42 protein-coding genes and 4 tRNA genes are annotated in these 47,918 nt (G+C 75.7%); 21 read left to right on the top strand and 25 right to left on the bottom strand.

The genetic code is table 11. From position 1 onward, the window contains the following. Positions 1–46 precede the first annotated feature (46 nt). Both H9657_RS05835 and malQ read right to left on the bottom strand, forming a co-directional pair. Positions 47–577 (bottom strand): P-loop NTPase family protein, encoded by a 531-nt coding sequence (locus tag H9657_RS05835; RefSeq protein WP_191781289.1) that lies wholly within the window; start codon positions 575–577, stop codon positions 47–49. Further along, on the bottom strand, positions 574–2,700 hold the full coding sequence (malQ, locus tag H9657_RS05830; protein WP_191781287.1) for a 4-alpha-glucanotransferase: 2,127 nt from the start codon (positions 2,698–2,700) through the stop codon (positions 574–576). The genes H9657_RS05835 and malQ overlap by 4 nt, the downstream gene beginning before the upstream one ends. A 124-nt stretch (positions 2,701–2,824) precedes the next feature. Between malQ and H9657_RS05825 the strand changes: the two genes are divergently transcribed. The 4 genes from H9657_RS05825 to H9657_RS05810 all read left to right on the top strand — a co-directional run bounded on the left by H9657_RS05825 (position 2,825) and on the right by H9657_RS05810 (position 8,186). After that, entirely contained in the window at positions 2,825–3,910 is a 1,086-nt protein-coding gene (locus tag H9657_RS05825; protein ID WP_191781285.1) for a hypothetical protein, read from the top strand. 47 nt (positions 3,911–3,957) lie between these two features. Further along, positions 3,958–4,722, top strand: coding sequence for a hypothetical protein (locus H9657_RS05820; RefSeq protein ID WP_191781283.1), 765 nt, complete (start codon positions 3,958–3,960; stop codon positions 4,720–4,722). A 69-nt stretch (positions 4,723–4,791) separates the two neighbouring features. After that, positions 4,792–6,987, top strand: a complete 2,196-nt coding sequence (locus tag H9657_RS19565) for a prolyl oligopeptidase family serine peptidase (protein WP_191781281.1) — start codon at positions 4,792–4,794, stop codon at positions 6,985–6,987. Further along, positions 6,984–8,186, top strand: coding sequence for a mechanosensitive ion channel family protein (locus tag H9657_RS05810; RefSeq protein WP_318241320.1), 1,203 nt, complete (start codon positions 6,984–6,986; stop codon positions 8,184–8,186). Before H9657_RS19565 ends, H9657_RS05810 begins: the two co-directional genes overlap by 4 nt. A gap of 7 nt (positions 8,187–8,193) precedes the next feature. Here the strand turns inward: H9657_RS05810 and H9657_RS05805 are convergent, their stop codons facing one another. Then, positions 8,194–8,664, bottom strand: coding sequence for a PTS sugar transporter subunit IIA (locus H9657_RS05805; protein ID WP_191781279.1), 471 nt, complete (start codon positions 8,662–8,664; stop codon positions 8,194–8,196). A gap of 13 nt (positions 8,665–8,677) precedes the next feature. Next, positions 8,678–8,908: a glucose PTS transporter subunit EIIB gene (locus tag H9657_RS05800; protein WP_191781277.1), complete on the bottom strand. Its 231-nt coding sequence runs from the start codon at positions 8,906–8,908 to the stop codon at positions 8,678–8,680. A gap of 200 nt (positions 8,909–9,108) precedes the next feature. Between H9657_RS05800 and ptsP the strand changes: the two genes are divergently transcribed. The 5 genes from ptsP to H9657_RS05775 all read left to right on the top strand — a co-directional run bounded on the left by ptsP (position 9,109) and on the right by H9657_RS05775 (position 14,957). Beyond that, positions 9,109–10,791 carry a phosphoenolpyruvate--protein phosphotransferase gene (ptsP, locus tag H9657_RS05795; protein WP_191781275.1) on the top strand — a complete coding sequence of 561 codons (1,683 nt, stop codon included), beginning with the start codon at positions 9,109–9,111 and terminating at the stop codon, positions 10,789–10,791. Positions 10,792–10,861: 70 nt separating this feature from the next. Continuing rightward, a complete protein-coding gene (locus H9657_RS05790) occupies positions 10,862–11,245 on the top strand; it encodes a globin (RefSeq protein ID WP_318241319.1) in 384 nt (127 codons plus the stop codon). Beyond that, on the top strand, positions 11,238–12,122 hold the full coding sequence (locus tag H9657_RS05785; protein ID WP_191781271.1) for an acyl-CoA thioesterase: 885 nt from the start codon (positions 11,238–11,240) through the stop codon (positions 12,120–12,122). Before H9657_RS05790 ends, H9657_RS05785 begins: the two co-directional genes overlap by 8 nt. 91 nt (positions 12,123–12,213) lie before the next feature. Continuing rightward, complete coding sequence (locus H9657_RS05780) at positions 12,214–13,206, top strand: DNA topoisomerase IB (RefSeq protein WP_191781269.1); 993 nt, start codon at positions 12,214–12,216, stop codon at positions 13,204–13,206. A 47-nt stretch (positions 13,207–13,253) separates the two neighbouring features. Beyond that, entirely contained in the window at positions 13,254–14,957 is a 1,704-nt protein-coding gene (locus tag H9657_RS05775; RefSeq protein WP_191781267.1) for an SDR family oxidoreductase, read from the top strand. On the opposite strand, the gene H9657_RS05770 is transcribed toward H9657_RS05775, so the two are convergent. The 7 genes from H9657_RS05770 to H9657_RS05740 form a co-directional block, all read right to left on the bottom strand. Then, the gene (locus H9657_RS05770; protein ID WP_191781265.1) at positions 14,938–15,432 is read right to left on the bottom strand and encodes an acyl-CoA thioesterase; all 495 of its coding nucleotides are present in this window, start codon (positions 15,430–15,432) and stop codon (positions 14,938–14,940) included. The two genes, H9657_RS05775 and H9657_RS05770, sit on opposite strands and share 20 nt — an antisense overlap. Before the next feature lie 131 nt (positions 15,433–15,563). Beyond that, the gene (locus H9657_RS05765) at positions 15,564–17,210 is read right to left on the bottom strand and encodes a GTPase family protein (protein WP_191781263.1); all 1,647 of its coding nucleotides are present in this window, start codon (positions 17,208–17,210) and stop codon (positions 15,564–15,566) included. Further along, a complete protein-coding gene (locus H9657_RS05760) occupies positions 17,207–19,183 on the bottom strand; it encodes a dynamin family protein (RefSeq protein WP_191781261.1) in 1,977 nt (658 codons plus the stop codon). Before H9657_RS05760 ends, H9657_RS05765 begins: the two co-directional genes overlap by 4 nt. Before the next feature lie 101 nt (positions 19,184–19,284). After that, positions 19,285–20,967 (bottom strand): energy-dependent translational throttle protein EttA, encoded by a 1,683-nt coding sequence (ettA, locus tag H9657_RS05755; RefSeq protein ID WP_191781259.1) that lies wholly within the window; start codon positions 20,965–20,967, stop codon positions 19,285–19,287. Between the two features lie 137 nt (positions 20,968–21,104). Continuing rightward, positions 21,105–21,758 carry a single-stranded DNA-binding protein gene (locus H9657_RS05750; RefSeq protein WP_191781257.1) on the bottom strand — a complete coding sequence of 218 codons (654 nt, stop codon included), beginning with the start codon at positions 21,756–21,758 and terminating at the stop codon, positions 21,105–21,107. A gap of 164 nt (positions 21,759–21,922) precedes the next feature. Beyond that, on the bottom strand, positions 21,923–23,533 hold the full coding sequence (locus H9657_RS05745) for a GTPase (RefSeq protein ID WP_191781255.1): 1,611 nt from the start codon (positions 23,531–23,533) through the stop codon (positions 21,923–21,925). Beyond that, positions 23,530–25,191: a GTPase domain-containing protein gene (locus H9657_RS05740; RefSeq protein WP_318241318.1), complete on the bottom strand. Its 1,662-nt coding sequence runs from the start codon at positions 25,189–25,191 to the stop codon at positions 23,530–23,532. The genes H9657_RS05745 and H9657_RS05740 overlap by 4 nt, the downstream gene beginning before the upstream one ends. Before the next feature lie 172 nt (positions 25,192–25,363). On the opposite strand from H9657_RS05740, the gene H9657_RS05735 reads away from it, so the two are divergent. The 3 genes from H9657_RS05735 (at position 25,364) to H9657_RS05725 (ending at position 27,015) form a co-directional block, all read left to right on the top strand. Continuing rightward, a tRNA-Arg gene (locus tag H9657_RS05735) sits at positions 25,364–25,436 on the top strand. A 164-nt stretch (positions 25,437–25,600) separates the two neighbouring features. Next, the gene (locus tag H9657_RS05730; protein ID WP_191781243.1) at positions 25,601–26,197 is read left to right on the top strand and encodes an isochorismatase family protein; all 597 of its coding nucleotides are present in this window, start codon (positions 25,601–25,603) and stop codon (positions 26,195–26,197) included. Beyond that, positions 26,194–27,015, top strand: a complete 822-nt coding sequence (locus H9657_RS05725) for an NUDIX hydrolase (protein WP_191781241.1) — start codon at positions 26,194–26,196, stop codon at positions 27,013–27,015. The genes H9657_RS05730 and H9657_RS05725 overlap by 4 nt, the downstream gene beginning before the upstream one ends. Positions 27,016–27,039: 24 nt before the next feature. On the opposite strand, the gene H9657_RS05720 is transcribed toward H9657_RS05725, so the two are convergent. Beyond that, the gene (locus H9657_RS05720) at positions 27,040–28,602 is read right to left on the bottom strand and encodes a DUF2079 domain-containing protein (RefSeq protein ID WP_191781239.1); all 1,563 of its coding nucleotides are present in this window, start codon (positions 28,600–28,602) and stop codon (positions 27,040–27,042) included. A gap of 438 nt (positions 28,603–29,040) precedes the next feature. On the opposite strand from H9657_RS05720, the gene H9657_RS05715 reads away from it, so the two are divergent. Together H9657_RS05715 and orn are read left to right on the top strand one after the other, a co-directional pair. Next, a complete protein-coding gene (locus H9657_RS05715) occupies positions 29,041–29,346 on the top strand; it encodes a hypothetical protein (RefSeq protein WP_225214678.1) in 306 nt (101 codons plus the stop codon). A gap of 25 nt (positions 29,347–29,371) precedes the next feature. Next, complete coding sequence (gene orn / locus H9657_RS05710; RefSeq protein WP_191781235.1) at positions 29,372–30,067, top strand: oligoribonuclease; 696 nt, start codon at positions 29,372–29,374, stop codon at positions 30,065–30,067. Between the two features lie 50 nt (positions 30,068–30,117). Here orn and H9657_RS05705 read toward each other — a convergent pair. The 3 genes from H9657_RS05705 to H9657_RS05695 form a co-directional block, all read right to left on the bottom strand. Next, positions 30,118–30,191 (bottom strand) — tRNA-His (locus H9657_RS05705). A gap of 150 nt (positions 30,192–30,341) precedes the next feature. Beyond that, positions 30,342–31,265 carry an ATP-grasp domain-containing protein gene (locus tag H9657_RS05700; RefSeq protein WP_191781233.1) on the bottom strand — a complete coding sequence of 308 codons (924 nt, stop codon included), beginning with the start codon at positions 31,263–31,265 and terminating at the stop codon, positions 30,342–30,344. Between the two features lie 94 nt (positions 31,266–31,359). After that, the gene (locus tag H9657_RS05695; protein ID WP_318241325.1) at positions 31,360–32,358 is read right to left on the bottom strand and encodes an ABC transporter ATP-binding protein; all 999 of its coding nucleotides are present in this window, start codon (positions 32,356–32,358) and stop codon (positions 31,360–31,362) included. 183 nt (positions 32,359–32,541) lie between these two features. Between H9657_RS05695 and H9657_RS05690 the strand changes: the two genes are divergently transcribed. From H9657_RS05690 to H9657_RS05680, 3 genes are all read left to right on the top strand, one after another. Then, positions 32,542–33,267 (top strand): ABC transporter permease, encoded by a 726-nt coding sequence (locus H9657_RS05690; protein ID WP_191781229.1) that lies wholly within the window; start codon positions 32,542–32,544, stop codon positions 33,265–33,267. Next, the gene (locus H9657_RS05685; protein WP_191781227.1) at positions 33,255–34,025 is read left to right on the top strand and encodes an ABC transporter permease; all 771 of its coding nucleotides are present in this window, start codon (positions 33,255–33,257) and stop codon (positions 34,023–34,025) included. The genes H9657_RS05690 and H9657_RS05685 overlap by 13 nt, the downstream gene beginning before the upstream one ends. A 97-nt stretch (positions 34,026–34,122) precedes the next feature. Continuing rightward, complete coding sequence (locus H9657_RS05680; protein WP_191781225.1) at positions 34,123–35,136, top strand: glycine betaine ABC transporter substrate-binding protein; 1,014 nt, start codon at positions 34,123–34,125, stop codon at positions 35,134–35,136. 24 nt (positions 35,137–35,160) lie between these two features. Here the strand turns inward: H9657_RS05680 and H9657_RS05675 are convergent, their stop codons facing one another. From H9657_RS05675 to H9657_RS05660, 4 genes are all read right to left on the bottom strand, one after another. Then, complete coding sequence (locus H9657_RS05675; protein ID WP_191781223.1) at positions 35,161–36,672, bottom strand: dihydrolipoyl dehydrogenase family protein; 1,512 nt, start codon at positions 36,670–36,672, stop codon at positions 35,161–35,163. 174 nt (positions 36,673–36,846) lie between these two features. Next, positions 36,847–36,922: transfer RNA gene (locus tag H9657_RS05670), tRNA-Lys, on the bottom strand. Between the two features lie 78 nt (positions 36,923–37,000). Continuing rightward, positions 37,001–37,261: a hypothetical protein gene (locus H9657_RS05665; RefSeq protein ID WP_191781221.1), complete on the bottom strand. Its 261-nt coding sequence runs from the start codon at positions 37,259–37,261 to the stop codon at positions 37,001–37,003. 117 nt (positions 37,262–37,378) lie between these two features. After that, on the bottom strand, positions 37,379–37,675 hold the full coding sequence (locus H9657_RS05660; RefSeq protein WP_191781353.1) for a GroES family chaperonin: 297 nt from the start codon (positions 37,673–37,675) through the stop codon (positions 37,379–37,381). 124 nt (positions 37,676–37,799) lie between these two features. Here H9657_RS05660 and bcp point away from each other — a divergent pair, with 124 nt between their 5' ends. Then, positions 37,800–38,267 (top strand): thioredoxin-dependent thiol peroxidase, encoded by a 468-nt coding sequence (bcp, locus tag H9657_RS05655; protein WP_191781219.1) that lies wholly within the window; start codon positions 37,800–37,802, stop codon positions 38,265–38,267. A 45-nt stretch (positions 38,268–38,312) separates the two neighbouring features. After that, positions 38,313–38,395, top strand: a tRNA-Leu gene (locus H9657_RS05650). Positions 38,396–38,449: 54 nt separating this feature from the next. On the opposite strand, the gene H9657_RS05645 is transcribed toward H9657_RS05650, so the two are convergent. After that, complete coding sequence (locus tag H9657_RS05645) at positions 38,450–41,425, bottom strand: glycosyl hydrolase (RefSeq protein WP_318241317.1); 2,976 nt, start codon at positions 41,423–41,425, stop codon at positions 38,450–38,452. A gap of 337 nt (positions 41,426–41,762) precedes the next feature. Continuing rightward, positions 41,763–42,131 (bottom strand): thioredoxin, encoded by a 369-nt coding sequence (gene trxA / locus H9657_RS05640; RefSeq protein WP_191781215.1) that lies wholly within the window; start codon positions 42,129–42,131, stop codon positions 41,763–41,765. A 118-nt stretch (positions 42,132–42,249) separates the two neighbouring features. Here trxA and H9657_RS05635 point away from each other — a divergent pair, with 118 nt between their 5' ends. Then, positions 42,250–42,804: an NUDIX hydrolase family protein gene (locus H9657_RS05635; protein WP_191781213.1), complete on the top strand. Its 555-nt coding sequence runs from the start codon at positions 42,250–42,252 to the stop codon at positions 42,802–42,804. Further along, positions 42,801–43,466, top strand: a complete 666-nt coding sequence (locus tag H9657_RS05630) for a Pr6Pr family membrane protein (protein ID WP_318241316.1) — start codon at positions 42,801–42,803, stop codon at positions 43,464–43,466. Before H9657_RS05635 ends, H9657_RS05630 begins: the two co-directional genes overlap by 4 nt. Before the next feature lie 22 nt (positions 43,467–43,488). Here H9657_RS05630 and H9657_RS05625 read toward each other — a convergent pair whose 3' ends face one another. The 4 genes from H9657_RS05625 to H9657_RS05610 form a co-directional block, all read right to left on the bottom strand. Then, a complete protein-coding gene (locus H9657_RS05625; protein ID WP_191781209.1) occupies positions 43,489–45,150 on the bottom strand; it encodes an ABC-F family ATP-binding cassette domain-containing protein in 1,662 nt (553 codons plus the stop codon). Beyond that, on the bottom strand, positions 45,147–45,800 hold the full coding sequence (rdgB, locus tag H9657_RS05620) for an RdgB/HAM1 family non-canonical purine NTP pyrophosphatase (protein ID WP_191781207.1): 654 nt from the start codon (positions 45,798–45,800) through the stop codon (positions 45,147–45,149). Before rdgB ends, H9657_RS05625 begins: the two co-directional genes overlap by 4 nt. Further along, positions 45,797–46,588, bottom strand: a complete 792-nt coding sequence (rph, locus tag H9657_RS05615; RefSeq protein WP_191781205.1) for a ribonuclease PH — start codon at positions 46,586–46,588, stop codon at positions 45,797–45,799. Before rph ends, rdgB begins: the two co-directional genes overlap by 4 nt. Before the next feature lie 207 nt (positions 46,589–46,795). Then, positions 46,796–47,671, bottom strand: a complete 876-nt coding sequence (locus H9657_RS05610; RefSeq protein ID WP_191781203.1) for a hypothetical protein — start codon at positions 47,669–47,671, stop codon at positions 46,796–46,798. Between the last annotated feature and the right edge of the window lie 247 nt (positions 47,672–47,918).

Genomic DNA, 47,918 nt, shown 5'->3' with positions numbered 1-47,918 from the left:
CCCCCCCCGCGGGCGGGGCCCCGCCCGGGGCCGGGCCGTCGTCGTGTCAGCCGCCGAGCGTGCGCAGCCACCGCTCGGCCTCGCGCGGGCTGCGCAGCCGCAAGACGTGCGACGCGTCCGCCTGCGCGGCGTACCGCTGCGTCAGGACCGGGTGGTTCGTCCACGCCCACAGCACGATGTTCTCGTGGGGGTCGCGGCGCACCAGGTTCCGCAGCGACTCGCGGTTGCCGTGCCAGAGCTCCTCGCGCGTCAGGCCGCGCCGGAGCGCGCGGCGCACGACCCGGGACATCACGGTGCGGCGCGGGTAGTCCAGCCAGACCACGGTGTCGGCGTCGTCCAGCACGCCGTCGAGCCGGGACTCCCAGTTGCCGTCGGTGACCCAGCGCCCGCCCGCCGTGCGGGCGCGCAGGTCGGAGCGGGCATCGTCGGGGTCGCGCTTGACCCAGCCGGGACCCCAGAACACCTCGTCGAGCTCGACGTACGGCGCGTCCAGGGTGCGCGCGAGCCGTCGTGCGAACGTGGTCTTGCCGGCACCGGACGTCCCGACCACCCGTACGCGCCGCGGGGGACGGCTCACTCGTTCATCGCGTCGGCGAGCGACTGCGCGCGCGCGTTGGTGAACAGGTCGTCGAGGAGCACGAGCCGTCCGGTGCCGTCGGCGAGGGGCACCTTCCAGTTGGGGTACTCCCGGTCGGTGCCCGGCTGGTTCTGCGCCCGTCGCTCCCCCACGGCGTCGGCCAGGGACACGCCCAGCAGCGCCGCGGGCGTCGCCCGGATCCACCGGTGCAGCGCCTCGACGATCTCGCGCTCGGACGGGTCGTGCCCGAGCAGCCCGCGCTCGCGCAGGGCGTCGAGCATGGCGTCCCGCTCGGCCGCGGCGTGCGCGCGCACCTGCGCGACGGGCTCGGACAGCAGGCCCAGGCGGTCGCGCAGCGTCACGTGCTCACCCGCGAGGTACCCGGCGGTGGGCGGCAGGTCGTGCGTCGTGACGGTGGCGAGCGCGAGCTCGCGGTAGCTCTCGGGCGGACGCGGGCGGCCGTCGTGCTCCTGCTCGAACCACAGCACCGACGTGCCGAGCACGCCGCGCTCCGACAGGTAGTCGCTCACCCACGGCTCGACCGTGCCCAGGTCCTCGCCGATGACGACCGCACCGGCACGGTGCGCCTCGAGCGCGAGGATCCCGACGAGCGCGTCGTGGTCGTACCGGACGTACGCGCCGTCCTTGGCGCTGTTGCCGACCGGGACCCACCACAGCCGGAACAGGCCGATGACGTGGTCGATCCGGATGGCGCCGGCGTGCCGCAGCACCGTGCGCAGCATGTCGCGGTACGGGCGGTACGCGGCGCGCGCGAGCGCCTCGGGGTGCCACGGCGGCTGCGACCAGTCCTGCCCCTGCTGGTTGTACATGTCGGGCGGCGCCCCCACCGACGCACCCGTCGCGAGCACGTCGCGCAGCGCCCACGCGTCGGCACCCTCGGGGTGCACCCCGACCGCCAGGTCGTGCATGATCCCCAGCGCCATGCCGCCCTCGCGCACGACGCGCTGGGCGCGCTCGAGCTGCTCGTCGGCGACCCACTGCAGCCACGACCAGAAGACGACCCGGTCCGCGAGCTCGACGGCCGCCGCGGCGACCGCGTCGGAGAGCGGGTCGCGCAGGTCCTCGGGCCAGTCGGCGACGGGGCCGTGACGCTCGACGAGCGCGCACCACAGCGCGAACTCGCGCAGCCCCTCGCCCTCCTCCTCGACGAAGGCGTCGAACGCCGCCTGCCGGGCCGCCGACCGCGGGTGGGCGTGCACGACCTCGAGGGCCGCCCGCTTGGCGGCCCAGGCCGCGTCGCGGTCGATCGGGCCGGGGTCGTCGTCGAGCGCGATCACGGGCTCGGCCGCCCACTCCAGCAGCGCACGGTCCGCCGCCGACAGGTACGCCGTCTCGCGCACGTCCTCGACGCGGATGTACAGCGGGTTGACGAAGCGTCGCGTGGTCGGCAGGTACGGGCTCGGGGTCAGCGGCTCGACGGGCTCCGCCGCGTGCAGCGGGTTGATGAGCAGGAAGTCCGCTCCCCACCGGTGGGCCGCGAGCCACCCGAGCTCGGCGAGGTCCCCGAGGTCGCCCACGCCCCACGACGTGCGCGAGCGCACCGAGTAGAGCTGGGCCATGAGGCCCCACACGCCGCCCTCGCGCAGCCGGTCGGGCAGCTCGAGCCGCTGCGGCGTGACGACGAGCGGGCTGTGCGCGTGCGCGCTGGGCCCGTCGGTGCGGATCTCGTGCCACCCGAGCGGCAGGTCGTCGGGCACCTCGAACGTCGCGCGCCCCACGAGACGCCCGTCGACCGTGCGCGGCTCGACGACGACGTCGACCTGGCTCAGCTCGCGACGCCCCCCGCCCGCCTCGGGGTCGAGCTCGACCCAGACGTCGACGGGGTCGCCGTGCGTCACGTGCACCGGGACCTGGGCGGACGTGCCCTGCCGGACGACGACCACGGGCGGCAGCACCCGCCGCCACGGCATGAGCTCGACGTGCGCGAGGGCCAGCGCGATGCGCTCCGGCGAGGACGCGTCGACGCCGAGCGCCGCGAGGACGCGGACCAGCGTCTCGTCGGAGGCCTCGTGGTCGTGCCCGTCGTGACCCCGGTAGCCCGGGACGACGTCGTAGGCGGCGGCGAGTCGCCGCAGGTCCGCGAGAGAGGTGGTGTCCGGCACGTCTCGATCCTGCCAGAGGGAGGGTCGCTCGGCTGGACGCGGGGCCCAGGGACCCAGTGCTGGTCACGTGCACAGGGGCTCGGGGCCCTGGTCGCGGGCCACCCCGCTCCCCGAGCCTGGTGGCATGACCGCAGGGAGCAGGGAGCGGGTACCAGGACGGCCGACGGGACGGCCGCGTGGTGGGGCGTGGAGGGAACGCCTCACCACCGGCCGTCCCGTCGGTGACCCGCTGCGCGACCGCGGTCAGAGCACGATCGAGTACGTCGGCATCGTGGTCGTCGTCGTCGCGATCGTCGGGTCGGTGATCCTGGCCGTCAGCCCCGTCGCCCAGGCGCTCGTCGCCCGGCTCGTGTGCGAGGTCTCGTCCCTCGGGCGGGCCGACTGCAGCGCCGCCGGGCCGAGCGACCCCGGCACCGAGACGCCGGACGACGACGACGAGCCGAGCTGGTGGTGCGACAACGTCGGCTGGTTCTGCTCCGACCCCGAGGACGAGGAGGAGGAGAAGGACGACGAGCCCAGCTGGTGGTGCGAGACCCTCGGGTGGTTCTGCCCCGAGGAGCCGACCGACGAGCCCACCGACGAGCCCACGTCGAGCCCCACGCCCACCGGCCACCCCACGGACCCGGCCACCGGGCTGCCCGTCGTGGACGGCGTCACGATCCCCGAGGGCCTGGACCCCGACAGCGAGGAGGTCCGGACGCTCCTGATGACGGAGCGCGGGCGCGCGATGCTCCAGTGGCTCGCCGACAACGGCATCTCCATCAGGGACAGCAGCCGCGGGTCGTACTGGGACGGCTCGGACGTCTACATCGACACGGGCAACACGCCGCTCGAGACCGTCCGGACCCTCGTCCACGAGGTCAACCACGCGCAGAGCGACGCCGCGGACCAGAGCCCGGACATCGACGGCGACACCCGCGACGACTACGTCAACGGGATGCTCGACGAGGAGACGCGTGGCGTCGTGGAGGAGATCATCGCGGCCCGCGAGCTCGAGGACGCGGGTGTGACGATGCCGACCGACGTCTCGGACGACACGTACTGGGACGCGTACGACGCCGCCGTCGGCGCCGGACGCACCCCGGCGCAGGCGCGGGACGCGGGCTTCGCCGCGGTCCGCAACCTCTTCCTCGACGGGACCTTCGTGACGTCGAACACCGGTGACGCCTACGACGAGTACTACGGGGACGCGTGGGACGACAGGCACTGACGCGAGCGGCTAGCGTGACGCGACGGACGACGGGACGAGGAGCAGGCGTGCGACGCACCATCCACCACGGGGCCGCGGTCGGCGCGGCTGCGCTCTGCGCCCTGCTCGCGCTCGGCGCGTGCGACGGCGGCAGCGCGACCCCGACCCCCACGGCGACCGCCGCGACGACCGCACCGCCAGGCGGCACCCCGACGACCGACGGCCCGCAGGAGGACGACGTGACCACCAGGCTGGCCGAGGCGCTGCGCGCGGAGGACCCCGCGCTGGCCGACCTCGTGACGTCCGACGGCACCACCGTGACACCGCTCGACACGCCCTGGCTGACCGGCTGGCAGGTCCTCGACGTGCTCGCGCGCGGCGGGTCGCACGGGTCGCGCGCGTACGTCGCCCTGTCGGACGACGACCGCGCCGTGGTCCTCGCGGGCTCACCCGACGCGTTCGTCGACCTGCTCGCGCAGGCGGACGTCCGCGTCGAGGACGCCGCCACCGCCGCAGCCGTCGTCGACACCTACCTGGACGCGACGCGCTCGTTCACGCAGTGGTCGCAGCGCATCGCCTCGTTCGACGACGTCCGGCTGCGCCCGCGGCTCGACGCCGACGCGCAGGCCGCCGCGGACGCCGCCCGTGCCGCCCTCGACGGGCAGGTCGCGCCGACGACGGCCACGCCGACCGCCGACGGCTTCGATGTCGTCGCGTGGGTCCAGGACGGCGCCACGGTCGCGCGTCACACCGTGCGGCTGACCGGCGACGGTGAGCTGGAGGACAGCGTGCAGGACGTCGTCACCGACCTGCCGGTGCCGATCTCCCGCTGAGGCACCCGTCGCCGCCCGGCGGGGGCACGGCCCGCGCGACCGCGCCCGGGGCACGTAACCTGGGGCGTCGTGACGACCGAGCCCGCACCCACCGCCACCGCCTACCCCCCGGCACCGCGCACCGACCTCGTCGAGGAGCTCGCCGGCCACCGGGTCGCCGACCCCTACCGGACGCTCGAGGACCCCGACGACGAGCGCACGCAGCGCTGGTCGCGCGCGCAGGACGACCTGTACGCGGCCTACCGCGAGGGTCTGTCGGCACGGGCCGCCGGCACGCCGCTGGCCGATGCCGCGCTCTCGGCGCGCCTGCGCGGCCTGCTCGGCGCGGGGTTCGTCGGGGCTCCGGCCTGGCGCGGCGACCGGCGGTTCTTCTCGCGCCGCACCGGGGACCAGGAGCACGCGGTCGTCGTGGTCGCCGAGCCGGACGACTCCGCGGGCACCCCGGACGGCGTCGTCGAGCGCGTCCTCATCGACCCGCTCGCGCTCGACCCGACGGGCACGACGACCCTGGACGCCTGGCAGCCCTCCAAGGAGGGCGACCTGCTCGCCTACCAGGTGTCGCACGGCGGCACCGAGGAGAGCGTCCTGCACGTGCTCGACGTGGCGACGGGCGAGAGCGTCGACGGGCCGATCGACCGCGCGCGCTACTCCCCCGTCGCGTGGCTGCCGGGCGGCGACGCGTTCTACTACGTGCGGCGGCTCGCCCCCGACCTCGTGCCGGCCGACGAGCAGCAGTACCACCGTCGCGTGTGGCTGCACCGCGTGGGGACGCCCGCGGAGCAGGACGTCGAGGTGTTCGGCGCGGGCCTGCCGATGACCAGCTACTACGGCGTGCAGGTCAGCCGCGACGGCCGCTGGCTGCTCGTGTCCGCCGCGGCGGGCACCGCGCCGCGCACCGACGTCTGGATCGCGGACCTCACGGCACCCGGCGCGCACGAGGCACCGACGTTCGTCGAGGTGGCCGTGGGGCTGGACGCCGAGGTCGGCGCGTGGGTCGGTCGCGACGGGCGGCTCTACGTCCACACCGACCTGGACGCCCCCCGCGGCCGGCTCGTCGTCACCGAACCGACGGCCCCCGGGGTCGCGCACTGGGTCACCCTGCTGCCGCAGGACGACGTCGCGGTGCTCGAGGACGTCGCGTTCGTCGACGACGGGGACCCGACCGCGCCCACCGGGCTGCTGGCGGCGTGGCGCCGGCACGCCGTGAGCGAGGTCACCGTCCACGACCCCCGCACGGGCGCCCGCACGGGGACGGTCCCGCTGCCGGGGCTGGGTTCGGTCTCCGGCCTCGTGACCCGCCCCGAGGGCGGCCCGGACGTCTGGTTCGCCTACACCGACCACGTGACGCTGCCGCACGTGCACCGGTACGACGCCACGACCGGGGCCGTCACGCTGTGGGCGGCGCCCCCCGGGGCGCTGCCCGACCTGCCGCAGGTGCGCACGCAGCAGATCGAGGTCACGAGCCCCGACGGCACGACCGTGCGCGCGTTCGTGCTCGCGCGCGCCGACCGCGTCGGCGACGACGGGCGGCCGCTGTCGCCCGCCCCGACCGTGCTGTACGGGTACGGCGGCTTCCAGGTCAGCCTGGACCCGGCGTTCTCCGCGTCCACGCTCGCGTGGGTCGAGGCCGGCGGCGTCTACGTGGTCGCGAACCTGCGCGGGGGCGGCGAGGAGGGCGAGGAGTGGCACCGCGCCGGCATGCGCGCCCACAAGCAGAACGTCTTCGACGACTTCCACGCCGTCGCCGAGCACCTGGTGGCGCAGGGGTGGACGACCACGTCCACGCTCGCGTGCTGGGGCGGCTCCAACGGCGGGCTGCTCGTCGGCGCGGCGGTCACGCAGCGCCCCGACCTGTGGGCCGCCGCCGTGTGCTCCGCACCGCTGCTCGACATGGTGCGCTACCAGCGGTTCGGCCTGGGTGTGACGTGGACCGAGGAGTACGGCGACGCCGACGACCCGCAGGAGCTGGGGTGGCTGCTCGGCTACTCCCCGTACCACCGCGTCGTCGACGGCACCGCCTACCCCGCGGTGCTGTTCACGGTCTTCGAGGGCGACTCGCGCGTCGACCCGCTGCACGCGCGCAAGCTCGCGGCGGCCCTGCAGGCCGCGACGACGTCCGACCCCGCGCAGCGGCCGGTGCTGGTGCGGCGCGAGATCGGTGTCGGGCACGGGGCGCGCGCGCTGTCGCGCACGATCGGGCTGTCGGTCGAGCAGCTGCAGTTCGTCGCGGACCGCACCGGCCTGCTCGCGGAGGTGGGCCGGTGACCGCGTTCTCGACCATGCTCGCCGCCGACCTGATCACGTCCACGAGCAACCCGTCCCCCGGGACCATCACGCCCGAGGACGGCGACTGGGGTGCCTGGGCGGGCGAGTGGGGCGAGTGGTTCGTCGGCGTCCCCCTGCGCATCGTCCTCATCGTCGTCATCAGCGCGATCGTGCTGCTCCTGCTGCGGCGCGCCATCGCGGGCATCACCAAGCACGTCGCCGAGGGCGAGACGCTCACGGAGCGCGGCCTGCTGCGCCCGCTCGGGCGCTCCGAGGTCGGGTCGGTGCTGCTCAAGGCGAACCCGCTCGCGACCGCGCGCCGCGCGCAGCGGGCGCGCACCATCGGGTCGGTGCTGCGCTCGACCGCCTCGATCGTCGTGGGGTCCATCGCCGCGGTCCTCGTGCTCGACGCCCTGGGCGTCAACCTGGCGCCGTTCATCGCGTCGGCCGGCATCGTCGGCGTCGCGGTCGGCTTCGGCGCGCAGAGCCTGGTCAAGGACTTCCTGTCCGGGCTGTTCATGCTGCTGGAGGACCAGTACGGGGTCGGTGACGTCGTCGACGTCGGCGCCGCCACCGGCACCGTCGAGGCCGTCGGGCTGCGTGTGACCAAGCTGCGCGACGTCGACGGGACGCTCTGGTACGTCCCCAACGGGTCCATGGTCCGCGTCGGCAACAAGACGCAGGGCTTCAGCACCGCCGTGGTCGAGGTGGACGTGGACTACTTCGTCGACCTCGACGAGGCGCGCGGCCTGCTCGAGGAGGCGGCGCGCAGGGTGGCCACGGACCCCGTCGTCGGGGCGTACCTGCAGGGCGAGCCGACCGTCACGGGGGCCGAGAAGCTGGCCGCCGACGCCGTGGGCCTGCGGCTCTCGGTGCGGACCGCGCCGGCGATGCACTGGGAGGTCGCCCGGCACCTGCGGGTCGCCGTGCGCGACGCGCTCGAGGCGGCCGGCGTGCCGCTCGCCGGGCAGCGCGACGCGCTGGTCGCGCACCAGGAGCGCCGCGACCGGCCCGTCCCGGAGGCCTCCGCACCGGACTCCGAGGGTGAGGCAGAGGCCGCCGGGGACGCCGACACAGGGGCCGACGAGAGCACCGACCCTGCGAGCGCCGACCCCGCGGACGGCACGCGCGACCCCCACGACACCCCGGTGCACGAGGCCGTCGAGCCCGAGCAGCCGCAGCGGCGCTCGCCCGGGTGACGCGGCGTCAGGGCGCGGGCGACCACGCCAGGAGGGGTTGACCCGCGGCCACGTGCTCGCCGTCTGCGACCACGGCCGTGACCGCGGCAGGATCCGCCTGCAGCGCGATCACGGGGCACACCGTCGACAGGCCCGCGGCCGCGACGTCCACCGGGGACCAGCTCAGCACGCGCTCCCCCGCGCGCACGCGCTGCCCCCGCTCGACGTGCACGTCGAAGCCGAGCCCCGCGAGGGTGACCGTGTCGATGCCGACGTGCACGAGCACGCCGCGGCCGTCGTCCAGCTCGAGCGCGAACGCGTGGGGGTGCAGTGCGCCGACGACGCCGTCGCACGGGGCCAGGACGTCCTGGCGTCCGGTGCGGTCGGGCTCGACCGCCACGCCGGGCCCGACCATCTGCTCGGCGAACACGGGGTCGGGGACGGCCGACAGCGGCCGCACCGTCCCGGGGACCGGGCTCGCGAGACGCAGCCCGGTCACGCGAGAGCCACGATCAGCGCAGGTGGTCGAGCTCGGCCGCGAGGCTGTCCGCCTCGGGCCCGACGATGACCTGCACGATGCGGCCCGAACGCACGACACCGAACGCACCGCTCTCCCGCAGCGCCGCCTCGTCGACGAGCTGCACGTCACCGACCTCGACCCGCAGGCGCGTGATGCAGGGCTCGAGGTCGACGACGTTCGTCTCCCCACCCAGTGCGGCCAGGATCTGCTCTGCCTTGCTCAATGGCTCTCCCCGGGTGTCGGCTTCTCGTCCCCAGGTTACCGCCGTCGCGGGCCCTGCGGACCCCGCGTCCACGGGGCAGGGTGACGCCGCACACGTGTGTCGTCGCTGGCCCGGCGCGCGCGGGCGCGACAGACTGCGAGGCACGACGACGACGGACGGCGACGGGGCCGCGTCGCGCGGGAGCACCGAGGAGGTCGCAGGTGGGCACCACCAACGTGGTCGGCATCGGGGTGAGCCCGGGCCGCGCGGTCGGGCCGGCCGTCCACCTGCCCGACGCGGTCGCCGAACCGCCCGCCGGTCGGCGTCTGCCCCCCGGCGCGGACCGGCAGGCGGCCGTCGAGCAGGTCGCGCGTTCCGCGGCGGCCGTGCGTGACGAGCTCGACGCCGCGGCGCTGGCGGCCGAGGGCGACGCCGCGGCGCTGCTGCACGCCGCCGCCGCGATGGCGGCGGACCCCTCGCTGGTGGCCGACGCCCAGCAGCGGGTCCTCGACGAGCACCTCGTCCCCGAGCGTGCCGTGTGGGAGGCGGCGGACACCGTGTCCGCCGACCTCGAGGCGCTCGGCGGCCGGATGGCCGAGCGCGTGCGCGACGTCGTCGACGTGCGCGACCGGCTCGTCGCGCACCTGACGGGCCAGCAGGCGCCCGGGGTGCCCGTGCGCGCGGAACCCTACGTGCTCGTCGCGCACGACCTCGCCCCGGCGCTCATGGCGACGCTGGACCCGCAGCGCGTCGTCGCGGTGGTCACCGCCGCCGGCGGTCCGACGTCGCACACGGCGATCCTGGCGCGCTCGCGCGGCATCCCCGCGGTGGTGGCGGCCCCGGGCGTGCTCGACGTCCCCGAGGGCACGCTGCTGCTCGTCGACGGCGCCGCCGGCACGGTGACGCGCGACCCGTCCGACGACGCCGTGCGGCGCGTGCGCGCGCTCGCCGGTGCCGCCCGCACCTTCGACGGTGACGGGCGCACCGCGGACGGGCACCGCGTCGAGCTGCTGGCGAACGTCGGGGACCCGGCCGAGGCGCAGGCCGCCGCCGACTCCGGCGCGCAGGGCGTCGGGCTGTTCCGCACCGAGTTCGCGTTCCTCGACCGCACGCAGGCGCCGGACGTCGACGAGCAGACCACCGCCTACGGGCGCGTGCTGTCGGCGTTCACGGGCCGCAAGGTCGTCGTGCGCACGCTCGACGCGGGCGCCGACAAGCCGCTGCCGTTCCTCCACGCGGCACCCGAGGCCAACCCGGCGCTCGGCGTGCGCGGCCTGCGCGTCGCGCAGGAGCGGCCCGACGTGCTCGAGGACCAGCTCACGGCGATCGCGCGCGCCGCCGCGGCGCACCCCGGGACGACCACGTGGGTGATGGCGCCGATGGTGGCGACCGTCGACGAGACCGAGCAGTTCGTCGCCGCGTGCGCGCGGCACGGGCTGACCACCGCCGGGATCATGGTCGAGGTGCCGAGCGCCGCGCTGCTGGCCGGCCCGATGCTCGCGCACGCCCGCTTCGCGAGCATCGGCACCAACGACCTGACGCAGTACACGATGGCGGCGGACCGCCTCCTGGGCGCCGTCGCCGCGCTGTCCGACGCCTGGCAGCCGGCCGTGCTGCGGCTGGTCGAGGCCACCGCTCTCGGCGGTGCGGCGCAGGCGCGGCCCGTCGGCGTGTGCGGTGAGGCGGCCGCCGACCCGGCCCTCGCCGTCGTGCTCGTCGGCCTGGGCGTGACGTCGCTGTCGATGACGCCGCGCGCGCTGCCCGACGTGGCGGCGGTCCTCGGCGCCACCGACCTGGCGACGTGCCGCCTGCTGGCCCGTCGTGCCGCCGACGCGTCGAGCGCCGCGGACGCGCGCGCCGTCGTCCGTGCCGGGCTGCCCGTGCTCGACGAGCTCGGGCTGTGACGGTCGGCGTGGTGCGCCCCACACCCCCGCGCTGCCGGGCCACGGCGCCCCGCGTGTGAGGATGGTCCGCGTGAGAGACGACTCGTTCTACGCCGCCGTGGGCGGGCACGAGACGTTCGTCAGGCTCGTCGACGAGTTCTACCGCGGCGTCGCCACGGACCCCGTGCTCCGCCCGATGTACCCGGAGGAGGACCTCGGCCCCGCGGCCGAGCGCCTCACGCTCTTCCTCGAGCAGTACTGGGGCGGCCCCACGACGTACTCCGAGCGGCGCGGGCACCCGCGGCTGCGCATGCGGCACGCGCCCTACAAGGTCAACCCGGACGCCCGGGACCGCTGGATGCTGCACATGCGCACGGCGCTCGACTCCCTCGCGCTCGCCCCGCTGCACCACGCCGAGCTCTGGGACTACCTCGAGCGTGCCGCGCACTCGATGCTCAACACGTTCGATGACTGAGCCGACCACCGGTGCGGCGCACGACCCCGTGGGCGCCGTCCTGCGGGCGCTCGACCTGACCGCCGACCCCCAGCAGCCCGACGTGTTCGAGGGGCAGAGCCTGCCGCAGCCGCAGGGGCGCGTCTTCGGTGGGCAGGTCCTCGCGCAGGCCCTGCTCGCCGCGGGACGCACCGTCCCCGACGGGCGGCTGCCGCACTCGCTGCACGGGTACTTCCTGCGACCGGGCGACGACGCCGCCCCCATCCGCTTCGCGGTCGAGCGGCTCCGGGACGGCCGCTCCTTCTCGGCGCGCCGCACGCACGCCCTGCAGGGCGACGTGCCGATCCTGTCGATGATCTCCTCGTTCCAGGAGCGTCAGCCGGGCATCGAGTACGCCGAGGCCATGCCCGACGTGCCGGGGCCGGACGAGGTCGCCTCGGCCCTCGACGTCCTGGGCGACGTCGACCACCCGATGGCCAAGTTCTGGGCGCAGGAGTCGGCGTTCGACCTGCGTCACATCACGGGGCCCATCTACCTGCGGCCCGACGCGGACTCGCCCCTGGGCCGCCAGAGCGTGTGGGCACGCGCGCGCGGCCCGGTGCCCGACGACCAGCTGCTGCACCGCGCGCTGCTCGCGTACGCGTGCGACCAGATCATGCTCGAGCCCGTGCTGCGCCGGGCGGGCCGGCCCTGGGCGACGCCGGGGCTCTCCATGGCCAGCCTGGACCACGCCATGTGGTGGCACCGTGACGTGCGGGTCGACGACTGGCTGCTGTTCACGCAGTCCACGCCGAGCGCACAGGGCGGCCGCGGCCTGGGCGCCGCGCGCGTGTTCGACCGCGAGGGCGCGCTCGTCGCGTCGATCGCGCAGGAGGGCATGGTGCGCGTCCCCGACTGACGGGGCGTCGACCACCCGTGCGCGCCGGCACCGACCGCGCGTCGACGACCTCGCCGCGCGCGACGCCCGCCGCCGGGTGACACTCTCGGGCATGGTTCGCCTGCGACGTGTGCGCCTCGACCAGCCCGGCTGGACCCGGCGCCGGGCCGGTCGTGGCTTCGTGTACCTCGACGTGGACCGGCAGCGCATCGTGGAACCGGGGCACCTCGAGCGCGTGAGGACCCTCGCGATCCCGCCGGCGTGGCGCGAGGTCTGGATCTGCCCGTGGCCCAACGGGCACATCCAGGCGGCCGGACTCGACGACGCGGCCCGGCGCCAGTACATCTACCACCAGCAGTGGCAGGCGCGCCGGGCGCGGCTCAAGCACGAGCACGTGCTGGACGTCGCGCGCCGGCTGCCGGCGGCGCGCCGGCGCGTGCGGGCCGACCTCGCGCTGGACGGCATGCCGAGGGACAAGGCGCTGGCCCTGGCCTTCCGTCTGCTCGACCGCGCCTACCTGCGCGTCGGCACCGAGGGCTACACGCGCCGGCACGGCTCCTTCGGTCTCGCGACGCTGCGGCGCGAGCACGTGCGGGTCCTGCCCGACGAGGACGGCCGGCCCGGCGCGGTGCACCTCGTCTTCCCTGCCAAGTCGGGTCAGGTGCGGGACACCGTGGTCGACGACGAGGTCGTCGCCGAGCTCGTCCGCACGCTGCTGCGCCGCCGCGACGAGAGCCCCGAGCTGCTGGCCTGGCGCGACGACGCCGGCTGGCACGACGTCACGAGCGCCGACGTCGGCCGCTACGTGCGCGACCGGCTCGGGGAGGCGACGCCCAAGGACTTCCGCACGTGGCACGCCACCGTGCTCGCGGCCCGGGGGCTGGCCGACGCCGGTCCGCCGCCCCGCAGCGAGCGGGCCCGGCGACGCGTCGTGGCGTCGGTCGTCAAGGACGTCGCCGAGGAGCTCGGGAACACGCCGACCGTCGCGCGCTCGTCGTACATCGACCCGCGCGTCGTCGAGCTGTGGGAGCGGGGCGAGACGATCGCCCCGACACGCTCGCAGCAGGTGGCCGAGCGCCGCACGCTGGCGCTCCTGACGTCCTGACGGCACGACCGCGTGCGGGCGCCCGCCGGTGGCCGCAGACTGCCCGGATGAGCGACCGCCACGACGACCTGCCCGGCACCGCGCCCGAGCCGGACCTCGCCCCCGAGCCCGTCGCACGCACGCTCAGCGGGCTGGTGCCCGGACCGGGGCCGGACGGCCGGCCCCGGCCGGACGCACCGCTCGTCGCCGTCACCGGCGTCACCGGCTACGTCGGCGGGCGGCTGGTGCCCGAGCTGCTGGCGGCGGGCTACCGCGTGCGGGCGCTGGCACGCCACCCCGACCGGCTGCGCGGGCGCCCCTGGTACGACACCGTCGAGGTCGTCGAGGCGGACGCCGCGGAGCCCGCCCAGATCCGCGCCGCGCTCGAGGGCGTCGACGTCGCGTACTACCTCATCCACTCCCTCGGGACCGGGAAGACGTTCGAGGAGCGGGACCGTCGCACCGCGCGGACGTTCGCGCAGGCCGCCCACGCGGCGGGCGTCGGGCGCATCGTCTACCTGGGCGGGCTGTCCCCGCGGGGCGAGAAGCTGTCCCCGCACCTGGCCTCGCGGACCGAGGTGGGCGAGATCCTGCTGGCCTCGGGTGTGCCGACCACGGTGCTGCGGGCCGCGGTCATCCTCGGCTCGGGGTCCGCGTCGTTCGAGATGATGCGCTACCTCACCGAGCGGCTGCCCGCGATGACGGTGCCCCGGTGGGTGTCCAACCGCATCCAGCCGATCGCGATCCGCGACGTCCTGCGCTACCTCGTGGGTGCGGCCGCCATGCCGCGCGACGTGTCCCGCGTCTTCGACATCGGCGGGCCCGACGTCCTGACGTACCGCGACATGATGCAGCGCTACGCCCGGATCGCGGGCCTCCCCCGACGCGTCATCGTGCCCGTCCCCGTGCTGACGCCGCGCCTCTCGAGCCTGTGGGTCTCGCTGGTCACACCGGTGCCCGGGGGGCTGGCGCGGCCGCTCGTCGAGTCGCTGATCCACGAGGTCGTCTGCGAGGAGCACGACATCGCCGAGCACGTCCCCGACCCGCCCGGCGGCCTCGTGGGGTTCGACCGCGCGGTCCGGCTCGCGCTGGCCCGCGTCCAGGGCGCGAGCGTGAGCACGCGCTGGTCGTCCGCCGCTCCCCCCGGTGCGCCCAGCGACCCGCTCCCGTCCGACCCGGACTGGGCCGGCGGCTCGCTGTACGTCGACGAGCGTCGCGTCGTGGTCGACGCGTCACCCGCCGCGCTGTGGCGCGTCGTCGAGGCGGTCGGCGGTGAGCGCGGCTGGTACTCGTGGGCGCTGGCGTGGCGCGTGCGCGGGCTGCTCGACCGCGTGGTCGGCGGGCCGGGGCTGCGGCGCGGACGTCGCGACCCCGCGCGCCTGCTCGTCGACGACGCCGTGGACTTCTGGCGCGTGGAGCAGCTGGTGCCCGGACGCATGCTGCGGCTGCGGGCCGAGATGCGGCTGCCGGGCCTGGCGTGGCTCGAGCTGCGGGTCGAGGCGGCCGAGGACGCCGGTCCGGGAGCAGGGCCGGAGCCCGACCCCGGCGCGCACGACGCCGAGGGCTCGTGGGACCCCACGGCGTGGCGCACCCCGCCGGTGGTCTTCGCGCAGCGCGCGCTGTTCCACCCGCACGGGCTCGGCGGGCAGCTCTACTGGTGGGCGGTCTACCCGTTCCACGGCGTCGTGTTCGGCGGCATGCAGCGCAACGTCGCACGCGCGGCCGAGCGGGCCGAGCGCGCGCGGGCGGACCTCACGCGCGACGGCGGATGACGACGGGCTCCTCCAGGTACGGGCTCCACACCGCGCGCTCCTCCGCGGTCAGGCGGCGCGGGGCCCCGGACGCGGTGTCGACCAGCACGATCGTCGTCGTCGCGACCGCGAACACGACCGACCCCTCGACGGTCGTCGGTGCGTCGCGGACCTCGTAGCAGACGTCGAGGCTCGCACCGCCGAGGTGCCCCAGCCACAGCTCGATCACGACGGGTGCCCGCCGGTACGGCAGGGGACGCACGTACTGGATCTCCTGGCGGGCCACGAGCGTCGACGTCAGGGCGCCCGGCCCCGCGTCGAGGACCGCCGTCGGGCGGGCACCGTCGGGCACCGTGCCGTCCGGGCCCTCGGGGTGGCGCCAGAACACCTCGATGCGGGCCTCCTCCAGCAGGCGCAGCATCTCCACGTTGTTGACGTGGGCGTAGGCGTCCATGTCGGACCAGCGCAGCTGCACCGGCACCGTGATCCTGGCCATGCGTCCTCCTCGTGCCGCCCGGCGCCCGGTCGCGGCGCCAGGTCGTATCGTCGCGCGGCGTGGGTCCTCGGCCGAAATCCGGGGCCCCGTGGGCACGCGCGGGCGTGCGGCGCACGCTCGCCCGGTCGTCCTCAGCGGCCGGCGGCGCGCGCGGCCTGACGGCGGCACGTGGCCAGCGCGTCGGTCTCCGCGGCCAGCGGCGTCAGGACGAGCCGCTGCGCGACCTCCGTGACGGACGCCCGCAGCCGCCGGCGCGCCGCCCGGGCGCGGGCGCGCGCGCCCCAGCGTCCGGCGAGCGCCCCGAGCGCGGCGACGAGCAGACCGGCGAGGACGCCGCCGACCAGCAGGACGGTGGGTGCGGGGGCCGGGCCCCACACCGGGGTGACCGGGTCGGGGAGCTGCAGGTACGCCAGCAGCGCGATGCCCCCGAGCCACAGCGCGCCCGTCACCGCGGCGGCGAGCAGCAGCCACTGCAGGGCGCCCGCGACGCGCCACCACCAGACGGGACGCTCGGGCAGCAGCGGCGTGCGCGCGACCGCGTGGTCGAGCGCATCGGGCAGCGCCGCGGTGTCGAGGCGCGCACGGGCCGCGAGCACCCAGGTGTCGGGTGCGCCGGCGAGCACCGCGTCCGCGTGGTCACGCACGGCGGTGGCCGCCGTGGCGCGCTGGGCGGCACCGGCGGGCGGCAGCGACGTGCGGGTGAGGTCGGCCTCGGCGGCGGACCGGGGTGCCAGGTGCAGGCGACGCAGCGGGTCGGGCCGCAGCCGCGCCAACCAGCGCACCGGGGGCCAGCCGGTGTGCGCACCGGCGCGCCGCACGGCCGACCGGCGCACGGCCGTGACCACGGTCGGCACGCCCGCCGCGTCCTCCAGCGCGTCGAGCAGCCGGTCGGTCGCCACGTCACGGCGGCGTCCGCGCGGCTCCGGACCGCAGGCCTCGGCGACGCCGCGGGCCGCGGTGCGCAGATCGGCGCCGAAGCGCTGGTTCGTCGCCTCGCGGCGCTCGACGGCCTGCGCGACCAGTGCCCGCAGGTCGTCGACACCGTCGCCCGTCCGTGCGGACGCGGCGAGGACCCGCGCACGCTCGAGGCCGTCGGCCGCGGCGAGCCGGCGCAGGTCGGCCAGGACGGAGTCGACGTCGCCGGCGCTGAGCCGGTCCGCCTGGTTCAGGACGAGCACGACGACGTCGTCGTGCCCCGCGAGCGGCCGCAGGTACCGCTCGTGCAGCGCCGCGTCGGCGTACTTCTGCGGGTCCACGACCCAGACCAGGAGGTCGGCGCGGGACACGAGCCGTTCGGCCCGCACGCGGTGCTCGACGACGACCGAGTCGTGGTCGGGCAGGTCCAGCAGCACCAGCCCGTCGGTGAGCCGCGCACCGCGGGCGTCCGCCCCGGCGCGCGCGCCACCGTCCCCGGCCCCCGGGCGCCCGGCCGCCAGTGCGTGACGTCGGCCCACCTCGAGCCAGTCGAGCAGCCGGGAGGGCCCGTCACCGTCCGGGGCGTCCCCCACCACGACCGCGAGCGGGTGGGACGTCGTCGGACGCTGGACGCCCGTGCCCGCGAGGTCGGCACCGACGAGGGCGTTGAAGAGCGACGACTTGCCCGAGCCGGTCGCTCCCGCGAGCGCGACCACGGTGTGCTCGGCCGACAGGCCCGCGCGCTCCCGCACGCGTGCCAGGACGTCGCGCGTCTGCGTGACCAGCGGTGCAGGCAGCCGGCCGTCGCCGGCGTCGAGCGCGGCGTCGAGCGCGGCGACGCGCTCGTCGAGGGTCAGGCTCATGCGCCGTCCTGCGTCCCGCCGAGCAGCCGGCGCCAGAACCCGGGCCGCCGTGCGTCGGGGCCCTGCGGGTCCGCTGCGTGCGGCGCGTCACGTCCCGCGCGGCCGGCACCGGTGGACGCCCCGGCGCCGCGCAGCGCGTTGCTCACCGCGGGAGCCTCCCCGGTGGCCAGCTCGGGACGCACGGACCGCTCGGCGCTCGCCGCCCGCTCGACGTCCCGGCCCGCGGCGCGCAGCGCGGCCCCGTCGACGTCGGCGGAACCGAGCGCGTCGAGCTGCGCGGTGTACCGCTCCGCCTCACGCGCGAGCACGCCCTCGACACGTGCGTCGAGGCGTTCCCGCGCGTAGGTCGTCAGCCGCCGGACCGCGTCGTCCCCGAAGACCGCCTCGAGGAGCTTCTGCGCGACGACCGCGGTGCCGCCCGCGATGCCCACCTCGATGCCCGTCAGGCCGCCCGTCGACGCGAAGGCGAGCACCATGAGGCTCACGCCGGCCGCGTTGACGCCGAACGACAGGTAGCGGGCGGTCCCCCGCCGGGACTCGCCCTGCTCGCGCACCAGGTCCAGCACGTCCGCCTGCCACCCGCGCACCTGCGCGTCGACCTCGGCCCGCAGGGTCGTGGACGCACGCGCCAGGTCCAGACCCGGGAGCAGCGCAGCACCCGCGGGGTCGCCGCGCCACGCGGCGTGCGTGCGCTCGGCGGCCGCGTCGGCGGCGTCGAGCACCACAGCCGTCAGGCCGTGCGCGATCGCCTGCTCGACGCGCGGCGCCTGCGTCGGCGTGCCGCGGAAGAACGCCGTGACCGCGTCGCGCAGCCGGCCGACACCCTGCTCGACCGAGCGCAGCAGCTCACCCGTCCCGACGAACTCCTGCCAGCGGGCGAGGACCTCGCCGCGCAGCATCGCGCCGTCGGACGTCGCGAGCTGCACGTGCGTCGCCGCGTCGGCGTAGGCGGCCGCCACGACCTCGCGCAGCCGGCGGTCGGTCGCGACCTGCACGTCGGCCGCGTCCGCGAGCACCTGGGCACGCCGGGCCAGGTCACCGACCACGCCGTCCCGGGTGGCGAGCGCGACCGCCTCACGCGCCGGAGCGTCGGCGCCCAGCGCCGTGAGCCACGCCGCGACGTCGGCCACGGCCGACTCGGGCAGCAGCCCGTCGACCAGCGGGGACTCGGGGACGAGGAACAGCCGGGCGTCCGGCAGGCCGTTCTCGTCCATCATCCGCCGCAGGTCGGCGGCGACCTCCTCGGTCCCCGGGTCGACGCGGTCGACGACGAGCGCGACCTGCGCGTGCCGCTGCGCCGCGCGGAGCAGCAGGTCCCAGGGGACGGCGTCGGCGTACCGCGCCGCGGTCGTGACGAAGAGCCACAGGTCCGCCGCGTCGAGCAGCTGCGCGGCGAGGCGCCGGTTGGCGACGTCGACCGAGTCGACGTCGGGCGCGTCGAGCAGCGCCAGCCCGCGCGGCAGCGCGGGCGACGGGACGAGCCGCAGGGCCCGCGCGGGATCGGCGGCACCGCTGCCCGCGGGTGCGTCGCCCGTCGCGGGCGCGGCGGTGAGACGTGCGAGACCCGGCAGGACGCGGTCGGTCGAGTACCAGCGCTCGTCGAGCGGGTGGTGCACGAGGACGGGAGCCCGGGTGGTGGGGCGCAGCACACCGGGGGCCGACACCTGGACGCCCAGGAGCGAGTTGACGAGGGTCGACTTGCCGGCACCGGTGGACCCGCCGACGACGACGAGCAGCGGCGCCGACCGTGCGCGCAGGCGTGGGAGGAGGTAGTCGTCGAGCTGCGCGAGCGCGGCCGCCCGGTCGGCCCGCGCCTCGGCGACGCCGGGCGCCTCGAGCGGGAGCGCGAGCGTCGCGAGCCGCTGCTGCAGACGCTCGAGCGCGTCGAGCAGGCCGCTCACCGCCCCGTCGAACGTCACGGACGAGCCGCTGACCTCGGGCTCTGTCGTGTCGTCGACCTCGGGCTCCGTCATGCCCGTCAGTCTGCCCGACACGCGGTCCGACCACCTGTCGACCCCGCCGCACACGGCGACGGCCCGGACGAGGTGCTCGTCCGGGCCGTCGCAGGGCCGTGTCAGTCGCGGCGCAGCTTGCGGTACGTCACGCGGTGGGGACGTGCGGCGTCGGGGCCGAGGCGCTGGACCTTGTTCTCCTCGTACGACGCGAAGTTGCCCTCGAACCAGTACCAGTTGCCCGGGTTCTCCGCGGTGCCCTCGTACGCCAGGATGTGCGTCGCGACGCGGTCGAGGAACCACCGGTCGTGGGAGACCACCACGGCGCAGCCGGGGAACTCGAGCAGCGCGTTCTCGAGCGAGCCGAGCGTCTCGACGTCGAGGTCGTTGGTCGGCTCGTCGAGCAGCAGCAGGTTGCCGCCCTGCTTGAGCGTGAGCGCGAGGTTCAGGCGGTTGCGCTCACCACCGGACAGCACGCCCGCGGGCTTCTGCTGGTCCGGCCCCTTGAAGCCGAACGCGGCGACGTAGGCGCGCGACGGCATCTCGACGTTGCCGACCTTGAGGAAGTCGAGCCCGTCGGAGACGACCTCGAACAGCGTCTTCTTCGGGTCGATGCCACCGCGGGACTGGTCGACGTAGGAGATCGAGACGGTCTCGCCGACCTTGAGGTCACCGCCGTCGAGCGGCTCGAGGCCGACGATCGTCTTGAACAGCGTCGTCTTGCCGACACCGTTGGGGCCGATCACGCCGACGATGCCGTTGCGCGGCAGCGTGAAGCTGAGCCCGTCGATGAGGACGCGGCCGTCGAAGCCCTTCTCGAGGTTCGACGCCTCGAGCACGATCGAGCCCAGGCGCGGGCCCGGCGGGATCTGGATCTCCTCGAAGTCGAGCTTGCGCGTGCGGTCCGCCTCGGCGGCCATCTCCTCGTAGCGCGCCAGGCGCGACTTGGACTTGGTCTGGCGGCCCTTGGCGTTGGACCGCACCCACTCGAGCTCGTCCTTGAGACGCTTGGCGAGCTTGGCGTCCTTCTTGCCCTGGATGGCGAGGCGCTCGCCCTTCTTCTCCAGGTACGTCGAGTAGTTGCCCTCGTACGGGTACAGACGTCCCCGGTCGACCTCGCAGATCCACTCGGCCACGTGGTCGAGGAAGTACCGGTCGTGGGTGACGGCCAGGATGGCGCCCGGGTAGTCCTTGAGGTGCGCCTCGAGCCACAGCACGCTCTCGGCGTCCAGGTGGTTCGTGGGCTCGTCGAGGAGCAGCAGGTCGGGCTTCTCCAGGAGGAGCTTGCACAGGGCGACCCGGCGACGCTCACCACCGGACAGCACGGTGACGTCCGCGTCCGGCGGCGGGCACCGCAGCGCGTCCATCGCCTGCTCGAGCTGGGCGTCGAGGTCCCACGCGTCGGCCGCGTCGATGGCCTCCTGCAGCTGACCCATCTCGGCCAGCAGCGTGTCGAAGTCGGCGTCGGGGTCCGCCATCAGCGCGGAGATCTCGTTGTAGCGGTCGAGCTTGCCCTTGATCTCGGCGACGCCCTCCTCGACGTTGCCGAGGACCGTCTTCTCCTCGTTCAGCGGCGGCTCCTGCTGCAGGATGCCGACCGTGTACCCGGGCGCGAGACGCGCCTCGCCGTTCGACGGCTGGTCGAGCCCGGCCATGATCTTGAGGATCGTGGACTTGCCCGCGCCGTTGGGGCCGACGACGCCGATCTTGGCGCCGGGCAGGAAGTTGAGGGAGACGTCGTCGAGGATGACCTTGTCGCCGTGCGCCTTGCGCGCCTTGTACATGGTGTAGATGAACTCAGCCACTGAGTGCTCGTCCGCTCCTCGTAGGTTCTGTGGTGCCGCGGAGGCGGGGGCGCGCGGCCCCTGGACGCACACGAGGTGCGTGCAGGGTGTCGCGCCGTCACCGCCCGGCCGCGGGCGCCGGGTGCCGATCCACCAGCCTAGGCGATCACCCGCGTCCGACCAGCGCCCGGCCGGGCACCGGTCCCGCCGGGCGCCGTGCCCGCGCCCTGCGGACCGTCCTCGCCGCCCTGGACGTCCACCACGTCGACCACGTCGGCCTCGTCGGTGGCCGGCTCCTCGACCGGCGGTGCGTCGGCCAGCGACGCCCACGGGTCGTCGGTGAAGCCGGCTGCCACGTCCGCGGCGCCGGCCGCCGGCGCGCGGTCGTCGTCCTGCGGGGTCGATTCCTGCTGGTCCTCGCGCGCGCGCCGCGGGCCCGCGAGGCTCCTGCGGAACTTCGTGGTCCCGAAGCTCAGGTCGTGCCCGACGGCGAGCGCCTCGAGCACCAGCTCGGAGCGCGGCGCGCCGTCCTGCGCGACCCACTCCGACTGACCGAGCCGCCCGACGACGAGCACGGGGTCGCCCTTCGCGAGGGACGCGTCGAGGTTGACGGCCGCGGCGCGCCACGCCTTGACCGTGAACCACAGCGTCGGCCCGTCGCGGAAGGCACCCGACTGCCGGTCGAGCACGCGCCGCGTGGAGGCGAGCCGGAACTGCGCGTAGGGCACGCCGCCGACGCCGTCGAGGTGGTAGGTGCGCAGGTCGGAGCCGACCCATCCGACGACCGTCACGTCCTGGGTGTGCGTTCCCATCGTGGTCCCCTGTCTGCCGTGGCCCCGCGAGCGCGGGGCGTCGAGCCGCCATCGTCGACGGGCGGGGGCAGGGCGCGGGGCGGCCGGACGCACATCGGTGGACGAGCGCGTCGACGGCGGAGCCTGTGGGCGGCTCACGGCGCGCGAGGACGACCGCGCGGGCGTCAGCCCTCGCCGACAGCCCGCGCCGCGAGCTCGCGTGCGTGCCGGTGCTCGGCCAGGACGTCCTGCGTCGGCACCAGCAGGCGCCCCCGCGCGGCCGACTCGATGGCGGCCCGCCCGTCCTGGACGACGCGCGCGCCGCGCGTACGGGCCGCCCGGCGCCGGACGACCGTCGACGCCACGAGCAGCAGCACAGCCAGGGCGAGCGCGGCCGACACGAGCACCACGGGCGCGAGCCACGTCGCGGACGCCCCGAGGCGGTCGGCGAGCAGCAGCCCGGCACCGGCCAGTCCGGCGACGCCGGCGACCGCCGCGAGCACCAGCAGCACCGTCGCGGCGCGCGAGCGCCGTGCCGCGACAGGGACGTGCGCGAGCGCGTCCGTCACCGCGAGCCGCAGCTCGGCCGTGGTGGCGACCCGCGAGCGCAGGTCCTCCGCCCACGGACGGGGCAGGCCCTGCGTGACGCTCGAGAGCCACGTCGCGCGGGCCAGCCCGACACCGTCGGCGTGGACCTCGCCGAGCCGCGGCGGCGTGCCCGCACCACCGCGGACGGCCGCGGCGCCCGCCCCCCCCCCGGCGGGCCGCCCCCCGGCCGCCGCCCCCCGGGCGCCGGCGGCCCCCCCCGCGCCCCACGACAGCCGGTCGACGACGGCCCCGACGGCCAGTGCGCTCGGCGCGGGCTCGCGCGACGCGACCTGCGCCTGCACCAGGCGCGCCGCGTCCGCGATCTCGGCGTCGGCGTGCACGGCGGCGACGGACCTGCGGGCGACCGCGTCGGCGAGCGCGTCGCGCAGCCCACCGACACCCTCCCCCGTCACCGTCGACACCTCGTGGACCGCGACGTCGGGCAGCCCGTCCTCCACCAGCAGCCGCCGTACGTCGGCCACGAGGTCGCCGCGCACGGCGGGCGGCACGGTGTCGACCTGGTTGAGGACGAGCAGCATCGACGCGTCCCGGCCCGTCATGCGCCGCAGGTACCCCGAGTGCAGGGCGTCGTCGGCGTACTTCTGCGGGTCGACGACCCACACCAGCAGGTCGACCTGCGGCAGCACGCGGTCGACGACCTCGCGGTGCTCGGGCGCGATGGAGTCGTGGTCGGGCAGGTCGAGCAGGACGAGCCCGCGCAGCGAGGCCTCGCTGTCACCGTCGAGCAGGCTCTCGCGCTCGATGCGGTGCTCGGGCTCGACGCCGATCCAGTCGAGCAGCGGACCGCCGTCGGCGCCCCACACGCACGCGGTCACGCGGGACGTGGTCGGGCGGCGCACACCCACGTCGGCGAACTGCAGGCGGCTCACGGCGTTGAAGAGGCTCGACTTGCCGGACCCCGTCCCGCCCGCGAGCGCGACGACGGTGTGGTCGACGCCGAGCGCGAGACGCTCCCGCACGCGCTCGATCGTCGCGCCGACCCGCGCCACCACGGCGGGGTCGAACCGGGCGCCGCCGACGGCCAGCGCGCCGTCGAGCGCGTCCACCCGCTCGTCGAGCGCGGCGGTCGTCGCGCCGCGCACCGCACCCTGCGACGCGGCCCGCGGCTCGACGCGGACGTCGCGCGTGGGTCCGTCGCCGCCGTCGACGACGGGGATGGTCGTGGTGCTGGTCGGGTCGTCGCTCACGTGAGCCCCTTGAGGACGGCGAGGCGCAGGCGCAGGCGCGACGAGGCGTCGGCTGCGAGGTCCGGGTCGTCGAGGGTGCGGTCGGCGATGGTCCGCTCGAGGTCCACCTGCGCACGCGCGCGGCGCACCAGGTCCTCGCGCAGCGTCGACACGACGTCGTCGCCGGCATCGCCCAGCAGGGTGCGGACGGCCTGCGACGCCTCGTCGACGCCGGCGGCGGCCGCGAGCACCATCGCTGCCAGGGCGTCCTCGCCGACGGCTTTCCCGACCTGCGCGCGACGCCGGGCGTCGGCCCCGCTGCCGGCCAGGACGACGCGCACGAGGCGCGCACCCTCGCCCGTCCAGGCGCGCGCGGCGCGCTCGGCGGCGGCGGCCCGCGAGGCGTCGCCGTCGGGCCAGCGCGCGAGCACCGACGCACCACCGGGAGGCGCGGTCGGCCCCGTGAGCGCCGCGCGGAGCGCCGCGCTCCCCCGCAGCCCGACGGCCGTGAGCGCGGAGGTCGTCGACTCGGTGAGGTCCCTGAGCAGCGGTGCGACGGCCGCCGTGCGCGCACGTGCGGTCCGCCCCGAGCCGCGCACCCGGCCCGAGCGACGCACGAGCCGCGCGAAGGGCGCACCCTTGGCGACCAGCTCGGCCCAGCGCGCCCGCACCGCCCCGTCGGCCACGGCACCGGCACGCACCGTCTCGGCCGCCGCGTCACCCGGGGCCGTCGTCGCGTCGTCGAGCGTCCGCGCGATGCGGGCCGCCGCGGCGGCCTGGTCCTGCACGGCCTCCGCGAGCTCGTCGACCCACGGCCGCAGGGCGGCGAGCGAGCCGCGCAGCGTGCGGGCGACGACCGTGCGGGCGCGGTCCGGGCCGGCGAGCATGGTGAGCCAGCGCAGGACGGGAGCGACGACCGCGGTCGTCAGCGGGCCGGAGTGGGGGCCGACGTCCGGGATGACGAACAGGGGCGACCCCGCCAGGCCGTGCGCGCGCAGGCGCTCGAGCAGGTCGCCGCGCACGGTCGGCAGGGACGCGGCGGGCACCCGGTTGAGCACCATCGCGACGGACGTGCTGCGCTCGACGGCCGAGCGCAGCACCTGCCACGGCAGGGCGTCGCCGTAGCGGGACGCGGTCGTGACGAAGAGCCACAGGTCGGCCGCCTCGAGCAGCCGGTGGGCGGTGTCCCGGTTGGAGTCCAGGACGGAGTCGAGGTCCGGCGCGTCGAGGATCGCGATGCCGCGCGGCACCGTGTCCGCGGCGACGGCCTCGACCTCGTCGAGCACGGGGTGGTGCGACAGCAGGTCGGCGTCGAGCGGGTGGTGGACGAGCACGGGCTCGCGCGTGGTCGGGCGCAGCACGCCCGCGGCGCTCACCTCGCGTCCCACCAGCGAGTTCACGAGGGTGGACTTGCCGGCGCCCGTCGACCCGGCGACGACCACGACGGCCGGCGCGGAGAGCTCCGTCAGGCGCGGCACGAGGTGCTCGTCGAGCTGGTCGACGAGCCGCGCACGCGACGCCCGCGCCTCCTCGACCCCCGCGATCTCCAGCGGGAACGTCGTGGCCTCGACGTCGCGGCGCAGGTCGCGCACGGCGTCCAGCAGCGACGTCTGCGCGAGCGGACGCGCGAGGACGTGGTGGGCGACCGACGGCTCGCCGAAGTCTCCCGGCGCAGGCACTGAGCTCTGCGCAGGCACGGTTCCGGGCTGCGCACTCACGTGCCCATTGTCGGTCCCACACCTGACCAGGCCAAACGCGGCGCGCGGGTGACACGTCACGGGTCTGCCCACGGACGCGCCCCGGACACCCGCGAGGGCCGTCCGCGCGGCCCCACTACGCTGTTCGGCACCAGCCCTCGTAGCTCAATGGATAGAGCAACGGCCTTCTAATCCGTAGGTTGCAGGTTCGAGTCCTGCCGGGGGCGCCGCGTCCCTGCTCAGCCGGTTCCTCTGCGGTCGCGACGAACGCGGTGGTCACCGGAGCGGTTGTGACGCCCACCTCGACCGCCCGACCTCGCCACCGCTCCCGCGAGATGCAATAGTGGTCACCCTGACCACCAAAACCCGGCAACCCGAGCGGAGCCGCAGCATGAAGAGCGCACTGATCGTCGTGGACGTGCAGAACGACTTCTGCGAGGGCGGCGCCCTGGCCGTCGCCGGCGGCGCGGACGTCGCGGCCCGCATCAGCGACTACCTGCGCCGGCGCGCGGACCGGTACGACACCGTCGTGGCCACCCGCGACTGGCACGCGCCGCTGCCGGACACCAACGACGGGCACTTCGCCGCGGACGGCGACCCGGACTACGTCACCACGTGGCCCGTGCACTGCGTCGCCGGCACCCCCGGCGCGGAGTACCACCCGCACCTCGAGCTGCCCGAGCGCACGGTGCACGTCGTCAAGGGCGAGTCGCGACAGGACTACTCGGGTTTCCAGGGCCGCATCGTCGACGCCACGGACGGGCGCCAGCTCGCGGGCCTGCTGCTGGACCGCAACATCGCGTGCGTCGACGTCGTCGGACTGGCGACCGACTTCTGCGTCGCCGCCACCGCCGTGGACGCCCGACGCGGCGGCGCGACCATCGTCACCGTCCTGACCGACCTGACCGCGGCGGTCTCGGCCCCGACCGCGATCCGGGCACTGACGGACCTGACCGCCCAGAGGATCCGGCTCGAGGAGTCGCGGTGAGCACGCGGGCCGGCACTCCGGCCACGGCACCCGAGGGCTACGACGCCGGTGACTACCCGCCCTTCGCCGTCACGGTCGACCTGGCGATCTTCACGGTGCGCGACGGCGCGCTCAAGGTGCTGCTCGTCGAGCGGTCCGCGGACCCGTACGAGGGCGCCTGGGCGCTGCCCGGCGGGTTCGTGGGCGTCGACGAGGACATCGACGACGCCGCGTGGCGCGAGCTCGCGGAGGAGACGGGCCTGACCCGCACCGACTGGCACCTCGAGCAGCTGCGCACCTACGGCACGCCGGGGCGCGACCCCCGCATGCGCGTCGTCTCGGTCGCGCACGTCGCCTTCGCCCCCGACCTGCCGGACCCGCGGGCGGGCTCGGACGCCCGCTGCGCGCGCTGGTGGGCCGTGGACGACCTCGACCTGCCGGGGCTGCGGGGCGGCGACGACGACAGCGACGTCGACGGCGCGCCGGCCCTCGCGTTCGACCACGCCCGGATCCTCGCCGCCGCGTTCGACCGCGTCGCCGCGAAGATCGAGTACACGTCCCTGGCCACGGCGTTCTGCCCACCGACCTTCACGCTCGGGGAGCTGCAGCACGTCTACGAGGCCGTGTGGGGCGTGCGGCTCGACCGCTCCAACTTCCGCCGGTGGGTCCAGCAGACGACGGGTCTGGTCCGCCCGGCCGCCACCGACGAGCTCCGCCCGCCCGCGGGGCGCGGCCGCCCGGCCGCGCTCTTCGAGGCGCGCACCGACGGCGTCCGCACCCTGCACCCGCCGCTGCTGCGCCCCCCGCACGCCCGCGCGCTGCGCACCGACGCGGCGTGACGCGGGTGCGCACGTGCGCGTGCGTCAGCCGTCCGCCACGTGCCGCGCCACCTCGTACCCGTCCTGCACGTGCACGACCTCGAACGGCACGCCCGGGTGCAGCAGCGCGGCGACCTGCAGCACGTCGCCCCACTCCTGCGGCGTCCCGCCCCCCTGGCGGTCGATCAGCAGGTAGTCCGGGACGGGGTTGCGGTTGCCCAGGTAGTACACGTCCGTGCGGTCCACGAGGTACGACATCAGGCCCACGTCCGTCTCCACGACGACGTCGTCGGGGATGACCGCGAGCGTGTCGCGGGCGGCCTGGGCGCGCGGCGCACCGAAGTGCAGGCCGGGGTTCGTCAGCTGCCACAGGGGCAGCTGCGGGAGCAGCATGAGCGAGGCCGTCAGCCCCACGACCGGCGCGTACCGGCTGTAGCGGCGCAACCAGCGCACGCGCCCCCGCCGGGCGCGGTCGATGCCGTCGAGCATCGCCACGAACGCGATGGGCAGGAGCACGGCGCTGTAGTGCCACGTCGGCTCCCAGTAGCCGGGCTCGGCCGACAGGAAGCGCCAGGCCAGGGTCGGCAGCGCCAGGAGCACGAACGGGGAGCGCAGCGCGATCGCCCCGGTGACGACGACCAGCAGCCACAGCGTGTAGCCCTTGGCCGGCGCGTACAGGGCCAGCGGGTCGGACAGCGCGGCGGCCAGGTCGAGCCGCGACCCGTACGCCCACTCGCCCTCCGGGTTGAGCCGGGGCAGCACGACGCGCGTCGCCAGGACGAACCCCGCCACGCCCCACGCCGAGAGCCACAGCAGGGCGGGCCGGCGCGCGCGCCACGCGATGACGACGCCCAGCACCGCCGTCGTCAGGCCGAGGTCCTCCTTGACGAGCGCGAGCAGGGCACCGGCGACGACGGCCGTGCGCCACTGCTCGCGCAGCACCGCCACCAGCGCGATCGCGAGCAGCGGCACCGCGAACGCGATCTCGTGGAACTGGGCCTCCACCGCGTACTGCAGCCCCCAGCTCAGCCCGAAGGCGACGCCGACGAGCCCGCCGACCACGCGTCCCAGCAGCGGCACCGCGGCCCGCGTCACGACGGCGGCCGCGAGGCCGAAGAGCACGTTCTGCAGGACCAGCAGCGTCAGGGCGTGCGGGAAGACCGCGTACACCGGCCCGAGCAGCACCAGCAGCGGGTGGAAGTGGTCGCCCAGCAGGTGGTAGTCCGGGCCCTTGATGTGGACGATCGGCGCCTCGAGCCCCGCGTACCGGGACGCGAGCTGCGTGAAGATCCCCAGGTCCCACGAGCGGACGACGAACGCCCGCCACTGGGCCACGGAGTACACGGTGTAGAGGGTCGCGACCAGCAGGCCGACGGCCGCGGGCAGCGCCCACACCCGCGCGACGTGACGGCCACGCTCACGCCACGTCGGGCGCGGGTGCTCGTCCGCCGCGGTCTCGTCCTGCGGCCGGGCGGCGTCGTCCGCCGCGGTGACGTCCTGCTCCTCCGTCACGTCCGAGGGCGCGGCGGCCTCCTCGGACGCGCCGTCCCCGGCCGCGACGTCGTGCTCCGTCCGTTCCGCCGGGAGCACGGGCTCTCGTGACGTCACGTCACCTCCAGCGGGATGCGGCGGCGGGCGATCCGCCGATGGACGCCTGGCATCCTGCCACGCCCGCCGTGACGCCGGAAATGTGATGACACGACCCCCTGCGCTCTGGTGCCCTGGACGCACCCATCCACCACGAGCCACACCCCTTGCGGGTGCGACCCGTCATGTCCGCAGGAGGACACCATGCATCCCCTGAGCACCTTCGAGGTCCACCGGCAGGACCAGGTCGCCCTGCTCCGTCGCTCGACCCGGCAGGGCACGCGCGAGCCGGTCCCCCGGTCCCGGGACGACGCCCACGGCCGCCCCCCGGATCCGAGGTCCGGCGCCCGCCGGACGCCCCCCGGACGGCCGACGGCACCGACGGCCCGACCCGTGGCACCATGACCTCGTGCTCACGCCCGCCCGCCGCGTCCCCGCCGCGGGCGGGCGTCGCGCGTGATGGGCCGCCACGACGGCGCCGCCGCGGCGCCCCGCGCGCCCTGGTACGTCCGGACGGGACGCGCCGCGCTGCGCTGGCTGGGCCGGCTCGCGCTCGGCGCGCTCGCCGGCGGCATGGTCCTGGGTGCGACGCTGTGGGCGGGCACCTCCGGGGAGTCGGCGCGCGCGCTCGGTGCGGCGGCGGCGGTCCTCGTCGTCGTCGCGACGGCCCTGGCCGCGACCCTGCCGCCGGTCCCGGAGCCGCCCGCCACCAGCCCCGGCGACGGGGCCGGGACGCGCCGCGGCCCGACGACCGACGACCGGTGACGTGCGCTGGTCCTAGTCTGTCGACGTGACGAGCACCGCCGACGACGCACCCACCACTGCCACCACCGCCGCTCCCCCGGGGGCCACGCACTCCAGCACCGACCGCATCGTGTGGGTGGACTGCGAGATGACCGGGCTCGACCTGGTCCACGACGCCCTCGTGGAGGTCGCCGCCGTGGTGACGGACTCCGAGCTCAACGTCCTGGGTGAGGGCGTCGACGTCGTCGTCGCACCGCCGCCGGAGGCGCTGGCCCAGATGGGCGACTTCGTCCGGACCATGCACACGACCTCGGGGCTGCTCCCCGAGCTCGAGCACGGCGTGAGCCTGGCCGACGCGCAGGCGCAGGTCCTGGAGTACGTCCGCACCTGGGTGCCCGACGCCGGCAAGGCCCCCCTCGCGGGCAACTCCGTGGGCACCGACAAGGCGTTCCTCGACCGCGACATGCCCGAGCTCGTCGGGCACCTGCACTACCGGATCGTCGACGTCTCCTCGATCAAGGAGCTCGCCCGCCGCTGGTACCCCCGCGTGTACTTCGCCGCTCCCGAGAAGAACGGCGGCCACCGCGCGCTCGCCGACATCCTCGAGAGCATCGACGAGCTGCGCTACTACCGGGCGGCGCTGCTGCCCGCCGCACCCGGACCGGACTCGGCCCAGGCGCGCAGGATCGCGGCCGACGTGGTCGCCACGAGCGTCAAGCGGGGCCTGCTCCCCGGGGCGTGACCCAGGAGCACCGCAGGGCGCCGACCGAGGTCGACGCCCTGCGACTGCTGGGTGGCTAACGGGACTTGAACCCGCGACCCCCTGGACCACAACCAGGTGCTCTACCTAGCTGAGCTATAGCCACCGCGGTGCCGTGGACCGGGTTCCCGAGGGAGACCGGCCGTCCTGCACCTGGTCCGACGCGTGCGCCGGGCCGACGATGAGTGTAGCCGGTGCGGCGCCGACCTTCGTCACGCATTCGCCCCGGGGTGGGCCCGGGGGTGTGCGAGACGCGTCACAGCCGCGCGGCGACCGCGTCCGCGAACCGCTCGGCCGCGCCGGGGGCGTGCTCGAAGAACAGCGACGGCTCCGCGAGCTCGACCTCGAGGACCACGGGACGGCCCTCGTCGTCGGGGATCAGGTCGACGCGCGTGTACAGCAGCGGGGCATGGTCGGGGAACACCTTGCCCAGCTCCTCGACGACCAGGTCGCCGACCGCGCGCTCCTGGTCGGTCACGTCACGTGCGGCCAGGACGCGCTCGCGGAAGAGCACGCCCTCCGTCTGCCCCGCGCGGTACGGCCCCTCGAGCAGCGGCTCCTTGCGGACCGCGTGGCTGAACGCGCCGTCGACGTACACCAGCGCGCTCTCGCCCTGCGTGTCGACCTGGGTCAGGTAGCGCTGCAGCATGACGCGCCGGCCCACGGCCAGCAGGTTCTTGGCGTGCGTGATGGCGAGCGACCGCGACGGGGTCTGCCCCGCGTCGTAGCGGCCCGTGTCGCGGGAGCCGGCGCTGACCGTGGGCTTGATGACGAAGTCGCCGAACGCCGGGAAGCGCGTGTGGATCGCGCGGGCGTTGAGGTTGCGCTCGGGGTCGAGCCAGATCGTCGGGACGATCGGGATGCCGCGCTGCTCGAGGTCGCGCAGGTAGGTCTTGTCGATGTTCCAGGCGACCACGTCGGCCGGGTTGAGCAGCGTCGACGTGCGCTCGACGCGGCGGGTCCAGTCGGCGAACTGCGTGGGCCGGTCCGTGTAGTCCCACGTCGAGCGGATGAGCACGTGCGGGTACGCCGACCAGTCCACCGTCGGGTCGTCCCACACGACGACGTCCGTGGGGACGCCGCGCTCGGTCAGCGCCGCGCGCAGCGGGAGGTCGTCGGGGTCGAGCTGCGGCAGCTGGGCGCACGTGGCCAGGGCAAGACGTGCGGTGGGTTCGCTCACGCCTCGCACTGTACCCACGCGGTGTGTCGCGCACGCTGCGGGCGCGTGACGCACGGACGACGCGCGGGCGGCACCCTGCCGCGCACCGGGACGGTCAGGCGGGTCCGCCGCCGGCCGCCGTGAGGCGGTGCAGCGCGCGCACCACACTCGCGGCCGACGCCGTCCCGACCCGCCGCCCCGACTCGTCCAGGACGCCCACGCTCGTCCCGCCGGGGGCGTCGACGGCCGCGGTCAGCGCGGTGACGACGTCGCCCAGCTCGGCTCCGAGCCGCACGGTCGGCCCGGCACCACCGGGACCGGGGCCGTCGTCACCGCGCGGTGCGTCGTCGAGGTCGGTCGGCTCGAGCCGGCCGAGCGCCAGCAGGCGTGCCGTGCGACCCCGTCCGACGAGGTCCGCGACCGTCCCGGTCGCCGGCCGCGCGACGACCTCCAGCGGGGAGGCGAGCTGCTCCACCCGTGCCCCGCGGCTCAGCACGACGACGCGGTCGGCCATGCGGACGGCCTCGTCGATGTCGTGCGTGACCATCATCACGGTCGTCCCGAGGTCCCGCTGCAGGCGGCTGAACTCCTGCTGGAGGCGCGCGCGCCCCACCGGGTCGACGGCCCCGAACGGCTCGTCCATGAGCAGCACGGGCGGGTCGGTCGCGAGCGCCCGTGCGACGCCGACACGCTGGCGCTCGCCCCCGGACAGCTCGTGCGGCCAGCGTCGCGCGTATCGGGCGGGCTCGAGCCCGACGAGCGTGAGCAGCTCGGCGACCCGGTCGCGCGTGCGCCGGCGGTCCCACCCCAGGAGCGAGGGCACCGTCGCGACGTTCTGGGCGACCGTGCGGTGCGGGAAGAGGCCGACGTTCTGGATGACGTAGCCGATGCGGCGCCGCAGGGCGACGGGGTCGACGTCGGTGACGTCCTCGTCACCGAGGACGATGCGCCCGGCGGTCGGCTCGACGAGGCGGTTGGCCATCCGCAGCGTCGTCGACTTGCCGCAGCCGGACGCCCCGACGAGCACGAGCAGCTCTCCCTCGCGCACCGCGAGCGACAGGTCGTCGACCGCGACCGATCCCGCGTACTCCTTGCGCACCGAGTCGAACCGGATGGCGACCGCGTGCGCCTCGTCGGCCGCGGCGACGCTCGTGGGTCCGCTCGTGGGCGCGCTCGCGGTCGGGTCGGCTCCCGGTACGGACGTCGTCACGACCAGCGACGCTAGCGGCAGGCTCCGACAGCCGCGCGCCGGGCGTCCCCCGCGCGCGTGTCGGTCCCCGTCAGTAGGTTCGAGCGCATGCCGTCCGGTCAGGTCGTCGCGACCGTCGCCAACCCGTGGTTCTCGTGGGACTACCTCGAGCGCAACGGGTCCGACGTGCTGCGCTACACCCAGCAGCACGCGTCGTTGACGGTGCAGGCCGTGCTCATCGCGTTCGTGGTGGCGCTGCCCCTCGCCGCGCTCGCGCACGCCCGCCCGCGGCTCGCCGGCCCGGTGCTGGCCGCCACCGGTGTGCTGTACACGGTCCCGTCGCTCGCGCTGTTCGCGGTGCTCGCGCCCGTGACCGGGATCGGGCGCACCACCGTGCTCATCGGGCTCGTCCTGTACGCGCTGCTCGTGCTGGTGCGCAACACGCTGGCCGGGCTGCAGGGCGTCGACCCGGCGGTGCGCGACGCCGCCCGGGGCATGGGCTACGGCCGGCTGCGCCTGCTGCTGGGCGTCGAGCTGCCGCAGGCGGTCCCTGCCGTCGTGGCGGGGCTCCGGCTGGCGACGGTCAGCACGGTCGCGCTCGTCACGGTCGGTGTCGTCGTCGGGTACGGCGGCCTCGGCCAGCTGATGTTCCGCGGCTTCCGCAGCAACTACCACGCCGAGGTGATGACGGCCACGGTGCTGTGCCTCGTGCTCGCGCTCGTCGCCGACCTCGCGCTGGCCCTCCTGGGGCGCGCCCTGACCCCGTGGCGACGCGCCTCTGCGGCGGCGACCCCGCCCGCCACCGCACCGCAGGAGGCCGCGTGGACGTCCTGACGGAGGCGTTCCAGTGGCTCAACGACCCCCTCAACTGGACGGGGCGGCAGGGTGTGCTCGCCCTGACCCGCACGCACCTCGAGGTGTCCGCGGTCGCCGTCGCGATCGCGCTCGTCGTCGCGCTGCCCGTCGGGCTCTGGCTCGGCCACCGCGGCCGCGGGGCGACGGTGGGCGTGGTCGTCGCCAACACGACGCGCGCGCTGCCGACCCTGGCCCTGCTCACCCTGCTGGCCGCGACCGGGTGGTTCGGCAACACGGCCACGGCGCTCGCGTGCGCCGTCTTCGCGGTGCCACCGATCCTGGCCAACGCCGTGACGGGCATCGGGGGCGTCGACCCGGACGCGCGCGACGCGGCGCGCGGGCTCGGCATGTCGGGCGCCCGCGTCATGTGGTCCGTCGAGGTGCCGCTCGCGGTCCCGCTGATCGCCGCGGGGATCCGCACGGGCGCGGTGCAGGTGCTCGCGACCGTCCCGCTCGCGGCCCTGGTCGGCGGCACGAGCCTGGGCACCGTCGTCGTGAGCGGCTTCGCCACGCAGCGCTACGGCAAGGCGCTCGCCGGGGGGATCCTGGTGGCCGGCCTGTGCCTGCTCGTCGAGGGGCTCCTCGCGGTCCTCGAGCGCGTCGTGACGCCGCGCGGGCTGCGGAGCCGCACGCGCGGCGCCTCCTCCGACACCCGGCCCGGCCCGCGACGGGGCCGGGCGCTTCCGGTTGCCGTCGGAGCCCCCGGCGGTTCGAATGATCCCGCGCCGTCTCCCTGACCACCCGCCCCCGGCGGTCCCCCGGCCAGCAGGTCGCCACGCCGCACCCACGCCACGCACGCCGTACCCACGCCGTACCCACGACAGGAGACCTCCGATGCGCACCAACCCGCGCACCCGCACGCTCGGCGTCCTGACCGCCGCCGTCCTCGCGCTCGGCGCGTGCGGCACGCCCGGCTCCGGAGGGGGGCAGGCCGAGTCGGACCCCACCAGCGCGGCCGGCGGCGCACCGGCCTGCGAGCCCGTCGCGGGCGAGACGCTCGTCGTGCTCGAGGACGACCTGGGCCTGCAGAACGCCGACAACGTCATCCCGGCGATCAACGCCCAGGTCGCGGCCGACCACCCGCAGGTCGTCGAGCTGCTCGACGCAGTCTCGGCCGCGCTCGACACCGACCGGCTCATCGAGCTCAACCGCGCCGTCGACGTCGACCGCCGCACCCCGACCGAGGTCGCCGCCCAGTTCGTGACCGACGAGTCCCTGGAGTCGAGCGACGCGTCGGTCGGCAGCGGCACGAGCCTGACCGTCGGTGCCGCCAACTTCTCCGAGAGCATCACGCTCGCGGAGATCTACGCGCAGGTGCTGCGCAGCGCCGGCTTCGACGCGCAGGCCCAGACGATCGGGGCGCGCGAGACGTACCTGCCCGCGCTGCAGTCCGGTGAGATCGCCGTCGTCCCCGAGTACGCGGCGACGCTCGTGACCTACCTCAACGCCCAGGTCAACGGCGCGGACGCGCCGTCGGTCGCGTCGAGCGACGTGGCGGAGACCGTCACCGCGCTGGAGCCGCTCGCCGAGAAGAGCGGCCTCGTGGTCGGTGCGGCGTCGGACGCGCAGGACCAGAACGCGTTCGCCGTGACCGCGGAGTTCGCCGCGGAGCACGAGCTGACCACGCTGTCGGACCTGTCGGCGGCCTGCGGTGACGTCGTGCTCGCGGGCCCCCCGGAGTGCCCCGAGCGGCCGTTCTGCCAGATCGGCCTCGAGGAGACGTACGGCCTGACGGTCGGCGAGTTCAAGTCCTACGACTTCGCCCTCATCGGTCAGGCCGTGCGGCAGGGTGACGCGGCGGTCGGGCTCGTCACGTCGTCCGACGGTTCGCTGGCCACGCGCGACTGAGCAGGGAGGCTGGAGGCGGTGGGCTCAGCGGCCCGCCGCCTCCAGCAGCCGCAGCCACACCTCGCTGAGCGTCGGGTACGACGGCACGGCGTGCCACAGGCGCGAGAGGGGGACCTCCCCCACGACCGCGACGGTCGCCGCGTGCAGCATGTCCGCCACGTCGGGACCGACGAACGTGGCGCCCAGGACGACGTCGCGCGCCACGTCCACGACGAGCTGCACCCGGCCCTCGTAGTCCTCGGCCGTCACGCTCGCACCGCCGAGGTCGCCCAGCTCGTACGCGAGCACCTCGACCTCCACACCGTCGCGCTGCGCCTGCTCGTGCGTCCGGCCCACCCAGGCCACCTGCGGGCGGGTGAACACCACCTGCGGCACGGCCCCGACGTCCGCGGTCGCGCGGTAGCGGGACCACGGCGCCGCCTCCGCCTCGGCCTGCCGGGACAGCCCCTGACGCGTACCACCGGCGTGCCCCTCGGCGGCGGGCCGCGGGTCGAACCGGGCGGCGATCACGTCGCCCACGACGCGGGCGTCGTACTTGCCCTGGTGCGTCGTGGCGGTCCGGCCGGTGACGTCCCCGGCGGCGAACAACCACCCGCCGTCGACGCCCGCGACCTGGAGCCGGTCGTCCACCTCGAGCGCGTCACCCGGACGCAGCCCCAGGGTCTCCAGGCCGAGGTCGTCCGTCGCCGGCCGGCGGCCCGTCGCGACGAGCACCTCGTCGACGGACAGCCGGTCGGTCGCGTCCTGGCCGTCCCCCGCTGCCGTCGCGCGCCGCTCGACGACGAGCCGCACCTCGTCCCCGTCGCGGACGGCCGACGTCACGGACGTCCCGAGCAGGACCCGCACACCGCGGTCGGTCAGCGCACGCGCGACCGCCTCGCCCGCGAACGGCTCGGCCGCGGCCAGCAGGCGCTCGCCGCGCACCAGCACGGTCACCTCGCTGCCCAGGTCCGCGAAGGCCGTCGCCAGCTCGGTGGCGACCACGCCGCCGCCGACCACGGCCAGCCGCGGCGGGACCCGGTGCGTCGAGGTCGCCTCGCGGCTCGTCCACGGCCGCACGTCCGCGAACGTCCCGGGCACCACGGGGACGGAGCCGGTCGCGACGACGACGGCGCGACGCGCCGTGACGGTGCGCAGCGAGCCGTCGGCCTCCTCGACGACCAGGACCCGCGGACCGGTGAACCGCGCGCGCCCACGCAGCAGCGTCAGGCCGGCCCCCTCGAGCCAGGCCACCTGACCGGCGTCGTCCCAGTGCGCGGCGACCTCGTCGCGGCGCACGAGCACGGCCGCCGGGTCGATGCCGCCCGTGACCGCTGCTGCCGCCCCCGGCACGGCGCGCGCGGCGGCCAGCACGTCACCGGGCCGCAGCAGCGCCTTGGACGGCATGCAGGCCCAGTAGGAGCACTCGCCCCCCACCAGTGCGGGTTCCACCACGACGACGCTCAGGCCGGTGCGCGACGCCCGGTCGGCCACGTTCTCCCCCACGGCGCCGGCTCCCAGGACCACCACGTCGTACTCGTCCGTCACCTCGGCCATCGCTCCTCCGTCCGCCCGGCGTGCGGTTCATGGTGACGCGGGACCGCAGGAGGCGCCCGTCGAGCGGGCGGCAGGAGCGCTCGGACGACGTCGACGTACGTGGCGCAAGGGGCGACGAGGCTGGTCACGGGAACGACGAAGCCCCGCCAGGAGGACCTGACGGGGCTTCGTGGGTGGTACGCCCCCCGGGACTCGAACCCGGAACCCGCTGATTAAGAGTCAGCTGCTCTGCCAGTTGAGCTAGAGGCGCGCGGCTCGAAGAGATTAGCAGGACCACGGGGCCGGGTGCGAACCCGATCGCGCCTCAGCGGCCCCTGTGTGACGACGCTCACGCGTCGCGGGCGTCCTCGTCCGTCGACGGCGCCCACCACGAGTCCTCCGGGAGCCCCTCCTGCTCGAGGAGCTCGGCGGACGTCTCGCCCGTCGGGTGCAGCAGGTCGACCAGCAGCGTCAGCGGGACGTGCTCGGCCAGCAGCTCCTGCGCGTGCTGCGCGGTGTCGACGCCGAGGACGACGACGGACTCGTCCGGTCCGATGGACGCGGGCTCCGGGCTCGCGCCTGCGTCGTCCGGCAGATGGCGCTCGTGCATCGTCGACCCCGTCCCACGCGGTGGTCGGACCCTCGTCCCGACCCGTCCTCCGGAAGATACGCCGCCCGGCTGGGAACGGGCGAGCCGCCGCCGTCGCCGTCGGCGCGGCCGTACCGGTCAGAGGTACAGGCCGGTGCCCTCGGCCCCGGCCCGGGGGTCGGCGACGCCGTGCACGTCCTTCTCCCGCAGCAGCAGGTAGGTCCGCCCCGACAGCTCGACCTCGGCACGGTCCTCGGGGTCGAACAGCACCCGGTCCCCGACCTCGACCTGACGCACGTGCTCACCCGCGGCGACGACGCTGGCCCAGGCCAGCCGCTTGCCCATCGCGGCCGTCGCCGGGATGAGGATCCCGCCGCCGGTGCGGCGCTCGGGCGCGTCGGCGTCCAGCTCGACGAGGAGCCGGTCGTTGAGCATCCGCAGGGGCAGGTCGCGTCCGGTGCCGGGGGTCTCGCTCGGTGCACTCACGTCCTCGACGCTACCCCGCGGCGATCTAGGCTGGCGCTCGTCGTCCCCACCCCCGACCCCGCAGGAGTGCACCGTGCCCCGCCTCGCCGTCGGAGAGCCCGCTCCCGACCTCACGCTCCCGACCGCCACCGGTGACCAGGTGTCCCTCCGGGACCTCCGCGGCCGCTCGGTGGTCGTCTACTTCTACCCCGCCGCGGCCACCCCCGGGTGCACCACGCAGGCGTGCGACTTCCGCGACTCGCTGGCCTCGCTGACGGCCGCCGGCTACACCGTGCTCGGCGTCTCGCCCGACCCCGTCGACAAGCTCGCGGCGTTCGCGCACGACCAGGCGCTCACCTTCCCCCTCCTGTCGGACCCGGACCACGACGTCATCGAGGCCTGGGGCGCGTGGGGCGAGAAGACGAGCTACGGGCGCACGTCCACGGGCGTGATCCGCTCCACCGTGGTCGTCGACCCCGAGGGCAAGGTCGCGCTCGCGCAGTACAACGTGCGCGCCACCGGTCACGTGGCCAAGCTGCGGCGCGACCTCGGCATCGACTGACCACCCGCCCCGGGTGACGGCGCACGTGCCAGACTCGGGGCGCACGCGGGAGTGGTGAAACGGCAGCCACGCCAGGTTTAGGTCCTGGTGCCCGCAAGGGCGTGCGGGTTCGACTCCCGTCTCCCGCACGACGACGGCGGGGGCCGGGGCGTACGCGCCCCGGCCCCGCCGTCGTCCACCGCTCAGCGGAACGGCAGCTCCAGCACCGCGTCTCCGGCGCTCACGACCGTCGGCGCGCTGCCGATGGCGTTCCACAGCGCGACGCGCACGGTGCCGCCGCGCAGGTCACCCAGCGCGCCCGTGGCCCGGTCCAGGCCCACGGCCTGCGTGTACCTCTCGGCACCCGGCACCGGGTCCGTCGCGAAGTACCGGTACACCTCGACCCGGTCCCACGTGCCGTCACCGGTCAGGTCGTACTGCACCGACACGCGCGTGCCGTTGCCGACGGCGGTCCCGGCGTCGAGCCCGACGTCGAAGGCCGTCGTGCCACCGGTGGCCGTCGCCGTCAGGCCCTTCGCCTGCAGGACCACCGCGCCGCTCGGCTCCGTCACGGTGTCGATCCCGCGGGCCGGGGCCAGCTGGATCGTCCCGGCCTGCCCGGGCGCCGGCACGAGCGTGCCGTTGCCGCCGAACCCGAGCAGCAGCCCGCGCGACGGGTCGGGCGTCGGGCTCGACGTCGGCTTCGGGGTCGCCGTCGGCGTCGTCGTCGGCTTGGGGCTCGTCGTCGGCTTCGGCGTCGTCGTCGGCTTCGGGGTCGACGTCGGCTTCGGGCTCGACGTCGGCTTCGGCGTCGTCGTCGGCTTCGGGCTCGACGTCGGCTTCGGGCTCGACGTCGGCGTCCCGGGGCCGCCGACCGCCCCGCCGCCGGACCAGGTGTACGCGCCGGACGTGACCGTGCGACCGGCGGGCACCTCGAGGCGCGTCCCGTCGCTGAACCGCACCGTGCGCGTCTGCGAGGTCACGTTCGCGGCCACGTAGGTGCGCCGGCCGTCCTTGACGAACACGGCCGACAGCGGGCTCGACCCGCGCACCTTCGTGTCGAGGGTCCCCAGCGCCGCCAGGTTGGCGACCCAGTGGTACGTGTGCGCCCGCGACTCGCCCTCCTCGACCGCGTAGCCCGGGTCGGCCTGCAGCTGGCGGAGCGCCTCGTCGCCGTCACCGAGGGCGAGGTAGCTCCACAGGATGTCCTGCCACACCGACGGCTTCCCGCCGTTGACCTTCACGAGCTCGGCGTAGTTGGCCACGACGTCGTCGGGACGCTGACCCAGGTACAGGTGCGAGCCGGTGATGGGCAGCGTGTTGATGCCCTGGATCATCTCCGGGTCGGCGGAGAACCACGTCGAGTACGTGCCGCCGTCGCCCCAGACCATGCCGAGGGTCGTGTGCCCGAAGCCCTCCGGGATCGCCTCGGCCTGGTCGAACCAGTACTCCTGGATCGCCGCGGCCTGCGTCGCGTAGAGGTACGCACCGGCGTCCCGCACGGTCGTGTCACCGGTCGCCTCGCCCCACTGCACGAGGGCCCCGGCGAAGTTCTGGCCCTCGGAGCTGGACTCCTGGTTGTTGCCGGCGGCGAACGCGCCGTGGCCCGAGGCCCAGTCGTGCCCGGCGTAGATGTCGAAGTCGCGCAGGTACGGGAACCGGGTCTCGTCCCGGTCGTAGCCGTTGGCGTCGCGGATCAGCAGGTCCACCATGCCGCCGTACTGCCCGTCCGACGCCCACTGCGGGTCGAACCGTGCGAGCGTCGCCGCGGCCGCGATGAAGTAGCCGTAGTGGAAGTGGTGGTCGTTGAGCTCGGTGTCGGAGCCGTACGAGGCCGGGTACCCGATGAGCGTGCCCCAGCGCCCGTCGTAGGCGAAGACCTGCTCGTTCTTGCCCGGGCTCGCGGTGAACCAGTCGGTGAGGGTGTCCCGGACCAGCCCGAGCGTCCTGTCACGCACCTCCGTCTCGCCGAGCTGGTCGGCGATCTCGACGATCCGCGTGGCACGTCCCAGTGCCTTGCCGGTCCAGTAGGTGTCGGCGCGCAGGATCGGCAGCGGGTCCGCGGCGGCCTCGGCGAGCAGCCGGTCGAGCGTCGCGCGCCCGGACCCGCTCGACGTGGCGACCGCCGGGACCTCCGGCAGGATGCCGGTGAACGGGGTCGCGGTGGTGAACGACGTCGTCCCCGCGTAGGCGGTCATCGTGCCGCGCGGGCTGGGGTACGTGGCGTCGATCTCGTCGCCGTCGACCTCGGTCAGGTACCGCTGCTGGTGCGGGTAGAGCGCGACGACGGGGCCGTCCGCGTAGCCCTCCAGCGGCGTGGTCCCGACCTCGTAGGTCGTGCGGACGACGGCGGCAGCCGCGTCGTAGCTGTAGGTCGCGACGGTGCTGGTGACCTCGGCGAACGCGGAGCCGGCGACGGCGTCCAGCGCGGCGGCGCGCTCGGCGTCGGTCGCGTCCGCGTCCGTGGCGAGAGCCGTGACGGCGAGGTAGCCCTGCCCGGCGAGCGACGAGCGCAGGGTCGACCCCGCGACCTGCCACGACGAGCCGGACGGCGCGAACGCGGCGTAGTCGTGACCGTTGGCGGTGAAGCCGAGCGTCGCGCCGTCACGTTCCCACACGCGGACGTCGTGCTGCGACGTGAGCAGCGCGTCCCCGCCCTCGAGGTGGTACCACGACGTGGGCAGGCCGTGGCCGATGGTCGCGCGCATGCTGCGCGTCCCGTCGGACCACGACGGTGTCACGGTCCAGTCGGTCCAGTCCGCGACCTGCACGGTCGGCGCGTCGAGCCCGGCGACGCCGACGACGACGTCCTGCACGAACGTGAAGTGGAACTCCCCGATCCCGCCCGGCGTGCCGGACAGCGTCGCCTCGCGCGGTGTCGACAGGCCGAGGCCGGCGGGCGTCGGCTGGTACGACGCCGGGTGCGCGTGCAGCGGTTCGCTCATGCGGCAGTCGAGCCGCTTGTAGAGCAGCGAGGACCACCAGTCGTTGGTGGGCAGCGGTCCCTGCGGCGCGTCGTCCGTCAGGGCCGCGCGGGGGTCGGCCTCCACGGAGTCGCAGCCCTCGGGCGTCGGGCCGACCGGCGCGGCCGCGTAGCCACCGGCGCCGACGTCGACGACGCCCTCGGCGGCCGTCGAACGGTCTCCGGGGACGACGACCAGGGCCCCGGCGAGGGCCACAGCGAGGGCGGCACCTGCCGCCACCCGGCGTCGTGACCACGGTGCCGGCACCGCGTCCAGGGCATGGTGGAACAGGGACCCCCGTGGGGTCCGGAAACGTGTTGGCATGGCGGATGGCCCCCAGGCGACCACCAGGCGCGAGGCGCACGCCGGGCGTCACCCTGTCTCAACGGTGCACGTGCTCCATTGCCGTGCGCCGTGACGCGCCCCGCGCGGCCCCCGTTGGTCGCGCTGCGATGGGTGCGTTCTGGACACCACGTTAACATCGCGTTGACACGCGTCAACTCGAACGGCGGAGGACCCCCGGGGGGTCCTCCGCCGTTCGGCGAGCGGGGTCTCAGACCTGCGCCTGGCGCTCCGCGATCTTGGCGCGCACGTCGTCCATGTCGAGCTCCTTGACGGCCGTGACGACCTGCTCGAGCGACGGCGCGGGCAGCGCACCGGCCTGGTTGAAGACGAGGACGCCGTCCCGGAACGCCATGAGCGTCGGGATCGAGCTGATCTGCAGCTCCGCGGCGAGCTGCTGCTCGGCCTCGGTGTCGACCTTGGCGTGCACGATGTCGGGGTGCTGCTCGCTCGACGCCTCGAACACGGGGCCGAACATGCGGCACGGTCCGCACCACGACGCCCAGAAGTCGACCAGGACGATCTCGTTGTCCTTGATCGTGTCGGCGATCGTGTCGGCGGTCAGCGTGGTGGTGGCCATGTGTCTTTCTCCATCCTGCAGGGGTCCACGCATACAGCGCCGGTGCGCCCCGGGCTATTCCCCGCGCCCGCCGCGAGGCGATGCGGCCCCGCGGGCCGCGACGGGGTAGAACTGCACGGTGACCGCGTCCGCCGAGTACCCCCCTGGCCCCGAACGTCCTGCCGGCTGGCTGTCCGCCGAGCAGATCGCGACCGCACGCACCCAGCTGCCGATCCTGTACGTCGACGCGGTGCCGGTGCGCGTCGACGAGTCGGGCGACGTCGTCGCCGTGGGCCTGCTGCTGCGCGTGACGCGCGAGGGCGTCATGTCCCGCGCGCTCGTCTCCGGTCGCGTGATGTACCACGAGCGTGTCCGCGACGCGCTGCTGCGCCACATCGAGAAGGACCTCGGGCCGGTCGCGCTGCCGCAGGTCCCCGCGTCGCCGCAGCCGTTCACGGTCGCCGAGTACTTCCCGACACCGGGTGTCACGCCGTACCACGACCCGCGGCAGCACGCCGTCTCGCTCGCGTACGTCGTGCCCGTGACCGGCGACTGCCGCCCTCAGCAGGACGCGCTCGACCTGGCCTGGCTCACGCCCGAGGAGGCGTGCACCGAGGCCGTGCAGGTCGAGATGAACGGCGGGCAGGGTCTCCTGCTGCGCCAGGCGATGGCGTGGGCCGGCCGCCTGCCGTGACGAGCGCCCCGGGCGCGGTGGGCGACGCGGCGACGGCCCGCCGCGACACCGCCGCCCGGGTGCTGCACGGTGCCGTCGCCGCGTGCGCGGCGGTGGGCGTCGGCATCGAGGTCGCGCGTGCGCTCGGCGCGGGCGACACAGCGGCGGCGCAACGGCTCGTGCGGCTCGTCGGCTACTTCACGATCTGGACGAACGTGCTGGTGGCGGGTGTGTCCCTGCTGCTGGCCCTGCGCCCTCGCCATGACGGGCCCGTGTTCCGCGCGCTGCGCCTCGACAGCCTCCTGTTCGTCGTCGTCACCGCCGTCACGGCGCACCTCGTGCTCGCCCCGTACACCGCCCCGGACCTCGCAGGACGCGTCGCCGACGCGCTCACCCACACGGTCGTCCCGGTCGCGACGGTCGTAGTGTGGGCCGCCGTGGGCCCACGTCCGCGCATCGCGTGGCGCACGTGCGCCGACGCCCTGCTGCTGCCCGCGGTGTGGCTCGTCTGGACGTTCGTGCGGGGGCGGGCCCTGGGCTGGTACCCCTACCCGTTCCTCGACGCGGAGCGCCTCGGGACGCCGCGGGCCCTCGCGGGCGCGGGACTGGTCGTCGTGCTCGGGGCGCTGCTCGGCGTCGTGCTGCGCGGCGTCGACCGCGTCCTGCCCCGCGCGCCGCGCTGACGGCGCCCGGCCACCCCCCGGGTCACCCGCCGAGGTCGAGGTGCGGCCAGTCGGCGAGGTCGGCGCGCAGCTGGCGGTCGTGCGTGGCGACGACCACGGCGGCCGACGTGGCGCGCAGCGCCGTCGTCAGCTCGTCGACGAGCCCCACCGACAGGTGGTTGGTCGGCTCGTCGAGCACCAGCACGTGCGGCGCTGCGAGCAGCGCGCAGGCCAGGTCGAAGCGGCGCCGCTGGCCGATCGAGAGCTCGCTCAGCGGACGCTCGAGGTCGGCCTCGGACAGCAGGCCGAGCGCGGCGACCGGGACGAGCGCGTCCGGGTCCAGCGCACCGGCGTCGAGCAGGTCGAGGGCGTGGCGCGCGTAGGCGTCGAAGGCCGTCGGTGACGGACCGCCCGGCGCGACGGACCGCTCGCCCGGGCCCTCCTGCGCCAGCACGCCGCACCGCACGCCCGGCGCGACCGCCCGGGTCCCCCGGTCCAGGGTCACGCCGCCCACGAGCGCCGCGAGCAGCGTCGACTTGCCGGCGCCGTTCGCGCCCGTGACGAGGAGCCGGCCCGCGGGCATGACCTCGACGCGGCGGCCCGGCAGGTCCAGGCGCGCGGCGACGCGCGGTCCCCGCACCTCGAGCAGGGGGCCCCCGGGGTAGCCGGGCGGCACGGAGGGCAGGTCGGGGAAGTGCAGGGCCGGCGGCGGCACCGGCACGTCCACCGCCTGCGCCTCGAGCCGCTCGATCAGCCGGTCGGCCGCCTTGACGTGCTGCCGGGCGCGCGTGCCGCGACGGTGCTTCTGCGAGCCCTTGGGCGGGCGCCACTCGTCCGACAGGCCCTCGTAGGACGCGTCGAGCCGCTCCGCCAGCACGCGCGCCCGCTTGCGCTCGGCCCGGTAGCGGGCGCGCCAGCGGCGCAGCATCTGGTCGCGCGCGAAGCGGTAGTCCGCGTAGCGCGCCGCGCCGTAGAGCACCGGCCGCCCGTCCATCGACGGGTCCATGTCGAGGACGGCCGTCATCACGTCGTCGAGCAGCCGGCGGTCGTGGGTGACGATGACCAGACCGCCGCTCCACGCCCGCAGCTGTGCCGTCAGGTGCGCGACACCGCCCTCGTCGAGGTGGTTCGTGGGCTCGTCGAGCAGCAGCAGGTCGGCCCGCTCGGCGAGCCGGCACGCCAGCCGCACCCGGTACCGCTCGCCCACGCTGAGCTCGGCGAGCCGCCGGTCCCGGTCCCGGGGCGCCTGCAGGCGCGACAGACCCTCGTCGACGCGACGGTCCACGTCCCACGCCGCGAGGTGCTCGTAGCGCGCGATGGCGGCCGACAGCGCCGCGACGTCGCCGCCGTCGTGGTCGAACCCGTCGATGACGGCCTGCAGGTCGGCCGCAGCGGCCCGGGCCGCGTCCGCGGTCGCGTCGACGATCGTCCCGACCGTGTCCTCGCGGGAGACCGCGAGGTCCTGCTCGACGACGGCGAGGGTCCCGCGGCGACGCACCGTGCCCTCCTGCGGGTGCAGCCGCCCGGCGAGCACGCCGAGCAGCGTCGTCTTGCCGGCCCCGTTCTCCCCCACCAGCCCGATGCGGTCACCCGGTGCGACGGTGAGGTCGAGCCGGTCCAGGATGCGCCGGCCGGGGTACCCGAAGGTCACGGCCTGCGCGACGAGCTGCACGTCACCGGGCCGGGGTGCCACCGCCGCGCTCATGCCCGCAGCGCCGCCACCAGGTGCGGCACGAGGGCCCGGAACGCCTGCCCGCGGTGGCTGATCGCGTTCTTCTCCGCGGGCGTGAGCTCGGCGCACGAGCGGGTCTCGCCGAGCGGCACGAGCACCGGGTCGTAGCCGAAGCCGTGCTCGCCACGCGGCGCCGCGGCGAGGGTGCCCTCGAGCGTCCCGATCTCGACGTGCTCGGTGCCGTCCGGCGTCACCAGGGCGGCCGCGCACACGAACCGCGCGCCGCGGTGGGCCGGCGGCACGTCCGAGAGCTGCGCGAGCAGCAGGCTGAGGTTGGCGGCGTCGTCCCCGTGACGGCCGGCCCAGCGTGCCGAGAAGATGCCGGGCGCGCCGCCCAGGACGTCCACGCTCAGGCCCGAGTCGTCCGCGACCGCGGGCAGGCCCGTGGCCGCCGCGAGCGCACGCGCCTTGAGCAGCGCGTTCTCCGCGAACGTGACGCCGTCCTCGACCGGCTCGGGCGCGTGGACGTCAGCGGCACCGAGCACGGCCGCGGGGTCGAGGTCAGGCAGCACCGGCGCGAGGATCGCGCGCAGCTCGGCGACCTTGTGCGCGTTGTGCGTCGCCAGGACGAGTCGCGCGCCCGGGGGCACGGCGAGGCGTCCGGGCGCGTCGGGGGCGGTCACGGCTCGAGGCCCGGCACCGCCGCCCGCGTGGCGGTGCCGTCGCCCGCGGGTGCCGCCAGCACGGCCGCCTGCAGCGCCGCGAGCTGCGCGGTGCCCGCGACAGCGAGGTCGAGCAGCGCGTCGAGCTCGGCGCGGTCGAACGGCGCGTGCTCGGCGGTGCCCTGCACCTCGACGAACGTGCCCGCACCCGTCGTGACGACGTTCATGTCGGTCTCGGCGCGGACGTCCTCGACGTACGGCAGGTCGAGCACCGGGACGCCGTCGACGATGCCGACGCTGACGGCGGCCACGGAGTCGCGCAGCACCTGGCGACCCGGCTTGACGAGGCGCTTCTCGGTGGCCCACGCGACGGCGTCGGCCAGCGCGACGTACGCGCCGGTGATCGCGGCCGTCCGCGTGCCGCCGTCGGCCTGCAGCACGTCGCAGTCGAGGACGATCGTGTTCTCGCCGAGCGCCGCGACGTCGATCACGGCGCGCAGCGAGCGGCCCACGAGACGCGAGATCTCGTGCGTGCGTCCGCCGACCTTGCCGCGCACGGACTCGCGGTCGGACCGGTTGTTCGTCGCGCGCGGCAGCATGGCGTACTCCGCGGTCACCCAGCCCTCGCCGGACCCCTTGCGCCACCGCGGGACACCCTCGGTGAACGACGCGACGCACAGCACCTTCGTGCCGCCGAACTCCACGAGCACCGAGCCCTCGCCCGCCTCGAGGAACCGCCGCGTGATCGTGACGGGCCGCAGCTCGTCCGCCCGCCGCCCGTCGGCCCGTACGACCGCGCCCGCGCTCACCCCGGCTCCCGCCACCGTCCCGACACCTGCACCCGCACCACCCGCACTCACCATGCCCACGACCCTACGTGGACAGGACCCCGCCCCCGAACCACGCCCCGCCCTCACCCCCCCTCCCGCCGAGCGCGGTACACGACCACCGAGCGCGGCACCTGGATGTGTCGCACTGGACGGTGGTGTGCCGCGCTCGACACCGGCGCGGATGTGTCAGCGGAGACCTGCGGCACGCAGGCGAGCGGCCATCGGGTCGCCCGCCCACGCGTCGGACCACGTCCAGCGCGCCACCCGCAGGCCCGTGGCGCGGAGCCGGTCCTCCCGCAGCTTCTCCGCCCACAGCACCTCCGGATCACCCGTGCCGTACTTCACGCGGCCGTCGAACTCGCCCACCACGCCCTGCTCCGCCCACCAGAAGTCCACCCGCCCCACGAGCCCCTGCCGGTCCCGGACCTCGTGCTGGAGCACGGGGACCGGCAGCCCGAGCTCGGCCATCCGCACCCGGCTGACCGACTCGCCCGGCGACTCGGACGCGGGGTCGACGAGCTCGACCACGCGACGCGCGGCGCGGACCCCACGGCCGCCCCCGGCGCGCGCGACCTCGACGCGCAGCTCGGCGAGGCTCGTGAGCCCGCACCGGACCGCGGCGTCGCCCGCCACGACCCCCGGGACCAGGCCGGCCGTCCTGGCCAGGTCCACCACGGTGCGCGCCGCGTTCGTGACCACGATGCCGTCGACCTCCGCGACCGGCACGTGCCCGGCGACGGCGTGCCGCACGACGTCCCCGTGCGACCTCCCGCCGTCCGCCGGTCCGCGCACGACGTGGACGGCGTCGTCGCGGTGCCCGACGGTCGGGAGGCCCAGCACGGCGGCCGCGGACCCGTGGGAGAAGACCGGCGGTGCGGACGCGGCCGCCAGGACCGCGCGCACCAGGGCGACGTGCCGGGCGCCGTCGTCGAGGTCGCGCCACACGCCGGCGGCCACGTAGGAGCCGCGTCGCACGCGGACGAGGCGCCCTTCTCGCAGCGCGCGCTGCAGCTGCTCGGCGTCCGCCGCGGCGCCCCGGGCCGTGGGAGCGACGTGGACCACCGTGACGTCCGTGGCCTGGCCGTGCGCGGGTTCGACCCCCGCACGGCCGCCCACGACACCCTGCACTACGCGGCCCGTCGTCCTCCCGGCGACGTCCCGCCCGCCGACGACCTGCCCACCCGCGCCCCGACCCGTCATGCCCGCACGTTCGCAGCAACGCCACGCCACCCGCTCGCGCGATCCACAGCCCGTCGCCGAGCGCGGTACTCAGCCGCCCGACGCGGTACTCGTTCGTGCCGCGCTCGAC

The sequence above is a fragment of the Cellulomonas avistercoris genome (assembly GCF_014836445.1).
Lineage (GTDB): Bacteria > Actinomycetota > Actinomycetes > Actinomycetales > Cellulomonadaceae > Cellulomonas > Cellulomonas avistercoris.
This window is presented reverse-complemented; position numbering and strand designations above follow the sequence as displayed.

Bases quoted from the DNA above. Each gene is read 5' to 3' on its own strand.
- H9657_RS05625 (WP_191781209.1), bottom strand. From the start codon at position 45,150: ATGAGCGCGGCGGTGGCACCCCGGCCCGGTGACGTGCAGCTCGTCGCG.
- H9657_RS05765 (WP_191781263.1), bottom strand. From the start codon at position 17,210: ATGAGCCTGACCCTCGACGAGCGCGTCGCCGCGCTCGACGCCGCGCTC.
- H9657_RS05785 (WP_191781271.1), top strand. From the start codon at position 11,238: ATGACTGAGCCGACCACCGGTGCGGCGCACGACCCCGTGGGCGCCGTC.
- H9657_RS05675 (WP_191781223.1), bottom strand. From the start codon at position 36,672: ATGGCCGAGGTGACGGACGAGTACGACGTGGTGGTCCTGGGAGCCGGC.
- H9657_RS05770 (WP_191781265.1), bottom strand. From the start codon at position 15,432: ATGGCCAGGATCACGGTGCCGGTGCAGCTGCGCTGGTCCGACATGGAC.
- H9657_RS05760 (WP_191781261.1), bottom strand. From the start codon at position 19,183: ATGACGGAGCCCGAGGTCGACGACACGACAGAGCCCGAGGTCAGCGGC.
- H9657_RS05750 (WP_191781257.1), bottom strand. From the start codon at position 21,758: ATGGGAACGCACACCCAGGACGTGACGGTCGTCGGATGGGTCGGCTCC.
- H9657_RS05680 (WP_191781225.1), top strand. From the start codon at position 34,123: ATGCGCACCAACCCGCGCACCCGCACGCTCGGCGTCCTGACCGCCGCC.
- H9657_RS05690 (WP_191781229.1), top strand. From the start codon at position 32,542: ATGCCGTCCGGTCAGGTCGTCGCGACCGTCGCCAACCCGTGGTTCTCG.
- H9657_RS05780 (WP_191781269.1), top strand. From the start codon at position 12,214: ATGGTTCGCCTGCGACGTGTGCGCCTCGACCAGCCCGGCTGGACCCGG.
- trxA (WP_191781215.1), bottom strand. From the start codon at position 42,131: ATGGCCACCACCACGCTGACCGCCGACACGATCGCCGACACGATCAAG.
- H9657_RS05825 (WP_191781285.1), top strand. From the start codon at position 2,825: ATGACCGCAGGGAGCAGGGAGCGGGTACCAGGACGGCCGACGGGACGG.
- H9657_RS05715 (WP_225214678.1), top strand. From the start codon at position 29,041: ATGGGCCGCCACGACGGCGCCGCCGCGGCGCCCCGCGCGCCCTGGTAC.
- H9657_RS05665 (WP_191781221.1), bottom strand. From the start codon at position 37,261: ATGCACGAGCGCCATCTGCCGGACGACGCAGGCGCGAGCCCGGAGCCC.
- H9657_RS05660 (WP_191781353.1), bottom strand. From the start codon at position 37,675: ATGCTCAACGACCGGCTCCTCGTCGAGCTGGACGCCGACGCGCCCGAG.
- H9657_RS05775 (WP_191781267.1), top strand. From the start codon at position 13,254: ATGAGCGACCGCCACGACGACCTGCCCGGCACCGCGCCCGAGCCGGAC.
- H9657_RS05730 (WP_191781243.1), top strand. From the start codon at position 25,601: ATGAAGAGCGCACTGATCGTCGTGGACGTGCAGAACGACTTCTGCGAG.